This is a genomic window from Streptomyces sp. SAS_281 (assembly GCF_052542855.1).
The window spans coordinates 1-57546 of the sequence record NZ_JBMNDO010000046.1 but is presented as its reverse complement, the minus strand read 5'-3'; the positions used below and the strand labels follow the sequence as shown (position 1 = coordinate 57546).

Here is a 57546-nt window from a genome sequence, read left to right as displayed (position 1 = left end):
CTTCCGATCTCGGGCGGCCGGCCCCCGCCGCTACTTCGCCCCGTCCCCCCGCAGTACCGCTCCCACGTGCGCCGCCGCCGTCGCCAAGTGGCGTCGAGCCTCGGCGAGCTGGGCCTCCGTCACCCCGTGGTCCCGCGCCGCGTCGCGGATCTCGTCGCGGAAGCGGTCGAGCAGCCGGTTCAGATCGCGGGCCGGGTCACCCGTGCCGCCCGCCTCCCGGCCCCACTCGGGGTCGGTGCCGGCGGCGTCCGCCTTGCCGGAGGGGCCCCAGCCCCCCGTCCGGGCGAAGCCGCCGAGCTGGCCGGTGATCTCGGCCAGGCCCTCGCGGACCCCGGCCGGCCAGTCGCCCCGGGCGAAGTGCTCCTGGACCTGGCGGGCGGCGTTCTGCATCTGTTCACGCGCCCGGTCCTGGGCCTCCTTCGCCTGGCGGCGGGCCTGCTGGGCGTCCTGGCGGGCGCGCCGGGACTCGTCCTTCGCGCGGCGGGCCTGCTCCTTCCACTCGTGCTTGGCCTTGCGCAGCTCCTCCTTGGCGGTGCGCCACGCGTCGTGGTCACCGAAGTCGGCGAACCCGCCGAAGGGCTCCTTGCCGCCCGGAGCGGCGCCCGGCGTGTGGCGCGACTCGTCGGCCGCCGCCCGCATCTCGCTGCGCAGCTTGCCCGCCGCCCCGCGCACGTCGTCGCGCATCTCGGCGGCCAGCTCGGAGACGGACTCGCGGATCTCCAGCTCCAGATCGGCGAGCTCCCCGGTGCGGTCGGCCAGTTCGGCGCGGCCGGCGTCGGTGATCGAGTAGACCTTGCGGCCGCCCTCGGTGGCGTGCGTGACCAGGCCCTCGGCCTCCAGCTTGGCCAGCCGGGGGTAGACCGTGCCGGCCGAGGGGGCGTACAGGCCCTGGAAGCGCTCCTCCAGCAGGCGGATCACCTCGTAGCCGTGCCGGGGTGCCTCGTCCAGCAGCTTGAGGAGGTACAGCCGCAGACGGCCGTGGGCGAATACGGGAGGCATGTCAGAGCACCTTTCCGTCCGGCGCGGACTCGTACGGTTCCTCTTCGGCCGGCGGGCGGCGCAGGAGTGCGATCGATCCCGACACGGTCGTCGCCTTCAGGGTGCCGGCGCCGGAGCCCAGCGTGCCGGTGATCTTCTTCGCGCCCCACTGGCCGCCGACCCGCAGGTCCTCGAAGCCGTTGAAGACCGAACCGCTCGCGGTGTTCGCCTCCACCCGCGCGTCGGCCGGGTGCGGCAGCCGGATGGCGATCTCGCCGGAGACCGTGGTCAGCCGGATGTCCGTGGGCTTCCCGGTCGGGTGCAGATCGAGCACCATGCCGCCGCTGACGGACTCCGCCTTCACGGACGCGCCCGCCCCCTCGACCACCGTCAGCCCGCCGGAGACCGACTTGAACCGCAGGTCGCCGGTGACGGACTGGGCCTCGACGCTGCCCGACACGGTCTCCGCGCCGACCGGCCCGGAGAGCTTGACGAGCGTGGTGTCGCCGGTGACGCCACGCACCTCCGTACGGCCCCGGACGCCGGAGACGAAGGCCCCGGCGCCGACCACGCCGACCTCCACCGAGGAGCCGGCCGGGACCGCGAGCGAGACGACGGCGGTGCGGCGCCACTCCTTGCGGTCGAGCAACTTCAGCAGGTTCTGCCAGGCCAGGTCCTCGTATGCCACGGTCAGGACGCCGTCCTCCTGCGTCACGACCAGGGGCGGGCCCTCGATGGCGGAGACCTCCAGGCGCGCGGTCGGCTCGTCGGTGCCGACCACGTTGACCGCGCCGTTGACGACGCGCACCTTCAGCGCGGTCACGGGTTCCTCGAAGGCCAGTTTCCGAGGCTCGGTGACGGCCCACGTCGAGACAGGCATGGATCTGACCTCCCGATAACACCGGCGACGCAACATATCGCGTCTCTTGGATGACACGATATATCGCGGCTTCGGGAAGTCAAGAAGAGGAAACCGGATGCGGGTGGGCGGGGTGCGCAAAACCGCACAAGCAGGGGCAAGGTGTCCTACGGTGTGAGGCATGGACGCGACCTCACCCGTAGGTGCCCTGCTGCTGTGCCGGACCGTGCCGGACGCCGTGCGCCCGGTCGCGCAGCTGCTGCGCGAACCGCTGCTGCTGGCGCCGGCCGGACCGGGCTGGAGCGTTCTGCTGCCTGAGGGGGAGCCCTGGCAGGGCGGCCGCCGGGCCAGGGCGGGGGAGGGCGAGCGGGCCGAACCCGTCGACCGGGTGCTGGGCGGCTGGGCCACCGCGCTCGCCGTCGGCTCCACCTGGCCGGTACTCGCGCTCTGGTGGGACGGCGACCGGGCCGGATACACGCTCGCCTCGGGGTTCCGCCGCCCGGTGGGCTACGTCTGGCTCGCGGACGGCACCCCGGCCGGTGAGGACGAGGCGATGCGTACGTTCGCCGAACGGCTGGGGCTCGACCCCGTACTGGACGTGCAGTCGCTCGAAGCGCTCACCCGCCCTGACCCGGACGCCGACGCCCGGGCCCGGCTGCGCGGGCTGATCGCCGTGCTCACCCGCACCGGCCTCGCGCTCCCGGCCGGGCTCGGCGCGGGGGATGACTGGGAGGACGCCGAGCGCATCGAGTGGACCGGGTGGCGCGACGCGGTCAGGGTCGACCTGGGCGCGGTCGAGAGCAGCCGGCTCGGACCGTGGGTGCGGGGCCCGCGGGCGCGGGCGCTGGCGGGCGCCCAGCTCGCGGCCGGACTGCCGCTCGCCCTGTGGGGAGCGGCCCGGCGCAGCGGCGGCTGGGCCTTCGCCGGGGTGCTCCTGATGGCGCACGGAGCGCTGGGACTCGCGTACGACCGCGTACGCGAAGGACGCCCCGGCGCGGACTGACCTCTACTCGTCCTCGTCCTCGTCGTCCAGACGGGCCAGCCAGGTCGCGAGGCGCTCGACCGGCACCTCGAAATCGGGATTCAGATCGACGAACGTACGAAGCTGCTCGGCGAGCCACTCGAAGGTGACCTCTTCCTCGCCTCGCCGCTTCTCCAGCTCCTCGATACCGCGGTCGGTGAAGTACATGGCTCAAGTCTAGAGGCGCCTTCGCGCAGCTCGGGCCGCGTCCTGGCCGATCCACGCCGCATCCGCCGACTACGCCCGTTAATCTGCGGGTAGTTGGCGAACGGGGGGTGTCATGGGTGACAGTGGGTCCCGTATTACGCGCATTGAGCTGCCGGACGGCACGCCGGTCTGGGCCAGGATCTCCGGGGCCGAGGAGCTGACCGGGCCGGCGCCCGGCGGCGGTCCGACCTACACGGACACCGGGTTCGGGGACCTCGCGGACCAGGTGCAGGCCCGGGTCGAGAGCCTGCACTCCGTGGTGACCGGGGTCGCGCGCTCGCTCGCCGTGCCGTTGCGCGCGGTGCGGCCCGACGAGGTGAGCGTCGAGTTCGGCATCGAGCTGACCGCCAAGTCCGGCAAGATCGTCGGGCTGCTCGCGGACGGCGAGGCCAAGGGCGCCATCACGGTCACGCTCACCTGGAGCGGCGGTGGGCCGCCCGTCGACGCGCCCCCGCCCGCTCCCGTACCCGCGCAGACGGCACCGCCGGACCCCGTGCCCTTCGCGCCCCCCGCACCCCCGCCCCCCGCCCCGCCGGGCGCCGGCGCACCTCCCGGCTACCCGCCCGCCGGGGCACCCCCCGGCGCACCGGCACACCCCGGCGGTGCGGACGACACCGACGGCGGCGGCGCATGACCTTCGGGGAACAGGGGGGCGCAGAGGGGGCCCTCGGCCCCGCCCAGGCTGCCCTCATGGACCTCGTCCAGGACGCCACCGTACGCATCCATCGCCCGCCGTCCGGGTATGCCCAGGACGGGCCGGAAGGGGACTTCCTGGGCAGCGGATTCTTCGTCGCACCCAGCTGGGTCCTCACATGTGCGCACGTGGCGATGCGGGGGGAGGGGGGCATGGTGGCCGTGTGGTTCAAGGGGGACCGCTACAGCACGGACCTGACCGAGGTGCCGGGCAGGGTCGTCGCCGCCCTGCCCGGCACCCGGCCCCCGGGCCCCGGCGGCTGGCCGGCCCCCGACCTCGCGCTCATCCAGCTCCAGCGCCCCGTCGAACACCCCTGCGTGTACGTCACCGAGCGGTCCGAGGCGATGCTCCGCAGCCGCGAGGTCCGCTGCGTGGGCTGGGCCCCCGTCCAGGGCGGCGGCCTCCAGAACCGCAGCGGCGTCTGCGTCGTCAAGGGCTCGTACGGGGGATCGGGCGACGCCGAGCAGGTCGTCAGGATCGACGGCGACTGGGTGGAGCTCGGCATGTCCGGCGGCCCGCTGGTCGACCTGGCGCGGGGCGAGGTCGTCGGCGTGATCAAGTCGCAGATCAACGGCCACCAGGGCGGCACCGCCGTCGGCGTCGAGCGGCTGCGCACCCTGGAGGTGCCGGCCGGGCCCGTCGAGACCGAGACCGACGACATATACCAGTCCGTCTTCCACGCCCACGACCGCTACCACGCCGACCGGCACACCAGCTCCGCCGGGACCGAGCGGACCTGGACCGACGCGCAGAGCGATCTGCCCGACCCGCCCGGCGGCATCCTCGGCCCCAAGCTGCGCGCCGAACTCCTCGGCCGGCTCGCCGAGCTGCCGCCCCCGGCGAGCACCCGGTCGCTGCTGACGCTGCTCGACCGGCTGCCCGGGGTGTACGCCCGCGACCACCGCCCGGCCCCGCGCGGCTGGCGCGACGGACTCGGCGCGCTGTACGACGCCCGCGCCCGCGACCGTGAGGCCCGGTTCGAACTGATCGTCCGCTACTGCATGGGCGTCCTCGCCGCCGACCGCCCCTGCGGCCAGCTCTCCGTGCGCAACGCCAAGGCGCTCTGGGGCTGGGTCAAGCGCATCGCCGACACCGAACTGCCCCGCGACCTGCGCCGCCGGCTCGACGTGGAGTGGGCCGAGATCCGGCTCCGGCTGGAGCAGAACCGCCAGCGGGCCGCCCGCGCCCCGGCGGGCGACCCCGTCCTCTACGGCGAACGCGACTGCGTCGTGCTCCACGTGGACCTCCAGGGCTGGGCCCGCGACCAGTACGACTGGCGGGTCGCCGTGGACCGCCGGGCCGGCGAGGTGGAGCCCGTGGACGAGGACAGCCGCGGCGCCGCGCTCGGCACCGTCCCGGACCGGCTCGCCGCCGCGCTGACCGAGGCGTTCCGGCGGTGCGACGAACCGGGCAGCCCCGCTATGCTCCAGGTCGTCGTCGCGCCCGCGCTCTTCGGCCTACCGGTGGACGACTGGGTGCTGCCGCCGTCCGGGCTGCGGCTCGGAGCCGTCCGCCCGGTGGTGCTGCGCAGCCCGTACCAAGCCCCGGCCGACGAGCGGCCGGCCCGGTGGGACGCGGGTCTCGCGGCCGCCATCCGGGCCGAGGTGGTCGACTGCGAGGACGAATTGCGGGTACGTGTACCGGAGTCGGCGCGGCTGCGCGGCCTGGCCCACGGGACCGTGCCCGTCCTGTGCCGCTACGGCAACCCGGACCCCGACGTGACGGCCGGGGTGGTGCGGCTGCTCGACAGCGGCTTCGGCGTGGCGCTGCTCCAGCGGCGCACGGCGGAGGGCGACACGGTCTGCAAGGAGTTCCACCGGCGCGTGGCTGAGGCGGTGTCGGACACCCGCACCCACGACCGGCTGCCGTGGAAGATCCACGAACTGAGACGCGGGGTGAGCGCGGGGCGGACGGAGATGTACTGGTCCGCCGGCGCGGCCCTCTACTACGACGATCCGCACCGTCCGCTGCCGGGCTCCGACTTCCTGGAGGCGCCGTGAGCCACCGCGCAACGCATCAGCCGTGTAAGCGAACTGGTCTTCCCCTTACGGGTGTTGAGCCGGATCGATACGGTAGGGCACGTCCGACGCAGGCCGCCCCTGGCGGACGAGTGACAACGAGGGACACGCTATGAGTGAACCGAGCGAGTGGCTCATCTACCGGGGCATCGGCGAACCGCACGACGAGGTGCCCCAGCTGCCGCCCCCGCCGCCCTGGCGCGACTTCACCGGAGGCCGCGGGCCCGGCGGGACGGACGGCGGCGAGTCCGCCGACCGCAGGCTCGGCATCCCCGGACGCGTCGCGGAGGAGCACCGGCCCGGCGCCGAGGAACTGGAGATGATCAACGCCGCGCTGTACCTGCGGCGCCCCCTGCTCGTCACCGGGGACCCGGGCGCGGGGAAGAGCACCCTGGCCCACTCCGTGGCGCGGGAGCTGGAGCTGGGCAAGGTGCTGCGCTGGCCCGTGGTCAGCCGCACCACACTCCAGGACGGCCTCTACCACTACGACGCCATCGCCAGGCTCCAGGACGTCCAGATCGCCTCGCACGCGGCGGCCGGCGGCGCGGCCGGGGCCGACGCGGCACAGAGCGTGGGCAGTTACATCCGGCTCGGCCCGCTCGGCACCGCGCTGCTGCCCTCGGACCGCCCGCGCGTCCTGCTCATCGACGAGCTGGACAAGAGCGACATCGACCTGCCGAACGACCTGCTGAACGTCCTGGAGGAGGGCGAGTTCGCCATCCCCGAGCTGGAGCGGATCGCCGACCGGCTGCCCGACGGCGAGGCGGACGTGCTGGACCACGACGGCAACAAGGTCCGCATCAAGGGCGGCCGGGTGCAGTGCCGGGCCTTCCCCTTCGTCGTGCTCACGAGCAACGGCGAGCGGGACTTCCCGGCCCCGCTGATGCGCCGCTGCATCCACCTGGAACTCGGCCGCCCCGACCACAAGCGCCTCGCCTCCTTCGTCAAGGCCCACCTGGGCGAGGAGGCCGCCCGCGCCAGCGACGACCTGATCGCCCACTTCCTGGAGCGGTCCCGAACCGAACTCCTCGCCACCGACCAGCTGCTGAACGCGATATACCTCACGCACGCCGCGGCACCGGCGGGCCGGGACCGGCTCGCCGACCTGCTCATCCAGCGACTCGACCGGCCGAGGTGAGGATCTGATGTCCGGTGCGGCGGACGAGAACGGTGGCGGCGGCCCAGGCGCCCCGGAGCTCCACGACGGCGGGTTGCTGCCCGAGCTGGTCGCCCGGCTGCGCGGCGCGGGCCTCGACCCCGACGTCGAGCAGCTCTGCGACGCCCTCTGGCTGGCCCGGTGGACCCGCGGCGCGTCCGCGTCCGGGGAGGAAGCCGCCCCGGACGCCGCGCGCCGCCCCGGCCACCACCCCTCCGACGACCGCCCCGGCCCCCGTCGCGCCCCCGATCCCGACGTCCGCACCCCGGACGCGGACCGGGCCGGCCGGCGCGAGGAGGCACCCGCGCCGGGGGACGGCGAGCGGATCTCCCTGCACCCCGTCCCCGGCCGTACGCGGCCCGGTGACCCGGACGCGGCACCGGACCCGGAGGACATCCGGCCCGGCGCGGACGCCCGCGCCGCCGTGCTGCCCCTCGGCGTACCGGCCGCGCCCGTACTGCCCTCGTCCCTCGAACTGACGCGCGCCCTGCGCCCGTTGCAGCGCTACCGCCCGGCCTCCGCGCCGCTGCGCCGCGTCCTGGACGAGACGGCGACCGCCGAACGCAGCGCCCGCGCCGGGGGCGTGGTCATGCCCGTCTTCCGGGGGGTCCGGCGCGGCGACGCCGTCGTGCAGTGCGTGATGGACGCCTCCTCCTCGATGCTGGTCTGGGACCGGCTGTTCGAGGAGCTCCAGCAGATCTTCGCCCAGATCGGCGCGTTCCGCGACGTGCAGATGCGCTACCTGCACCCCGGCCCGGACGGCGGCTGCACGGTCAGCCGCAGCCCCGACCCGGCCGCCGCCCCGCTGCACTCGGCGGACCGGCTCAGCGACCCCACCGGACGCCGGGTGACCGTCGTGGTCAGCGACTGCGCGGGCCCGCTCTGGCGCACCGGACACGCCCACCGGCTGCTGCACCAGCTCGCCCGGCTCGCCCCGGTCGCCGTGCTCCAGCCGCTGCCGCAGCGCATGTGGAACCGGACCAGGCTGCCGGTCACCTTCGGCTCGCTGACCCGGGGCGAGGGCCCCGCCGGGGCCACCCTCCTCAAGGTCACCGGCGACGCCGGGACGGGCCCCGCCCACCCGGGCGCCCTCGCCGTGCCGGTGCTGCCGCCGCTCGCGGACGCGCTCGCCGCCTGGGCCCGGCTGCTCTCCGGCACCGGGGCGGCCTCCGTCCCGGGCGCGGTCGGCTGGGTCCGGGCCGACCAGCCGGCGGCCGCCGCCCGCCGCCCGGGCGACCGGCCGTCCTCGCTGCAACTGGTCAGCCGGTTCCGCTCGACGGCCTCCCCGGCCGCCGGACAGCTCGCCGTGTACCTCGCGGCGGCCCCCCTCTACCTGCCCGTGATGCAACTCGTCCAGCGCACGATGCTGCCCCAGTCCGGCCCCTCCGAACTCGCCGAGGTCCTGCTCAGCGGACTCCTCAGGCGGGCCGAGGGCGGCACCGGGCGCGGGCAGTGGTTCGCCTTCGAGCCGGACGTCCAGGAAGCACTGCTCGGCCCCCTCGGCCGCGACGAGGCCCTTCTCGTACTCAAGCACTGTTCGCAGTACATAGAGCAGCGGTTCGGCAAGGGCGGACCCAACTTCCCGGCCCTGGCATACGCCCAGCTCGGCGACGGCACCACACGCGACGCCGGGCACCGCACCCCGTGGCCCGTCCCGGGCGCGGCGGGCACCCCGCCGGACGCGGAAGACGCCGACGACAGTGAGGAGAACGAGGGGAACGGGGGGAACGAGAGACCCGGGGGTCCGCGCGTCCCCCATGCCTTTGCCGAAGTCGCAGCACGCGTACTGGAGCGATTCATGCCCGTACCCCCACGATTCGTCACCCGAGAGCCCAAGACGTCCGGAACCCCCCAGGCCGCCGGCCTCGCCGTGCGCCGCGCACGGGAACTCGTGCGCCACTTCGAGGCCGACAAGATGGTGCAGCGCCTGATCGACGCCGTGCAGCTGCTCAGAGGCGCCGCCGAGCACGGCCCGGCCCCCGCCGACGACGACACCGAACTCTGGGCGGAGTACGCGCGCTGCGTGCTGCGTTTGTGGGAGGTCCAGGGCGGCGCCGACCTGCTCGACGAGGCCGAACGAGCCGCCGAACGGGCCGCCGCCCGCCCCGGTGCCGTACGCGAACGCGCGGTGCTCGCCAAGGTGCTGCACGCGGCCGCCGACGACCGGCGCAGGCGCGGCGACCGGCGCGGCGCGCTGGAGCTGCTGCGGCGCGCCGACCGCGAGTACACCGCGGCCTGCGCCAGCCCGGGCCTGGAGCCCGGTGAAGCCCTCCGCCTCACCCTGGAGCGGGTGCGGGCCCTGGAGGCGCAGTGGCGGCTCGACGGCGACACCGCCCTGCTCCAGAGCGCCTGCGGGATGCTGGAGGCGTTCGCCGACGCCTGGCCCGACCAGGAGAACCGCCCCGCCGTCCTGCCCCTCCAGCACGGACGCACCCTCCTGAAGCTGGCGCGCGCCACCCAGGACGGCGAACAGTCCCGCGAGTACGCCCGGCAGTCGGCCCGGTCCCTGCGCACCGCGTTCGCCCAGGGCACCGGGCACACCATGGGCACCGAGACCCGCATCGTCCTGGACCTGGTGGACGCGCTGCTCACCTCGGGCGCCGAACCGGAGGAGGCCGCCACCCTCACCGCCCAGTCGCTGGAGACCGTACGCGACCAGCGGCAGCGCGCCCAGCTCCAGACCCGGGCCGGCCGCGTCCGGGTCGCCCGCTACGAACACACCGGCGACCCCGCCGAACTCGTCGCCGCCACCGACTGGTTCGCCCGCGCGGCCCGGGGCATCCCCCGCGACTCCCGCGCCTACACCGACCTGCTCGCCGAGTGGGGCGCCACGCTGCTGCGCCGCGCCGAACTCCCGGACGGCCGCGCGCACATCGGCGCGGCGGTCCGGGTGCTGCGCGACTGCCGCTCCGAGATGCCGGCCGGCGGGGCCCAGCAGTCCGAGCGGCTGCTGATGCTGGGCCGCGCCCTGATGCTGCGCCACCGGGCCACGGCGGACCGGGTCGACCTGCGGGAGGCCGAGTACCTCTTCAAGCTGGCGGCCGAGGAGGCCGTCGCCCCGCTCACCGCCGCCCGCTGCTGGCTGGAGCTGGGCCGGGCCCTCCTCCAGGCCGCCGGCGTCCTCGACCGCCCGGCCCGCCGCGACGAGGCCGCGGAGGCGTTCCGGTCGGCCGCCGACGCGGCCGGCGAGGCACAAACGGAGGTGGAGAGTCCACAACATCTCCAGGAAGCCGTGGAGTTGGCTGCTACAGCCAACCACTGGCGGGGTATGACGTACGAGAGGGCGGGACGCCCCCGGGCCGCGCGCGACGCGTACCGGGCGGCCCGCCAGGAGTGGCGCAAACTGCCGGACACCGGCGGCGCGGCGGGCGAGGCGACCGCCGAGCGGCTGGCGGAGCTGGAGCGGTGAGAGCGGCGCGCTCGAAGGCGAGCGAGGCCGGGCCCCGGCGCCCGCGTGAGGCGGCAGGCGACAGGTCGGATCAGGGATGCGGGACCGGCGGGACGCGCTCGACGACGAGCGGGTCACCGGCCGGCCCGGTGCTGCGGGACGGGGAGGCGTGATGAACGAGTCGACACGGAACGGCGGGGCGGGCGTGGCCGGGGCGGGTGTGGCCGGCACGGGTGAACTGCCGGACCTGCTGGGACTGGACCTGGCGACCCTGCGGACGATGGACCACCCGGTGCTGACCGAGGTGGTGGCGGATCTGCGGGGGCGGGCGGAGCAGCCGAAGGAGATGCTGTGGGGGTTCACCAACGCCTTCTGAGCGTCGTACCGCACGGTTTCGGCCGCGGGTGTGCCCGATCAGGACATCATGGCCCGGGCCGGGCCTGCGTCCGCCGCGCGCCGGGGACACTCACCCCGGGCCGGCAGTGGGGCCATCCCGACCGGCGTACAGCACGGGGGTGCTCGAATGGCTGGACGGACGAGGCCGCGGGGGGAGCGGCCCGCGGGGCCGGCTCCGCGAGGTGATGCCCGTGCGCGCAGCCGTGCGCACCCGGTGCCCTTCGGGCAGTTCATCGTCAAGGTGCACGGCCGCTGCAACCTGGCCTGCCGCTACTGCTACCTGTACGAGGGCCCCGACCGCACCTGGCGCGACCGCCCGTCCGCCGCATCGCCCGCCGTCCTCGACCGGACCGCCGCCCGCATCGCCGAGCACGCTGCTGCCCACGGGCTCGGCAGCGTCGCCCTCGTCCTGCACGGCGGTGAACCCCTGCTCGCCGGGCCGGACCGGCTGGCGGCCCTCGCCGACGCGGTGCGCGAGCGGGTGCCGGCCGGCTGCTCCGTACGCACCACCGTGCAGACCAACGCCACGCTGCTCACGGACGCCGGCATCGCCACCCTCGCCCGGCACGGCATCCGCGTCGGCATCAGCCTGGACGGCGGACTCGCCGCCCACAACACCCTGCGCACCGACCACGCGGGCCGCTCCTCCTGGCCCGCCGCCTCCCGAGGCGCCCGGCTGCTGGCCGACCACCACCCGGAGGCGTACGCGGGCATCCTCACGGTGGTCGACCCGCGCACCGACCCGGTCGAGATGTACGAATCGCTGCTCGCCCTGCGCCCTCCGGCCCTGGACCTCCTGCTGCCGCACGGCAACTGGTCCAGCCCGCCGCCGGGCCTTTCCCCCGCTGCCGGGACCGGGCGCCCCACCCCGTACGGCGACTGGCTGTGCACGGTGTTCGACCGCTGGTGGGGGGCGCCCCGGCGGGAGACCCGCGTCCGGCTGTTCGAGGAGTGCGTCGCGCTGCTCCTCGGGCTGCCCGCCGCGACCGAATCGCTCGGTCTTGACCCCCTCAACGCGGTCGTGATCGAGACGGACGGCTCCATCGAGCAGGTCGACTCGCTCAAGTCCGCGTACGACGGCGCGGCCGCCACCGGCCTCGACGTGTTCCGCCACACCTTCGACGAGGCGCTGCGCCACCCCGGCGTGGCCGCCCGCCAGGCGGGGGCCGGCGCGCTCGCCGCCGCCTGCCGCGCCTGCCCGCTGCTGACCGTGTGCGGGGGCGGCCACTACGCACACCGCTACCGCGCAGACAACGGCTTCCGTAACCCCTCCGTCTACTGCGCCGACCTCGAACGCCTGATCCGCCACGTCGCGGACCGGCTCGCCGACGCAACCGCTGGAGACCCCCCATGAGTGCTGTCGTCCCCGACCACGTCCTGCGCGAACTCGGCCGCACCGAGGGCGACGCCGCATCCCTCGGCCTGCTCGTCCGCGACCAGGACACCCGCCGCCTCATCCTCCTGCGGGCCGTGCTCGACGCGGCGGAGGCCGCCCCGGCCGCCGTGTGCCCGCCGCCGCTGCTGGACCGCCTCCGTGCGGACTGGGCCCTCCTCGAAGCCGCCGAACGCGCGGACCGGGAGGCGCTGCGGACCGTTCTGTTCCACCCCTTGGCGGGGCCGTGGGCGCAACGGCTGCTGGGCGGGCTGACCTCGGATGCCCCGGTCGGGCCGGAGCTCCGCGCCGACCTGTCCCACCTGACGGCGCTGGCCGCTGCGGCGGGCGTGCGGGCGGGGGTGGGGTTCGACGTCCGGCTCACGCCGCGCCGGGGACTGGTCTCCCTGCCCACGCTCGGCGCCGTCCGGTCCGGTACGGGCCCGGTCCGGCTCTCCTGTCGCGAGGACGAGTTGACGTTGTCCCCGCAGGACGGTCCGCGGTTCACGGTCCGCCGCCACTCGGACCGGACCCTGAGCTCGGCCGACCCGCGCTGGCTTCCGCTGCTCGTGCTTCGTCCCCTCGTGCCGGGCAGCGCACCCGTGGCTCTCGACGACGTCGATCCCTATGGCATGGAGGTCGGGGACCGGCCGCCGCACGGGCTCAGCGCGGCCGTGCACGTCGATGACCACGAGCGCAAGGAGTGGGCCGGCGCTTGGTCCGGTCTCGAACCCCTGCTGCGGACAGGCGGCGAACACCGCCTCGCCGAGGCGTCCGCGCTGCTCCGCTGCATGGTGCCTCTCAGGCACCCGTCCGGCTCCGGGGCTGACGGAGAGGGCGCGGCGCACTGCAGCGGGACCAGACGCGAGGCATTCGGGGCCGTGCTCAGCAGCAAGCCCGCCACCGCGGCCTTCTTCGCCTCGACGCTCGTCCACGAGCTCCAGCACACCAAGTTGTCCGCTCTCACGGCTCTGGTGCCGCTCCACCGCGAGGACGCGGCCGAGCGGTACTTCGCGCCCTGGCGCCCCGATCCCCGGCCCTTCGACGGTCTGCTCCAGGGTGCCTACTCACACCTGGCGCTCGCCGACTACTGGCAGCGGTTCGCTCTGCAGGCACACCGGGTCACGCACCTCGACCTGGCATGGGCCGAGCACGCCCGCTGCCGCGAACAGGTCGGCGCCGTTCTGCCTGTGCTGGCGGGCTCGGCGGCGCTCACCGCCGAAGGCCGGACGCTGGTCAACGAGATGATCACCGTTTACCACCGTATGGACGATAATCCGCCCCCCTCGGGGCACCTTGCACGCGCTCAGGCGTACGTGTCCACCGCCAAGGTGATATGGCAGCAGAGGAACGGCTTGCGAAGGCAGTGAGAAGCCTGGGATTCCCGCTGGGGCAGCAGTGCTCCGGTGTATGTTGACAAGGCTCGTATCGAGGCAGGGAGACGGCTGAATGCCCGGAACGCGTAGGCCAGTTGGAGTAGTCGGGGCGAACACCGTCACGATCAGTTTCGCCGGCTTCAACCGCGCCTGGGCGGCGTGGATCGCGGACCGTCTGGAGCGGCGCGGGGTGACGGTCGTCCAGCAGCGCTGGGACCCGCCGGTCTCGGTTCCGCTGGAGGAGGCGCTGCGGGACCTGACGCTGGCGCGCGGTCGGGTCCTGGTGGTCCTCAGTGACTGGTACTTCCAGCTCGGCCCCCGGAGCCACGACGAGTGGAATCGGGCACTGCGCTCCGAAGTCGCGCCGGAACCGGACCGGTTCGCCGCCGTGTGCGTCACCACCTCCGCGCTCCCGGGAGCCACCTCCGCCTTCGGCGCTGCCGACCTCACCAACGTCGGCGCCGAGGAGGCGGAGCGGCGGCTCCTCGTCCGTCTCGGGCTGCCCACCGACCCGCTGCCCCAGGGCACCCCGTCAGGGCCGCGGTTCCCGTCCGACACCCCGCAGGTGTGGGGCGGGGTGCCGCGCCGCAACATCCGCTTCACCGGCCGGGAGCAGTTGCTCACCGACACCTACCGGGCGCTCCAGGAGTCGGGGCCGGGTGCGGGGGTCGTGACCTTGCACGGCATGTCCGGCGTCGGCAAGACCCAACTGGCCGCGGAGTACGTCTACCGCTTCGGCTCCGAGTACGACGTGGTCTGGTGGGTGCCCGCCGACCGGCGCGCGCTCTACCGGCAGAAGCTCGCCGAACTCGCACCCGAGCTGGGCCTGTCCACCGGCGCCGAATACGGCGAACGGCTGCGTGCTGTACGCGACTCGCTCCGCCGGGGCGACCCGCACTCCCACTGGCTGCTGATCCTGGACGGCGCCGACGAGCCCGAGCAGATCTGGGACCTGGTGCCCACCGGGCCCGGGCACGTCCTCATCACCTCCCGTAACCCGGAGTGGAGCGAGCACAACAGCAATCTGGTCGAGGTGCCCGTCTACCGGCGCGACGAGTCCGTCGCCTTCATCCGCCGCCGAGCCCCGCGCCTGACACCGGCGGAGGCCGACCAGCTCGCCGAGGCCCTCGAAGACCTGCCGCTGCTGCTCGACCAGACGGCCGGCTGGCTCAACGACTCGGATCTGTCGGTGGAGGAGTACATCGAACTCCTCGAAGGCGGCATCGATCAGGATGTCGTCAAGGTCTCCGCCGACTTCCCCCTCGCCTTCCAGACCGCCTGGTCGATACTGCTGAACAAGCTCAGGGACACCGTCCCCGAGTCCGTCGACCTGCTGCGCCTCTGCAGTTTCTTCGCACCCGGCTCCATCCCCGTACGGCTCCTGAAGGAGATGCCGCCCGGAGACCTGCCGGAACAGGTCTCCGGGCTGATGAGTGATCCCCTGCTGTGGAACAAGGCGATCAACCAGCTTCGTCAGTACTCCGTGGTCCGACTGGAATCCCATGAATCGGGCATCGATGCGGCATCCTCCGGGGAGTCCATCTACATGCACCGCATGGTCCACCAGATCATCGGGCACGACATGACGGAGGAGAACCGCCAGGAGTTCATCGACGTCGTCCGGCGCGCCCTCGCCGCGGCGGACCCCGGACGCCCCACCGACACCCGCCTGTGGCCCGCGTACGCCGAGATCACACCGCACCTGAAGTGGGCCGACGTACTGAAGAGCGACGACCCGGCCGTGCAGACGCTGGTGCTCAACTGCCTGCGGTACATGTACCTCTCGGGCGAGTACCGGGCCGGCATCAAGCTGGGCGAGCGGGCCATGGCCGCCTGGCGGGAGCTGTTCGGTGAGAACCACCCCAGGCTCTGGGACCTCGGCTACCACTACGCCAACCTCCTGAGGGCCGTTGGTGACTACGCGGCCACCGAGGCCATCGAACGCGCGGCGGTGGAGCATCTGCGCGCCGAGCGCGGCACCCAGGATCTGGAACACCTGCGCGCCTCCGGCGGACTGGCCGCCGACCTGCGTGGTCTCGGCCGCTACGACGAGGCGCTGGAGATCTGCCAGTGGATCCTGGCCGGCTACCACGACCTGCTCGGCGATCAGGACTCGCGCACGCTCAGCGCGCAGAACAACCTGGCCGTGACGCTTCGATTGCTGGGCCGGTACCGGGACTCCCTCGAACTCGACGGGCGCACCCTGGACGCGCGCCGCCAACTGCTGCGCCATCGGCACGCCTGGACCCTCTCCTCCGAGACCAGCTACTCCATCGACCTGCGCCTTCTCGGCCGTTACGGCGAGGCTTTCTCCCTTCAGAACCAGAGCGTCCAAGCGCATCGACGCGTCCTGGGGCCGGACAACCCGCAGACTCTGTGCGCCGAGCACAACCTCGCGCTGTGCCACTATCGCGACGGCGAACGCGCCCAGGCCGCGGCACTGTTCACCCGTGTTCTGGAGCGAGGGGAACGCGTCCTGGGTGAGAGCGACCCACTGACGATGATGTTCGCGGCGGGCCAGAGCTGCTTCGCCCGCGAGCACGGCAACATCGACCAAGCGAGGGCCATAAGCGAGAAGGTGGTGAGCGGCTACGCGGACATGCTCGGCGAGGAGCACCCGTATGCGGCCGGCACCCGGTCCAACCACGCCTTGATCCTGCGCAACGTGGGGGAGCGGGAGCACGCCCACGTGCTGCTGGAGGAGGCGCTGGCCGGCATGACTCAGGCCGTCGGCGAGCACCATCCCTGGACGCTGGGCTGCGGCATCAACGCCTCGGCGCTGCGGAACCTCGTGGGCGACCCCGAGGGGGCGGCCGCGCTGACGGAGTCCGTCATCACCCGCGCCGTGGAGGTCCTGGGCCGGACCCACCCGCTGACGCTGTCCGCCCGCATCGCCCACGCCGCCGACCTGCGCGGTCTACGCGACCGGCAGAAGGCCGAGAAGATCGAGAACGAGGCCCTGGAGGACTTGGCGGCAACCCTCGGCGCTCAGCACGTCCACACCGTCTCGGCCCGCTCCCGGAACCGTCCTTACTGGGACTTCGAGCCTCTGACCACCTGATGTGGCGGCATTGATGACTGCCGCTCAGTAGCCGTTCCGTGCAAACTGGTTGAGATCCGTTCGGGGGCGATGATGACAGTTGTGGTGGGTCCAGCGGCACCCGGTGAAGACGGTCCGATACCGGTGGTCGTGGACGCCGAGGCGTTCACGACCACCGGTCCTCCCGTCACCGACGCCGACTCCCTCTACGGAAGCGAGGAGACCCGGGACGGTGCCGGGGCCGGACGCCGGGCGCTCGGGGCGGCGCAGGATCTGTACGGGGACGGCCTCGACCTCGCCCGGCGCTGCGCCTCCCAGGCGATGCGCAGGCTGGGCGACCTCGGGGACGGGCTGCGGCCCGACGAGATCGAGCTCCAGGTCGGCATCACCTTCGAGCGGGGATGGCCGCGGTGGTGAAGGCCGGGGCCGAGGCGCAGATCCAGGTCACCTTCCGCTGGCAGCCGGGCCGCGAGGAGCAGGCGTCCACGGTGGTGGCGCCCTCGTGAGCGACGCGGCGGCCGAGGCGTTACCCGCGCCGATCCTCCCGTACAGCCGCATCGTCGGGCAGGACGAGCTGAAGCTGGCCCTGGAGCTGAACTTCATCGCACCGGCCATCGGCGGCGTCCTCATCGCGGGCCGGCGCGGCACGGCCAAGTCCACCGTCGTGCGGGCCTTCGCGCTGATGACCGGCGGGTGCCTGCCCGTGACCCTGCCGATCAACGCGACCGACGATCGGGTGCTGGGCGGCTGGGAGCTGGACGCCCTGATGCACGGAGAGGCGCGGCGGCAGCCCGGCCTCCTGGAGGAGGCGCACCGGAAGGGGCTGCTGTACGTCGACGAGGTCAACCTCCTGGACGACCACATCGTCAACATCATCCTCGACGTCGTCTCCACCGGTGTCCTGTCCGTGCAGCGGGAGGGCATCGACACCGAGGCCCATGTCTCGTTCGGGCTCGTCGGCACGATGAACCCGGAGGAGGGCAGCCTGCGGGCCCAGCTCCTCGACCGGTTCGGGCTGATGGTGACCGCCTCCGAGCTGGACATCGAGGAACGGCACCGGATGATCACCACAGTGCTCGCCTTCGAGGAGGAACGTCTCGTCGCAGGCTCCGCCTGGTTACGGGCTGCCGAGGACGAGAACAGGCGGCTGCGGGACGCCCTGACCGCCGCCCGGGAACGGCTGACCGTGGTCCGGCTGGATCCGGATATCAGCAGGCTCTGCGCCGAGGCCGCCGCCCGCACCGGGGCTGTCGGCCAGCGGGGCGACCTGCTGGTGGCCAAGGCGGCCCGCGCGCTCGCCGCGAGGGACGGTGCCCGGTCCGTGGAGCGTTCCCACGTACGCCGTGTGGTGCCGCTCGCCCTGCGCCACCGCAGGCCCGATTCGGTCCACGGACCCGAGCCGGCCTGGGGGCAGGAAGAGGAATCCGCGCTGGACGAGCTCTTCGGCTGACATGGGGATGCCGGTGCGACCGACAGGCGGCCAGGAGCCGGAGGGGGTCCTCCGGCTCCTGCTCACCGTGCTCGTCTCCGCCGCGCTGGAGCCCTCGCTCGCCGGAGTCCTGCTCTTCGACCTCCCGCCTGAGCACCTGCCGGTCGTCTCGCGGACGTTCGCCCAGCTCCTCGGCCGCTCGTGCGGGACGCCGGACGACCGTCCCGCGCCCCGGACCGTGCTGGACTCCGCCACGGTGGACGAGGACCTGTGGATACGGCCCCGGGTGCGCCGGGGCCCGGAAGGCATCGGGTTCACCTTCGGGCCCGGGCCCCTGGCCGAGCCGGACGGCGGCCCCCAGCTCGTCGTCGTCCCCGACCTCGCCCGGCTCAGCGTCCCCGGCCTGCGCGCCGCCGTCCAGCTGCTCGGCTCGGACACCGCCGCCCTGGAGCACTCCGGCATCCGGCACCACTGGCGGCCCCGCGCACGCTGGCTGGCCTGCTGCCGGTCCGAGGACGCCGCGCTGCTCTCCCCACACCTCCTGGACCGCTTCGCCCTGCGCCTCGCTGTCCCGGACCTGCGCCCGCGCCTCGGACCGGACCCGCTTGGCCCGCTCCCCGCCGGCTGGGCGGCGGCCCTCGCACCGGACACCCCCCGGCCCCGCCTCGCGCTCACCGGTGAAGCGGCCTCGGCCGTGCTGGACCTCCTGGACGAGCAGGAGGGCGGCGGCAGCCGGCGCGCGCTCGCCCTGGCCCGCATCGCCCGCGCCCTGGTGCGCCTCGACAGCCACGAGGAGGCCGAGGGCGCCCGCCCCGACGTCCCCCGCCCCGACGTCCCCCGCCCCGACGCCTCTCGCCCCGAAGCCCCCGCCCCCCTCCCCGTAACCCCCGACCACGTCGACCGCGCCGCGCGGCTCATCCGGCTCCGGGCCCCGCACCGGCCGGAAGCGCGGCCGGAGCACGTCCCGGAACGTGAGCTGTCCGGGTCGCCGGACGCGGGTCGTCCGCTGCCCCGCCCGGAGCCCCCGCGCGGTGCGGAGCAGGAGGCCGAAACCGGTGTCCCCGTGCACGGACCGGAATCCGCGCAGCCGCTGGGCCCGGCGGAGGCGCCCGGGGAGCCGTCACCGGCCGCTAACCTCCCGTACCCGGAGGATGTGGCGGGGCCCGGGAGCGGCGAGGCCACGCTGCGGGTGCCGGCCCGGCGCGACGCGGGGGCGCGCGCCTCCCGGGGACCGGTCATCGGGGTGCGGCGCGCCCGCGACCTGTGGGATCTGGCCCCGGTCCGCACCGCGATGGAGGCCGCGAAGTACCGGGCCGTCCGGGGCGGCGCGGGAGGCCCGCTGGTGATCGCCCCGCCGGACCTGCGCGGCTATGTCCGGGCCCCGGAGCCCGTACGGATGCTGACCGTCGTCCTCGACCACACGTGCCGGGGCGGCTGGGACTGGTATCCGGCCCTCGAACCGTTCCTGCGCTGGGCCTACGTCACCCGGGCCTCCGTCCATGTGGTCGAGGTCGGCGGCGGGGGCGAGCCGGACGAGTTCCGGGCCCGCGCGTTCACCGCCCGTTCCACCCGGGACCCGCGCATCGCCGCGGCGCTGGCCCGGCGCCCCGGACGGGCGACGCCGCTCGCCCACGGCCTTGACCTGGCCGGGCAGGCGCTGCGGCGGGCCTTCCGGCACCACAGCGCCGGACTGGTCGAAGCGCTGCTGGTCGTCGCCACCGACGGCCGGGGCAATGTGCCGCTTGCGGTGAGCCGCAGCGGCCGGCCGGTCCGCGGTCCGGTGCGCCGTACGGGCGTCGACGACGCCGTGGCCGTGGCGGCCCACATCCGCGCCCTGGGCCGCAGCCGCCTCCGCAGCGTGGTCGTGGACCCCGGCCGGCCCCCCTACACCCGGCTTCCGGCCGCCCTGGCCGAGGCACTGGGCGGCGGGGTCGTCGGACGGACCGACGACGCGGACGCCCCCGGGGCCCCGGACCGGCAGGAACACCATGGCTGACGGGCGGCTCCGGCTGATCAGGAGCGTGGTCGCCTCCGCCGCACAGGCGCTGCCCGGCCCGCGCTCCCCGGCGCCACGCCCCCCGGAACCACGCGGCCTGGGCGCCGCGCCCGTGGATGCGGCCCGCCCGCCCGACACGGCGTACGCCCGCATCCGGGTCGGGCGCCACCACACCGGGGCCGGCGCCCCCGACGCGTTCGGGATCGAGGCGTGGTGCGCGGGCGTCGACCACCTCCCGTACACCACGGGCCCCGGCCAACTCCGGCCTGCGGACATCGGGTTCGGGCACGCGCGCCGGGGCGGCACCCCGCCCTCCGAGCTCTTCCGGTCCATCCGGCGCTGGTCGGGGTACCAGCACCGGCTGACGGACTGGATCAACCGGTGCCGACGGGTCCACGGCGACGCCCTCCAGATCGTCGTCCTGGACCAGACCGGCTTCGAGCTGCCCTGGGAGGCCCTGGACCTGCCTCCCGTGCCGGGTGCCGGGCTGCGCGGCGGCCCGCTCGGCGCGCTCGTGGACGTGGCGCGCTGGCTGGACGACTTCCCGGACCGGCCGGTCGCCCCCGACGGCCGGGTCCTCAGCTTCTTCCACACCGACATGACCCGTGACCAGGAGTTCTTCCACCCGTACGAACACCGGCCGCACTTCGGTATCGAGAGCTTCCTGAACAACCTGGACGACCTCGCCGAGCAGCGCACCGGCCTGGTGTACATGGGCTGCCACGGCACCTTCGACCAGGAACTCAGCAAGCTGACCCTGGGCGGCGGCACCTGGGCCGACTACCACGACCTCGACATGCGCCTCCTGGGCCGCGACGAGGCCCTGGTCTGCCTCAACGCCTGCCATTCCGGACGCTTCCTCGACTACGGCGGCGACGGCAGGCAGTACCTGCGCGGGTTCACGCAGATCTTCCTGCGCAACGGCGCGGGCGGCTGCATCGTCTCCGCCGGCGCGGTCGGCGACCCCGAGGCCCGGGTGATGATCCGCCGCATCGTCGACAGCGTGACCGAGGACCCCGACCGGCCCGTCTCCGGTGCGCTCCGGGCCTTCCGCGCGCAGGTCCACGACACCTTTCTCGCGGGCGGCGGGGTCCCGATGATGGTCAAGGACGACGGCACCTTCGACGCGGACCGGCAGCGGAACGTGCTGCGGCTCCTGTACAGCCTGATGTTCCAGTACTACGGCCATCCGCTCAGCACCCTGCGCCTCACCACGCGCCGGCCCGGCGCTCCCGTACCGGCCGAAGCGGGTGGGCGGCCATGACCGGTGACGAACGCCCGCTGCTGATCGAGCCCGTCGTGGGCTGGCTCTCCGAGGTGGAGCCGGGCCTCGTCCAGTGCGTCAGCGTCGACCTGCGCGGCCCGCTCGACGCCCACGGGGACACGGACGGCGACGCCTGGCCGTACGACGAGGAGGAGCTGACGTTCAGCGTCGCCCTGGAAGGCGCGCCGCACTTCGTCTGCGAGGCGGTCGAGGACCCCGGGCTCGTCCTGCACCGCTTCGGCGGTACGTACGGGCCCGCGACGTTCCTCGTCACCGCGGGGCCCTCGGCCGGCCCCGGCGTGCTGCGGCTGACCATCTTCAATCAGTGGGGCGCCTCGGTCCGAAAGGCCGAACTGCCCTGTGCCATCACGGAGTCGGCCGACGCCGGGGCGGTGGTACGGGGCACGGTCGCGGCCCGCCGGGATCCGTCGGCCGCGCGGCCCGGGTCCCCGCGGCCCGACGCGGGGGTCACCATCAGCTCCGCCGGGTACAACCGGGCCTGGGCGGAGTGGATCGGGGACCGGCTGAGGCGGCGCGGGGTGCCGGTGGTCCAGCGGGACTGGGATCCGGCGCCGGAGGAACCGCTGGAGGAGGCGCTGCGGGACCTGACGCTCGCGCCCGGGCGGGTGCTGGTGGTCCTCAGCGACTGGTACTTCCAGCTCGGGCCCCGGAGTCACGAGGAGTGGGACCGCGCGCTGCGCTCCGAAGTCGCCCCCCACGCGGACCGGTTCGCCGCCGTGCGCGTCACCACGTCCGCGCTTCCGGACGCCGCGACCGTCTTCGGTGCCGTCGACCTGGCCGACGCGGACGCCGAGGAGGCGGAGCGGCGGCTCCTCGCCCGGCTGGGACTGCCCACCGACCCGCTGCCCCCGGACCCGGCCGCCCCGGGGCGGCCGCGCTTCCCCGCGAGCCTGCCCGCCGTGTGGGGCGGGGTGCCGCGCCGCAACATCCGCTTCACCGGTCGCGAAGAGCTGCTGTCGACCGTCTACGAGGAATTCCACCGGGGCGAGCCGGGGCGGGGGCGGGTCGTCCTGCACGGCATGCCCGGCATCGGCAAGACGCAGTTGGCGGCGGAGTACGTCTACCGCTTCGGCTCCGATTACGAGGTCGTCTGGTGGGTGCCCGCCGACCGGCGCGCGCACTACCGGCAGAGGCTCGCCGAACTGGCTCCGGCACTCGGCCTGTCGACCGGCGACGAGTACGGTGAACGGCTCCGAGCCGTACGCGAGGCGCTGGGCCGGGGCGAGCCGTACCCCCAGTGGCTGCTGATCCTGGACGGGGCGGACGATCCCGAACAGCTGTGGGACCTGGTGCCTCCGGGGCCCGGACACGTGCTGATCACCTCCCGGAACCCGGAGTGGGCCGAGCGCGGCGGCCGGATCCTCGAAGTACCCGCCCACGCACGCGAGGAGTCGGTCGCCTTCCTGCGTCGCCGGGCGCCCCGCCTCACCACCACCGAAGCCGGCCGGCTCGCCGAGGCGCTGGAGGACCTCCCCCTCCTGCTCGACCAGTCGGCGGGCTGGCTGAACGAATCGGCCATGCCGGTCGAGGAGTACATCGGACTGCTCGAAGAGGGCGCCGACCAGGACGTGGTCAGGGTGTCCGCCGACTTCCCGCTCGCCTTCCGGACCGCCTGGTCGATCCTGCTGAACAGGCTGCGCGAGACCGCTCCGCAGGCCGTCGGACTTCTGCACCTCTGCTGCTTCTTCGCACCCGGCGCAGTTCCAGTACAGCTGCTCAGGGCCGTACCGCCTGAGGTACTGCCCCCCGGTTACGCCCGTCTGGTGCGCGATCCGCTGATGTGGAACGACGCGATCCGCCACCTGCGGCGGTTGTCCGTCATCCGCGTGGAGTCCCGGGGGAGCGACGAGTCGGTCCACCTGCACCGCATGGTCCACCAGATCATCCGCAAGGACATACCCGAGCGGGAGCGGGGGGCGTACGCCGAGGGGGCCGCCCGGGCGCTCGCCGCCGCCGACCCGGGCGACCCCTCCGACCCGCGCCACTGGCCCGCGTACGCCGCACTCACCACCCACCTCGAATGGGCGGAGGTGCTGGACAGCACGGACCCACAGGTGCACCAACTGGTCCTCGACTGCCTGCGTTACATGTACCTCTCCGGCGAGTACGGCAGCGGCATCCGGTTCGCCGCGCCGGCGATGCGGTCCTGGGAGAGAGCCCTCGGCGCCGCCGACCCCCGGATCTGGGCCCTGCGCCACCATTACGCCAATCTGCTGCGGGCTCTCGGCGACTACCGGAACAGCGCGAAGGTCGAGCGCGCCACCGCGGACTTCCTGGCGGCCGAGCGCGGCGAACTGGACCTGGACCATCTGCGGGCCGCCGGCGGACTCGCCGCCGACCTGCGCGGACTCGGCCGCTACCAGGAGGCGGCGGAGCTGTCCGCGTCGATCCTGGAACGCGACCGCCGGCTCCTCGGCCCGGAGGACCCGCGCACCCTCAACGCGGAGAACAACCTCGCCGTCTCGCTGCGGCTCCTGGGACGGTACGGGGACGCGCTCGCCCTGGACGAGCGCTGCCTCGAACTCCGCCGGGCTGTGCTGTCGCCGGACGCGCCACCGGCGCTGTACTCGGAGATCAACCTCGCCATGGACCTGCGGCTCCTCGGCCGGTACCGGGAGGCGGAACACGCGCTGCGGGAAACGGTCGACCACCATCTGCGGGTGCTGGGGGGCAACGCCCCGCAGACCCTCCGCGGCCGGTACCACCTGGCGCTGTGCCAGTACGCGATCAGGGGCGCCCCGGCCGTGCTAGCGGACCTGGACCGCATCAGGCGGGACGCCCTGCGGACCCTGGGCGAGTACGCCCCGCTCACCCTCCTGATCAGCACCGGAACCGCGACCGTGCAACGGGAGGCGGGCGACCCCCGCGAGGCCCTGGAGCTCCATGAGCAGGTGGTGGCCGGCTACACGCGGATGCTGGGCCACGAGCACCCGTACACCATCGGTACACGGGGGAACCTGGGGCTGATGCGGTGGACGGCCGGGGACCGGAGCGGCGGGGCCGAGGACATCGAGCAGGCGTGCGTCCGGATGGCGGGGGCCGTCGGTGTGGACCACCCCTGGGCGATCGGCTGGGCGTTCAACCATGTGCTGGTGCTGCCCCGGGACGCGTATCCGCCGGGGCGCGGGAACAGCGACCGGGCCGAGGCCGTGCTGGGGCCCGGCCACCCGCTGGCCGTGGCCTGCCGCCGGGCGTCCGAGGCCGGTCCGGGGGGTGTGCTGCCCCGGTTCTGGCCCTTCGAACCGCTCGTCACCTGAGCCCGTACGCCCGAGGGGCCCGCCCCGCGCGTGAGCGCGGGACGGGCCCCTCCGGGGTACAGGCTGTCGGTCAGGCTTCGAAGACCTCGTTGACCAGCTGGGTCTGCTCCGCCTGGTGGCGCTTGGCCGAGCCGACCGCCGGGGACGAGCCGTGCGGGCGCGAGATGCGGCGCAGGCGCTCGCCGTGCGGGACGTCCGCGCCGACGGCCAGGTCCAGGTGGTCGATCAGGTTCAGGGCGATGAACGGCCAGGCGCCCTGGTTGGCCGGCTCCTCCTGGGCCCACAGGTACTTCGCGGCGTTCGGGTACTTGGCGATCTCGGCCTGGATCTCGGCACCCGGCAGCGGGTACAGGCGCTCCAGACGGATGATCGCGGTGTCCGTGACGCCCCGCTTCTCGCGCTCGGCCTCCAGGTCGTAGTAGACCTTGCCGGCGCAGAAGACGACCTTGCGGACGGCGCTCGGGTCGACCGTGTCGTCGCCGATGACCGGGCGGAAGCCGCCGGTCGTGAACTCCTCCACCTTCGACGCGGCCGCCTTGAGGCGGAGCATCGACTTCGGGGTGAAGACGATCAGCGGCTTGTGGTGCGGGTTGTGCACCTGCCACCGCAGGAGGTGGAAGTAGTTCGACGGCAGGGTCGGCATCGCGACCGTCATGTTGTCCTGCGCGCACATCTGGAGGAAGCGCTCCGGGCGGGCGGACGAGTGGTCCGGGCCCTGGCCCTCGTAACCGTGCGGCAGGAGCAGCGTGACGCCGGAGGTCTGGCCCCACTTCTGCTCGGCCGAGGAGATGAACTCGTCCACGACGGTCTGCGCGCCGTTGACGAAGTCACCGAACTGGGCCTCCCAGATGACCAGCGACTCCGGGCGGGCCAGCGAGTACCCGTACTCGAAGCCCATCGCCGCGTACTCGCTGAGGAGCGAGTCGTAGACGTTGTAACGGGCCTGGTCGTCCGTCAGGTAGAGGAGCGGGGTGTAGTCCTCGCCCGTGACCTGGTCGACCAGGACCGCGTGGCGCTGGCCGAAGGTGCCGCGGCGGCTGTCCTGGCCGGCGAGCCGGACCGGGGTGCCCTCCATCAGCAGCGAACCGATGGCCAGGGTCTCGCCCATGCCCCAGTCGATCGTGCCGTTCTCCACCGAGGCGGCACGGCGCTGCATCTGCGGCATGAGCCGCGGGTGCACGGTGATCGACTCGGGGATGTTGACCTGCGACTCGGCGATCCGCTTGACGACCTCGGTGGTGACCGCGGTGTTCACGGAGACCGGGAAGTGCGCCTGCGGGTCGGAGACGTGTGGCTGCGCGGGCTGCGAGGTGGCCTCGCGGACCTCGGCGAAGACCTTCTCCAGCTGGCCCTGGAAGTCCTGGAGCGCCTGCTCCGCCTCTTCCAGGGTGATGTCGCCGCGACCGATGAGGGACTCGGTGTAGAGCTTGCGCACCGAGCGCTTCTTGTCGATCAGGGTGTACATCTGCGGGTTGGTGAACTCCGGGTTGTCGCCCTCGTTGTGACCGCGGCGGCGGTAGCAGATGAGGTCGATCACGACGTCCTTGTTGAACGCCTGGCGGAACTCGAAGGCGAGCCGGGCGACCCGGACGACGGCCTCGGGGTCGTCGCCGTTGACGTGGATGATCGGCGCCTCGATCATGCGCGCCACGTCGGTGGCGTACATCGAGGAGCGCGAGGACTCCGGGGCGGCGGTGAAGCCGACCTGGTTGTTGATCACCACGTGCACGGTGCCGCCGGTGCGGTAGCCGCGCAGCTGCGACATGTTCAGCGTCTCGGCGACGACGCCCTGGCCGGCGAAGGCCGCGTCGCCGTGCAGGGCGACGGGCAGGACGGTGAAGTCCGTGCCGCCCTTGTTGATGATGTCCTGCTTGGCGCGGGCGATGCCCTCCAGGACCGGGTCGACCGCCTCCAGGTGCGAGGGGTTGGCGGCCAGCGAGACCTTGATCTGCTCGCCGTCCAGGCCGGTGAAGGTGCCCTCGGCGCCCAGGTGGTACTTCACGTCGCCGGAGCCGTGCATCGAGCGCGGGTCGAGGTTGCCCTCGAACTCGCGGAAGATCTGGGCGTACGACTTGCCCACGATGTTCGCGAGGACGTTCAGGCGGCCGCGGTGGGCCATGCCGATGACGACCTCGTCCAGACGGGCCTCGGCGGCGGAGTCGATGACCGCGTCGAGCAGCGGGATGACGGACTCGCCGCCCTCCAGCGAGAACCGCTTCTGGCCGACGTACTTGGTCTGGAGGAACGTCTCGAACGCCTCGGCGGCGTTGAGCCGGCGCAGGATGCGCAGCTGCTCCTCGCGCTCGGGCTTGGGGCGCGGGCGCTCCACCCGGTCCTGGAGCCACTTGCGCTGCTTCGGGTCCTGGATGTGCATGAACTCGATGCCGGTGGTGCGGCAGTACGACTCGCGCAGGACGCCGAGGATGTCGCGGAGCTTCATCATCGACTTGCCGGCGAACCCGCCGACCGCGAAGTCCCGCTCCAGGTCCCACAGGGTGAGGCCGTGCTCGGTGATGTCGAGGTCGGGGTGCTTGCGCTGGTGGTACTCCAGCGGGTCGGTGTCGGCCATGACGTGGCCGCGGACCCGGTAGGAGTGGATCAGCTCGAAGACCCGCGCGGCCTTGGTGACGTCGTCGTCGTGCGAGGCGTCGATGTCCTTGAGCCAGCGGACCGGCTCGTAGGGGATGCGCAGCGCCTTGAAGATCTCGTCGTAGAACTCGTTCTCGCCGAGCAGCAGCTGGGAGAGGATGCGCAGGAACTCGCCCGACGCGGCGCCCTGGATGACCCGGTGGTCGTACGTCGAGGTCAGGGTCATGACCTTGGAGATGCCCAGCTTGTTCAGGGTGTCCTGCGAGGTGCCCTGGAACTCGGCCGGGTAGTCCATCGCGCCGACGCCCATGATGAGGCCCTGTCCGGGCATCAGGCGGGGCACCGAGTGGACGGTGCCGATGCCGCCGGGGTTGGTCAGCGAAGCGGTGACGCCGGTGAAGTCGTCCATGCCGAGCTTGCCGTTGCGGGCGCGCCGGACGATGTCCTCGTACGCCTGCCAGAACTCGAAGAAGTTGAGCGTCTCGGCCTTCTTGATGGCCGCGACGACCAGCTGGCGGTCGCCGTTCGGCTTCACCAGGTCGATGGCGAGGCCGAGGTTGACGTGCTCCGGCTTGACGAGGGTCGGCTTGCCGTCCTTCTCCGCGTAGGAGTAGTTCATGGCCGGCATGGCCTTGAGCGCCTGCACCATCGCGTACCCGATGAGGTGCGTGAAGGAGATCTTCCCGCCCCGGGCGCGCTTGAGGTGGTTGTTGATGACGATGCGGTTGTCGAAGAGCAGCTTCACCGGGACGGCGCGCACGGACGTGGCCGTGGGCAGCTCCAGCGAGGCGTTCATGTTCTTCGCGACCGCGGCGGACGGGCCGCGCAGCGTCACGTACTCCGGTCCGGCCGGCGCCTCGGTGTCCGCGGCGGCCTTGGCCTTCGCGGCGGGGGCCTTCGCGGCCGGAGCCGGGGCGGCCTTCGCCGGTGCGGCCGGGGCCGGGGCCTTGGGCGCGGCGGGAGCGGCCGGGGCGGCCTGTGCCGGGGCGGCGGGCGCCGCCGGGGCCTGGGCCGCGGGCTGCGCCGGAGCGGCCGGGGCGGTGGTGGTGGGGGCGGCCGGGGCCGCGGGCGCTGCAGCCCCCGCGGCTGCGGCGCCGGGCTTGTCCGCCGTGCCGGTCTTGCCCGGCTTGTAGTCGGCGAAGAAGTCCCACCAGGCACGATCGACCGAATTGGGGTCCTGGAGGTACTGCTGGTAGATCTCGTCGACGAGCCACTCATTGGCGCCGAATGCCGCGGCCGGGTTGGTGCCCGGGCCGGCCTGGTCGGTCGAGATGCTCGAGTTACTGGGGGACTGAGACGACACGGCGGTGACCGCCCTCTTCCGCTTCGCAAGGTGATGGACAGCGGGAATCAAGGCTACGCCTCCGTGGCCGTTCCTTGCAGGCCGGGGAGGTCTTCGTCGTGCAAGTCACATCGAAAGCCGGGTTTCGGCGCTGGAAATGGCGGGAAACAAGCATGGTTCCGCTTCGCTCCGGGTACGGGAGGCCGCCGCGGCGCCCCCCTCGACCGTATCCCGTTCCCGGAACACGTAGAACGCGGCCTTCCGGTTCGAACCCTATGTCAACCTCGCGGTTGCGGGATCCCCGGAAGAGTGACGCGGATCCGGCAGCCGCGAGCAGATTCGGCCACGCCGATCCGGCCGCCGTGGAGATCCACCGCCCAGCGGGCGATCGCCAGGCCGAGCCCCGTGCCGCCGTCGCTGCCCGGGCCGTGCGGCGAGGCCACCTCGCCCCGGTTGAACCGCTCGAAGACCCGGTGCCGCTCGGACTCCGGAATGCCCGGCCCCTCGTCCACCACCTCCAGGTGCAGGGACTCCGGCTGCGGGCCGCGCCGGGCCAGCACCGTGACCCGGCCGTGCGGCGGGCTGTGCTTGACGGCGTTGTCGATGAGGTTGGCCACCACCTGGTGCAGCCGCTCCGCGTCCGCGTGCGCGGTCAGCTCCGGCGGCGACACGTCCAGGTGCAGATGCACGTCCGTACGGGAGTGGTTGCCGGACCCGGAGGAGAGCCGGCGGTGGGCGGCGGCGAGGTTCGCCTCCTTCAGCACGCCCGAGAGGTACGGCCACACCTCGAAGCGGTTGGCCTTCAGCGTGACGACGCCGTTGTCGAGGCGGGACAGGTCGAGCAGCGTCTCCACGAGGCGGCCCAGGCGCTCCGTCTGCTTCAGCGCGGTGCGCATCGTCTCCGGATCGGCCGAGGACACCCCGTCCACGACGTTCTCCAGGACGGCTCTCAGCGCCGCGATGGGCGTGCGCAGCTCGTGCGAGACATTCGCCACCAGTTCCTTGCGGTGCCGGTCCACGGCCGCCAGGTCGTCCGCCATCAGATTGATGGTCTGCGCCAGGTCGCCGAGCTCGTCCCGCCGGTCCGCCCCGTTGACCCGGCGCGTGTAGTCGCCGTGCGAGATCGACCGGGCCACCGCGCGCATCTCGTCCAGCGGCGCGGTCAGACCGTGCGCGACGAACTGGGTGATCAGCAGGGTGGCGATGACCGAGAAAACGGTGATGAACCGCAGCTCGGTCCGCGTGCGGAAGGCCACCATGATCAGCCCGGTCGTGATGAACACCGAGACCACGACCAGGGTGCCCAGCTTGGCCTTGATCGAGAACGGCCGCAGCCCCGTTCCGGGCGCGGTCATGGCGCGGGGGTCTCCAGCGCGTAGCCCACGCCGTGCACGGTACGGATGCGCTCCGCGCCGATCTTCCGGCGCAGCGCCTTGATGTGGCTGTCGACGGTCCGGGTGCCCGAGGCGTCCGCCCAGTCCCAGACCTCCGCGAGCAGCTGCTCCCGGGAGAGCACCGCGCGCGGGGTGTTCGCCAGGCAGACCAGCAGGTCGAACTCGGTCGGCGTCAGGTGCACGTCGTCGGCGCGGACCCGCACCCGGCGCTGCGCGTGGTCGATCTCCAGCTCGCCGAGGCGGAGTATGCCGCTGCGCGGCGTCACGGCGGCCAGCGCCGCCCGCTCCACCCGGCGCAGCAGTACGTGCACCCGGGCGGCCAGCTCACGCATCGAGAACGGTTTGGTCATGTAGTCGTCGGCGCCGACCCCGAGCCCGACGAGCATGTCCGTCTCGTCGTCCCGCGCGGTCAGCATCAGCACCGGCACCGGGCGCTGGGCCTGCACCCGGCGGCAGACCTCCAGGCCGTCGAAGCCGGGCAGCATGATGTCGAGCACCATCAGGTCCGGCTGCCATGCCTCGGCCGCGTCCACGGCGGCCGGGCCGTCGAGAGCGGTCTGCACGAGAAAGCCCTCCGCCCGCAGCCGCGCGGAAATGGCATCGACGATCGTGGCGTCGTCCTCGACCACCAGCACACGGCGCTGCGCGCCCGGGGTGGCCGCGACGCCGTTGTGGGTGGTGTGTGTCTGTTCCATCGCCCCGCCCCTGCCCGTTCTCACGGAGGACATTCCCCCGGACGTACGGTTTTCGCTCGTGGATTTCGTTGGGTGATCCCGCTACCGGTGAGCAGCGTAGAGGCAGCGGAGGGTTCCCGGCTACGCAGGGTGCAAGGCCGGACCGCCGCGGGAGGACCCCGCGCGGGGCGGAGTGTCGCGCTTGTGGGGCTTGGCCCCCGCGGGTTCGGGGGCTCCCGGTACCCCGCGGGGGGATCTCACTCGGCCCGGATTGCGAGATGGACCACGTCGGGCACACCTCGGGCAACGCCCACTTCTTCCGCACGTACCCCCTGGAACCCGGCATTCTGTAGGGCCTGGTCGAATGCGGCGGACGGTTGTGCGGACCAGACGGCGAGTACCCCGCCCGGGGTGAGCCGCGCGTGGCAGTCGGCGAGTCCGGCGGGGGAGTACAGGTCGTTGTTGTCCTCGGTGACCGTCCAGTCCGGCCCGTTGTCGATGTCCAGACACAGCGCGTCGTAACGGTCCGTAGTCGTACGCAGGTACGCGACGAGGTCGGTCGTCAGGATCTCCGTACGGGGATCGGCGAGCGCCGGGCCCGAGATCCGGTCCAGCGGCCCCCGCCGGTGCCAGTCCACGATCGCCTCCTCCCGCTCGGCGACCGCGATCCGGCCCCACCGGGGCCCGGCGGCGGCCCGGGCGAGCGAGAACCCGACACCGAGTCCCCCGATGAGCACGGAGGGCGCGGTCCGGCCGGCCGGGAGCGCGGCCAGCGCAGCGTCGATCAGCAGCCGCTCGGACCGGCCGTCGGAGGTGTCCATCAGGAAGCACCCGTTGGCGATGATCTCGAAGTCCTCCCCGCGCCGGCGGAGGACGACCTCCCCGTACGGCCCCTCGCGGCGGTCCAGGGTGACGGGGGCTTCGGTGTCGGGGCCGAACGTGTGGGGCATGGCGCTGATCTCCGGTGGCCGGGGCGACTGTCCCCGCCATCCTGTCGCGCGGGGGCGGGCGGGGGCCAGTGAGTTCGTACGGGGTGGGCTCGGGCCCCGGTCAGCCGCGCTCGCGGCGCGCCCCGCGTACGGCGTGGAGCGCCGCCCCCGCCGCGAACGCCGTCGCCGCGGCGGCCCACGCCCCCGCCTGGGGCCCCGGCTGCATCGGCCAGGCCCACACGGAGGCCGCGCCGCCCGGGGTGCGCGGCGCGGCCAGGTAGACCGCGCCGATGTACACGGTGACCGGCAGCCAGCTGAGCCGGGCCCCGATCAGGGCGGCCGAAGCGGCCGTGATCCCGGTCGCGCCGAGCACGTTGCGCACCATGCCGGGCGCGCCGAACGCCTCCGGGTGCCCGGGAACGGCCAGCGCGAGGGCCGCGGCGGCCGGGACGGTGAGCGCGAGCAGGTGCGCCAGCCGGCGGGGCCACCAGCGCCGGACCGCCGTCCGGTCGAGTTCGTCCGCCGCGGCGTACAGACTCGTCCCGATGGCCGACGAGACCAGCAGCGGGGCCAGCACCAGCACGGGGACGCGGGCGCTGTGGTCGAAGGTGGGCTGCGCCTGGATCCAGTGGGCGGCCCAGGCGGCGAGCAGGGCCGTGCAGGCCACGGCTGCTGCGGTACGGGGGAGGGCGCGGGAGCGGAGGTAGAGGGCGGGGAGACGCGGGACCGGGTTCACAGGGACGGCACCTCCGAGGGGTCGCAGCTGTTGCGGGCGCTCATGTAGCGGCCGAGCCAGGCGCGGCGCTCGGCGTCGGGCAGGGCTTCGAGGCGGCGGAGCTCCGGGGACTCCGAAACATGGGTCACCTGCGCCGCGTGGGGACCGATCAGCCACCCGGTGACCGCGAAGTCGGTCTCGATCACGCGGTTCCAGCTCTTGGATCCCGCCTCGCGATCGGGGCAGTCCCGGTCGAGCAGTTGCATGGCCACCTGCCAGGCGAAGTGCTCCGTGTGCTGGAGCCGCCCGCGCAGGAGGTACCAGCCGACGTTCGGGGTGGGCACCCACGACTCGGCGGCGCGCTGCGCGGGAGGCCGGTCGACGTAACGCTCCGGGGCGCCGGGGACCCCCTCCAGCCGCCCGGTCAGCCCCGACAGCGCCTCGGCGACCTGGGGCAGCAGGTGCTCCTGGCGTCCGCTCAGACAGAACTGGGGGCTGCCCTCCGTGCAGGCGAGGTGACTTGCCGCCGGATCGGCCCGGAACATGCCGTCGCCCGTGGACACGATCAGCGGGGCGACGACGGCCGCCACGGCGAGCGGTACGAGAGCCGTGAGCCGGCGCCGGGCCGCGACGGCGGTGAGCGCGGCGACCGCGAGTCCGCCGGTCCAGACCACCATGGCGGGGGCGAACCACCACACGGGCACCTGGTCCCACAGCGCGTACTGCACGGCCGGGTCGAGGTACTGCGTCGAGCTTTCCGAGTAGTTCGGCACCCCGAGCACCAGGTACATCAGCGCGGCGACGACGGGCGCGGCCAGCCGCCACCGGCACAGCACACCGGCGGAGAACCCGAGCAGCGCCACGGCCGCCAGGACGACGCCGTCCACCACGACGAGGGAGGGGAGCGGGCCGCCGCCGCCCGCGTACGGCCAGGTGGCCGCCAGGGCCCCGGCCAGCGCGACCACGTACCCGGCGACCGCCCACAGCGCGATCGGCAGCGCGGCCCACGCCATCCGCCGCCACCGGGCACGCGGCGTGGAGCGCCACAGCTCATCGGTCGAGCGCCGGTGGTCGCGGGCGCCCTGCCAGCAGGCCGCCGCGGCCACCAGCGGACCGGCGAGCAGGGTGGCGCCGGAGTGCAGGAGGCTCTGGGTCTCGATCCAGTCGCCCTGCCAGGCGTCGGCCTTGGCGGCCATGGTCACGCCGACCATGAGCGCCGTGGACAGCCCGGTCCACGGGCCGATGCCGCGCCGCGCCTCGGCGCGCAGCGGCAGGAGCGCCGGGCCGGAGGGCTTTCGCCGCACGGGGGCTTCGGTGAGGGTCATCGGGCGCCCGCCGTCGCCCGGTGGGAGCGCAGGGCAGTGGTGTAGCCGCGCTCGATCGGGCTGCCGTGGAGCGCGTCCGGGTCGTCGCCGTCCTTGCCGAGGGCCGCCAGTTCGCGCGTCGTCCCCCGGTACGCGACGCGGCCCGCCTCGATCAGGGTCACGTCCTCGCAGGCCGTCACCACGTCCTCGACCAGGTGGGTGGAGAGGATGACCGTCGCGTTCTCCCCGAGGTCCCGCATCAGGGCGCGGAACTCGACGCGCTGTTCCGGGTCGAGTCCGGCGGTCGGTTCGTCCAGGAGCAGGAGCTCCGGTTCGTTGACGATCGCCTGGGCGATGCCGACGCGCCGGAGCATGCCGCCGGACAGCGTCTTCATCCGGGAGTCGATCCGGTCGGCAAGACCCACGCGTTCCACCGCGCGCTCCACGGCAACGGCCACCCGGGCGCCGTCCATCTCCTTGAGCCACGCCACGTAGGCGACGAACTCGCGGACGGTGAAACCGGCGTAGTAGCCGAACTCCTGCGGCAGGTAGCCCAGCCTGCGCCGGACCTCCGCCCGGGCGCGGTGGTCGGACGCCGACCCCACCTCGGCGCCCAGCAGCCCGATCCGCCCGGCGTCCGGCGCGGCGGCCGTGGACAGGACGCGGATCAGCGAGGTCTTGCCCGCTCCGTTGGGGCCCAGGAGCCCGTGCACACCGGGTCCGAAGGCGAGATCGACGGAGTCCAAGGCGATCCGGCGGCGATGCCGCACCGTCAGCCCCGACACCTCGACGGTGCTGTTCACGCGATCACGCTCATGACGTCTCCAGGTGGTCGAAGGATCGGCGGCGCAGGACGAGCAGGGCCGCGCAGAGCACGGCCGCCCCCGCCCACGCGCCCTGTGCGGGGAGCCCCGCGAAGTAGCGGAGAGCCGTCGGCGTCCGGTCGAGGAGCGCCGAGGGGGACGTGTCGAGCGCCGGTACGGTGACGGCGGCCGCCCAGCCCGTCGCGACGACGAGGGCCGCGGTGCGGCAGCCGACGTACGAGCCGAGCCCCAGGGCCGCGAGCGTCAGGGCGAGCCCGGGCAGCAGCCAGGCCAGGGGGCCCGGCCCGCCCGCCGACGCGGGCAGCACCGCCCACGCCAGGGCGAGCGCCGGGACGGTCGCCCCGAGCACCGCGGCCGTCCTGGTCAGCAGCAGCCGCAGCCCGCCGCCGGGGGAGGTGGCAATGATCTCGTGCAGGGGGTCGGCGGAGCGCCCGTACGAGACCCCGACCCCGGCGAGCGGCAGCACCGGCGCGACGAGCAGCAGAAGCGCCCGGGCCGAAGCGCCGAACCCGCCCCCGTACGCCAGCGCCACGGCCGCGCACACCACGAGCAGCAACGCCCCGGTCCACGGCCCCCGCAGCGCGGGCCCGGCGGCCCAGAGCACCCGGCCGACACGGTGGGCACCGGGTACCCGCCGCCACGCGCCCGCGCCGATCGCCCGCCGCCACGCCCCCGCGCCGATCGCCCGGCATCCGGCCCCCGCGCCGATCGCCCGCCGCCACGCCCCCGCGCCGATCGCCCGGCCCCCCGCAGGTCCGGCCCCGCGTCCGCGCCCCGCATCGGGCGCGGACACCGGGCGCCCCGGCTGAGCGCCGCCGCCCCCCGCGCGCACCCGCCGCCATGCCCCGGCCCCGGGCGCCCCCGCCCACCGGGACCGGCGCCCCGCGCCACGTACCCGGTGCCACGCGCTCGTCCCGGTGGCCCCCCACCCGGCCCCCGCCGGGGCCGGCTCCGCCTCCGCCGTTGCCAGGACCGCCGCCCGGACCGCGTCCAGCACCGCCGCTCCGGCCGCCCGGTCGCGTACCGCCGTCGACACGCGTTCCGCGCAGCCGGTGCAGGACTCGACGTGCTTCTCCAGGGACCAGGCGTCCGTCTCCGGGGCCGTGCCCTCCGCGTACCGCAGGACCAGTTCGTCCGTCAGGTGCCACGTCGTCATGCCGTGCCTCCCAGGGGGTCGTTCTCCGTGACCAGCCGGTCCAGGGCGGCGCGCAGCTCGCGGCGGGCCCGCATGGCCCGGGTCTTGACCGTGCCCTCCGGTATGCCGAGCAGCCGGGCGGCCTCCTTGGTGGTCAGGCCGTCGACGACGGTCGCCCGCAGGACCTCCCGGAGCTCGGGCGAGATCCGGTCGAGCGCGGCGCCCACGTCCCCGTACTCCAGACCGGCCAGCACCCGGTCCTCGGCGGACGGTGCGGGGGCGGCCCAGCGGGCGTCGCCCGCCTGACCGGCCGCCGCCGCGCGTTCCGTCCGGGCCCTGGTCCGCTGGGCGTCGACCAGGCGCCGGGCGGCGATCACCCAGAGCCAGCCGCCCGCCTCCGTGCCCCGGTGCGCGGCGGCGGAGCGCCAGACCGTCACGAAGGTGTCCTGCACGACCTCCCGTACGGTCTCCGCGTCCGGGCAGCGGCGGCTCAGCCGGGCGAGCAGCCAGCCGGCGTGCCGGTCGTAGAACGCGGCGAGGGCGGCCGTGTCCCCCTGTGCGACGGCACGCAGCAGCGCCTCGTCACTCCGGTCGTCCCCCGAGGGGCGCAAGTCGCTCACACCTCCTTATCGGCGACCGGCCACCGCCCGGTTCACGCCCGGGGCATAAGGACCCCGCGCAGCTGGTTGACCTCCGTGTGCCAGGGCCCGTCCTCCGCTTCCTCCCAGAGCTCCAGCGCCTCGGACGGTTCGGTCAGGACCCGGTCCAGGGCCCGGAGCGCGAGCTCGCGCAGGCCGGTCAGGTCGGGAAGGGGCTCGTCCGGCGCGTACGCGGAGTCGGCGGGGGCGCCGCCGGGACACTGCGCGGCGACCAGGGCGGCCGCGGCTATCGCCTGGTCCGCCACGTGCGAGTCCAGATAGTCCGTGGTGCCGGCGGTCTCGGCCAGCAGGGCCCGGACCATTCCCTCGCGGGCCGCCGGCGCGGCCTCGTCGAGGTCCCCGCACCAGTCGGCGGCGGTGTCGTTGTCGAAGGGGCCCACGTCCCACGCACCCATGTGTCTCTCCCTGACGATTCGGTCCACGCATCGTGACAGGCACCACTGACAACGGGGCCGGATCCCCGACCCGGTCCGCCAAGGCTGATCGCTCAGAGCGAACAAGGCTTGGGGAACATCGTGGGGCTCATAAGCATTGAGCCGGTATAGCTCAACTTGACTGCCGAAGGGGAGATCATGGCTACTGAGTCCAACGCCGTCACACCGCTCACCCTGCCCGTGCTGCCGCTCGATGACGAGGTCGTGCTGCCGGGGATGGTGGTGCCGCTGGACCTGTCGGACGCCGAGGTGCGCGCCGCCGTGGAGGCCGCGCAGGCCGCCGCCCGGGAGGGCGGGGGCAAGCCGGAGGTGCTGCTGGTCCCGCGCATCGACGGGACGTACACCGGAATCGGTGTCCGCGGCACCGTCGAGCAGGTGGGGCGGCTCTCCGACGGCGACCCGGGCGCCCTCATCCGGGGCCGCGACCGGGTCCGCATCGGAGCGGGCACCAGCGGCCCCGGCGCCGCGCTCTGGGTGGAAGGGGTCCGGGTGGACGACTCCGTCCCCGATCCCCTGCCCGGGGCCGTCGCCGAGCTGGTCAAGGAGTACAAGGCGCTCGCCACCAGCTGGCTGAAGAAGCGCGGCGCCTGGCAGGTCGTGGACCGGGTCCAGCAGATCGAGGGCGTCTCCGCGCTCGCCGACAACTCGGGCTACTCGCCCTTCCTCACCACCGCCCAGAAGGTGCGCCTGCTGGAGACCACCGACCCGGTCGCCCGGCTGAAGCTCGCCATCCAGTGGCTGGGCGAACACCTCGCCGAGCAGGACGTCGCCGAGTCCATCGCCAAGGACGTCCAGGAGGGCGTCGACAAGCAGCAGCGCGAGTTCCTACTGCGGCGCCAGCTCGACGCCGTACGCAAGGAGCTCTCCGAGCTCAACGGGGACCCGGAGGACGAGTCCGACGACTACCGGGCCCGCGTCGAGGCCGCCGATCTGCCCGAGCACGTCCGCGAGGCCGCGCTCAAGGAGGTCGACAAGCTGGAGCGCGCCTCCGACCAGAGCCCGGAGGGCTCCTGGATCAGGACCTGGCTCGACACCGTCCTCGAACTGCCCTGGACCCGGCGCACCGAGGACGCGTACGACATCAAGGGCGCCCGGGAGATCCTGGACGCCGAACACGCCGGTCTCCAGGACGTGAAGGAGCGCATCACCGAGTACCTCGCGGTGCGCAAGCGGCGGGCCGATCGCGGGCTCGGCGTCGTCGGCGGGCGGCGCGGCGGCGCGGTGCTGGCCCTCGTCGGGCCGCCCGGCGTCGGCAAGACCTCGCTCGGGGAGTCCGTGGCGCACGCCATGGGCCGCGAGTTCGTCCGCGTCGCGCTCGGCGGTGTCCGGGACGAGGCGGAGATCCGGGGCCACCGGCGTACGTATGTCGGGGCGCTGCCCGGGCGCATCGTGCGCGCCATCAAGGAGGCCGGCTCCATGAACCCGGTCGTCCTCCTGGACGAGATCGACAAGGTGGGCTCCGACTTCCGCGGCGACCCGGCCGCCGCCCTCCTCGAAGTCCTGGACCCCGCGCAGAACCACACCTTCCGCGACCACTACCTGGAGGTCGAGCTCGACCTCAGCGACGTCGTCTTCCTGGCCACCGCCAACGTCCTGGAGGCCATCCCGGAGGCGCTGCTCGACCGCATGGAGCTGGTCAGGCTCGACGGCTACACCGAGGACGAGAAGGTCGTCATCGCCCGCGACCACCTGCTCCCGCGCCAGCTGGAGCGGGCCGGTCTGGAGAAGGACGAGGTCACGCTGGACGAACCGGCGCTGCGCAAGCTGGCCGGCGAGTACACCCGCGAGGCCGGCGTACGGAATCTGGAGCGCGCCGTCGCCCGGCTGCTGCGCAAGGTCGCGGCCCAGAGCGAACTGGGCGACCGCGAGCTGCCGTTCACGGTGGGCGCGGACGACCTGCGCGGTCTCATCGGCCGCCCGCACCATGTGCCCGAGTCCGCCCAGGACCCGGCCGAGCGCCGTACGTCGGTGCCCGGCGTGGCCACCGGGCTCGCGGTGACCGGGGCGGGCGGGGACGTCCTCTTCGTGGAGGCGTCGCTCGCCGACCCGGAGACCGGGGCGTCCGGGCTGACCCTCACCGGTCAGCTGGGCGACGTCATGAAGGAGTCCGCGCAGATCGCGCTGAGCTTCCTCCGGTCGCACGGCGCGGAGCTGGAGCTGCCGGTCGCGGACCTCAAGGACCGGGGCGTGCACATCCACTTCCCGGCGGGCGCGGTCCCCAAGGACGGCCCGAGCGCCGGCATCACGATGACGACCGCGCTGGCCTCGCTGCTCTCCGGCCGGCTGGTCCGCACGGATGTGGCGATGACCGGCGAGGTCTCGCTGACCGGGCGGGTGCTGCCGATCGGCGGCCTGAAGCAGAAGCTCCTGGCCGCGCACCGGGCGGGCATCACCACCGTGGTGATCCCGAAGCGGAACGAGGCCGACCTGGACGACGTCCCGGCCGAGGTCCTGGACACGCTGGAGGTCCACCCGGTCACCGACGTCCGCCAGGTCCTGGAGATCGCCCTCGCCCCGGCGAGGGCGGAGCGCAGGATTCCGGCGGCACAGGCGGCGTAACGGGAGCCGCGGACACTGCGGCCCGCCTTCCCCTCGCGGGGGAGGCGGGCCGTTGCCGTACGCACCTACGGGCGGTAGATCGTGCCCGGTACCGGCTCGGCGGGGGCCATCAGCTCGGGGACCGTCACGAAGGTGTAGCCCTGCTTCTTCAGGGTGTCGATGATCCCGGGCACGGCGGGCACGGTGCCCTTGTAGATGTCGTGCAGCAGGATGATGCCGTCCTTGCTCGCCTGGTCGACTATGCGCTTCCTGATCAGCGCGGAGTCGGTCGTCGAGTAGTCCTTGGCGGTGGCGCTCCACAGGATCTGGGACAGCCCGAGGTCCTTGCAGATACCGGAGATCGTGTCGTCGGTGCGGCCCTGCGGCGGGCGCATGAGCCGGGGCTTCTTGCCGGTGATCTCCGCGATGGCGTTCTGCGTCTTCTCCAGCTCGGCACGTATCTCGGCGGGCTTCCGGTCGGTCAGGATCTTGTGCGACCAGGTGTGGTTGGCGATCTCGTGGCCCTCGGCCGCGAGGCGCCGCACGGTGTCCGGGTGCTTCTTGACGTGGTTCTTGCCGAGCAGGAAGAAGGTCGCGTGGACCTTCTTCTCCTTGAGGATGTCCAGCAGACGGGGCGTGTCCTCGGCCGGGCCCGCGTCGAAGGTCAGGGCGATGCACTTGGCCTTCCGGCAGTCCACCGGGCCCATCGGCGCCTTGGCGTCCGCGGCGGCGTCGTCGCGGGCCGAGCCGGGCGCGGTGGTCTCCATCGTGCAGCCGCTCAGCGTCAGCGTGAGCGCTGTCACAAGAGCGACGGCCAACCCCGTACCGATCGACTTCCTCTTACTGGGCACGGCGTGCCACTCCCTCTGGTGAACGGCCGCACTGGTGTGCGACCCGGAGCGGCGACTCTACCTGTGAGGTATACACCGGGTTCATAGTGGGGTGGCCCGGACGCGGCGAAGCCCGGCGACGGGGTACGTCACCGGGCTCCGCGGGGCCGGAGGCCAGGGGTGTTTCGAAAGTGGCGCCGTCCGCCCGAAACGCGTCCTAGCCGTTCGCGAGTGCCTGTACGCGGTCGAGGGCGCCGTTGAAGTGGTTGTGGTCGCCCACCGTCGGGCCGGAGGACGTGTACTGCCAGATCGTGTAGAAGCCCCAGCCGGCCGGGAGCGTGCCGACCGTGGTGTTGTACCGGGCCACCCACAGCGGGTTGGTCGTCCCGAAGCTCGAGTTGTTGCCCGTGCAGGACTGCCACCAGCTGGTCGCGGTGTAGATCACCGCGTCGCGCCCGGTGCGCGCCTTGTACGTGTTCACGAAGTCGCGGATCCAGGAGACCATCTGGGACGCGGTCTTGCCGTAGCACTGCGCGCCGTACGGGTTCCACTCGATGTCGAGCACGCCCGGCAGGGTCTTGCCGTCCCTGGACCAGCCGCCCCCGTGGTCCACGAAGTAGTTGGCCTGGGTGGCACCGCTCGTGGTGTCGGGCGTGGCGAAGTGGTACGAGCCGCGGATCATCCCGACGTTGTACGAGCCGTTGTACTGCTGCGCGAAGTAGGGGTTCGTGTAGTACGTCCCCTCGGTGGCCTTGGTGTACGCCCACCTCACGCCGCTGTTCCAGAGCGTGGACCAGGCGACGTTGCCCTGGTGGCTGCTGACGTCCACGCCCTCGGTCTGGGTGACGGTGGAGCCGACGGGCAGGCCGCCCTTGCCGTCGTGGGCGACGACGCCCATGCCCATGGTGGCGGTGCCGCGGGCGGGAGCGGTGGGATCGCCGCCCGCCGCGTTCGACGCGCCGGGGAGCGCGATGAGGAGGGAGAGCGCTGCGAGCAGGGTGCCGGCCGCGGCGAAGCGTGAGCGGCGGGACTTCTTGGAGCCGGATCTGTGCACGGGCATTGCGTGCCTCCGAGACCTCGGTGGGGGGATCTGCCGACCCGGGAGGCGCCGCGTGGCGACCCCGGATGCATGCCATGGTGTGGACATGCCATGCATGACGCTACGCACGTAGACCCGTGTGGCGGAAGGGGGCCTGGGCGGCGCCGTTGGTCTACTCCTGCGAAATACTGGCGGAGCTGCGGTGATGGCCGACGGCGGAAGAAACTTTCATCTGCGGGAAAGCTCTTGAGGGGAGTTGACGTGCACGGGAGCGAAAGCGGACGTGAACCCGACGCTGCCGGAGGAAGTGGTGTGGACCACGAATTCCTCGCCCTGGAGCTGGAGTTGGCCGTCTTCCTGCGCCGGGCGCGGGCCAATTCCGGCGAGATGGCGCGCGAGGTGCACCCCGAGCTGGAGGCCGCCGCCTACGGCCTCTTCGTACGCCTGGAGTCCGCAGGCCGGCAGCGGGCCACCGACCTCGCCGCCTACTTCGGCGTCGGCAAGGCCACCATGAGCCGGCAGCTCCGCGCCCTCGAAGCGCTCGGTCTGGTGGCGCGCGAGCCCGATCCGGCCGACGGGCGCGCGTTCCTCGTCCACCTCACCGACGAAGGGCTCGCCCGCTTCCGGAGCGTCCGCGACGCCCGCCGCGACCGCTACGTCCGCAAGCTGGCCGACTGGGACCGCGCCGAGGTCGCGGAACTCGCCCGCCTGCTGCACCAGCTGAACGCCCGCGCCGAGGACTGAGCGCTCCGGGGGCGTGCGGCCTCACAGGAGTACGTACGCCGCCGTCGCGTCGTCGTGGGCCTTGCCCCGGAGGTGCTGACGCTCCGTGTCCGCGTCCTCCAGGGCGCGGACCCGGTCGATCAGCGCCTGCGGGCCCTCCTTCGCCAGGACCGCCAGACATGACGCCCAGTCGCCCGCGCCGAACATCTCGGTCCAGCGGCTCGCCCCGTCCGTCATCGCGGCCAGGGCCCGTACCTCGGCGCGCGGCGTCCGCCCGGTGACCGCGCGCTCCGCCGCGGCCGGGTCGGCGGCGGCCGTGAAGAAGCCGCCCTCCTTGTTGCGCGCCCGGGCGTCCGCCACCGCGTCCGAGACCAGGAGCTCCCTGGGCAGCCGGTCGAGCCGGTCGTCCAGCACCGCGCGGACACCCCCGGCGGGCGATTCGAGGAGCAGCACCGAATCGGACAGCACCAGGTGCTCCACCTCGGCCTCGTCCCAACGCACCACGACGACGGTTGCCTGGGGCGTACGCACGTGAGAAAGGTCACAGGTCGAGCGGTGGGCGTCCGCGGTGCGCCGGATGGACTCCGCGAGGATCTCCCGCAAGGTCAGATCCCGCCGCGAACCGGACAGTTCGACCAGCGCGCCGCCCAGCCGGGCCGTGAACCACGGAACCGGGTGCACACAACCGGCGTCGCCCTTCGGCGGGGTCACGCCGTCGAGCAGCACCAGCCCCCCGCCCCGACCGGACGCGGGGAGGACCGAGGCCGTCCAGTCCTCGTTCGGGCGGTCCTGGGCGCCGGGGGCGGTCGCGAGTTCGATACGCATGCGGCCAGTCTGCACGATGCCTTCACCGCGCCTGCACGGCACTGCGATTGGTGTGTACCAGCAGGTCAGGAGGTCGACCGAGGCGGAAGGAATCACTCCGCCCGGAGGTGCGGGCGGGCATCTTGCCAAAGCCCGCGCGGAAGTTCCAGCCGGTGTCCACGCATGGCGCCGGGGCCCGCTGGGGAGACTTGTTCGCCAACTCGGGAGTGATGTTCACTCGTTCGTGTGGCGGAGCGGTTGATGCGCGCCCCCTCCTGAAAAGCACTGGAATGGTCGGGAGCCGTACCAGGGGGCGGGACGCTCGTTCACGTGACCGCGCGTCACCTCTGCTTCAAGGGCGGACGAGTCGAGATTGCGAGCACCGGTGCAGAAGAAGCGGCCTCGGAGCAAGGGCGGCAGCAACAGCGGTTCCGAGGCGGCGCCGACGACCCCGGTCGAGGGCGGTCGCCGCGTGCGCGTCCGCAGCCGGCTGGTCGCGGGCGTCGCCGTCGTCGGGATCACCGTCATAGCGGCGGGGACACCGGCCGTGCTCGCCGCCTCCTCCGACCTCACCGACTCGCAGCACCTGGTCACCCTCGCCGAGCTGAACCAGCAGGCGATCTCCCTGGCCCACTCCCTCGCCGACGAGCGCGACGAGGTCACCGCCTACATCGCGGGCGGTCGGCAGGGCGAGCCGGGCAACCGGGGCGCCCGCGTCGACCAGCGGGTGGACGAGATCCGGGAGACGGCACCGGCCGACCTCCAGCGCGACCTGTCCGCCATTCCGTCCCTGCGCCGCGACGCGGTCAGCGGCAAGGACACGGCCCTGGAGGCCCACCAGGCGTACTCCGAGGTCATCTCCAAACTCCACGGCCTCGCCGACGAGCTCGCCCGCTCCACCCCGCCGCGCGCCGCCGACGCCACCCGCACCCCGCAGGCGCTCGGGCGGGCCACCGAGGAGGCGTCCGCCGCCCGGGGGCTGCTGCTCGCCGCGCTCGCCGTACCCCGCCCGGAGCCGGCCCCGCCGCGCATCGACCCGTTCACCGGGCTGCCCGTCCGGAGCGAGGACGAGGGCGAGACCAAGGAGGACCGCACCCGCGACGCGCTGAGCGCCGCCGCCCAGCAGGCCCGGGTCGGTGAACTCTCCGCGCTCGCCGACTTCGACCGGTCCGCCGGCGCCACCGCCCGCGACAAGCTGGCCTCCACCGTCACCGGTCCCGAGGTCAACAGCGCCGAGAAGTACCTCGCCGAGCTGACCGACCGCCCCGAGCTGTCCGACTCCGACCTGAAGGTCAGCGGCAAGAAGGTCGCCGCGGCCCTCGCCGCCCGGGTCGACCGGATGCGCTCCGTGGAGTCCGCGCTCGGCACCACCCAGGTCCAGCGCCTCGAACAGCTCCGCGACGACGACGTCACCGCACTCGAACTGCGCATCGCCCTCCTCGGCGGCTGCCTGCTCGTCGCGGTCGCCGTCTCCACCGCCGTCGCCCGCACCCTCACCCAGCCGCTCGCCGTGCTCCGGATCGGCGCCGCCCGGCTCGCCGCCGAACCGGCCACCGCCGAACCGGTCCGTTACACCGGCCGCAACGACGAGTTCGCCCAGACCGTCCGCTCCATCAACGCCTTGCACGGCAGCCTGCGAGAACTGCTCCGGGAGGTCGACGGGCGCTTCGCGCACCTGGAGACCGAGCGCGCCGAACTGCTCGCCGGACGCGAGGCCCTCACGGTGCAGCGCGCCGAACTCCAGGTACGGGCAGCGGACCTGACGGCCCAGCTGGAGAAGCTGAAGAACACCGTCCACCACACCTTCGTCAACCTCTCGCTGCGCACCCTCGGACTGGTCGAGCGGCAGCTCGGCGTCATCGAGTCCCTGGAGGAGCGCGAGCAGGACCCGGAACGGCTCGGCACGCTCTTCAAGCTCGACCACATGGCCACGGTCATGCGCCGCCACAGCGAGAACATGCTGGTCCTCGCGGGCGCGGACCACGGACAGAGCCACCCGGGCCCGATCCCGCTGGTCGACGTCCTGCGCGCGGCCGTCAGCGAGATCGAGCGGTACGAGCGGGTCACCATCCAGTCCCTGCCGCCGCACGCCCAGGTCGCCGGGTTCGCCGCGGACGACCTCAGCCACCTGGTCGCCGAGCTCCTGGAGAACGCCACCTCGTTCTCGCCGCCCGACTCCCACGTCCAGCTCTCCGGCTGGCTCCTGGAGAGCGGTGAGGTGATGCTCTCCGTCCAGGACGAGGGCATCGGCATGTCGTCCGTACGGATGGGCGAGCTCAACACCCGCCTGGCCGACCCGGCGCTCTTCGAGGCCGGCGAGCAGAACGCCGACGGGGCCGGGCTCGGCCTCCAGGTCACCTCGCTGCTGGCCGCCCGGCACGGCGTACGCGTGGAGCTGCGCGAGCAGAAGGGGAGCGGGGTGACCGCGGTCGTCGTCCTCCCCGAGGCCCTGCTGCCCAAGGCGCTCCCGGCCGCGACGCCCCCGTCGGTCACCGCCCCGGGCGACGCGCCCGCGCTGAACCTGCCGGGTTCGGTGGCCGAGGCCAACTCCAACACCCTGCCGGGACGCACCGCGTCCACCTCGGACGACCCGATGATCGCGGCGGCGGAGAGGGCCCTCGCGGGGGCTGCGGTGGCGCCGGAGGCGCCTGTGGTCCCGGAGGCCGGCGTGGCCCCTGAGGCGCCTGTGGCCCCGGAGGCGGCGGAGACGCCGGTGGTCCCGGAGGCCGGCGTGGCCCCTGAGGCGCCTGTGGCCCCGGAGGCGGCGGAGACGCCGGTGGTCCCGGAGGCCGACGTGGCCCCTGAGACGCCGGTGGTCCCGGAGGCCGGCGTGGCCCCTGAGGCGCCTGTGGCCCCGGAGGCGGCGGAGATGCCGGTGGCCCCCGAGGCCGGCGTGGCCCCTGAGGCCGGCGTGACCCCTGAGGCCGACGTGGCCCCCGAGCCGCCCGAGGCCACCGAGCCGCCTACGGCCACCGAACCCGCAGCGACCCCCGAACCCGACGCCGAGCCCACCCCCACCCCCGAGCCGGAGCCCGCCCCCGAGCCCGCTGCCGCCGCCCCCGAGACCGACCCCGAGCGCACCCTCCAGGTCCGCCTGCCCCGCCCCCCGCCCCCGGCGGACGCGGCCCCCGCCGGCCCGTACGCCATCGGCCCCGACCGCCACGAGCGCGCCGCCGACGAGGCCCCGGTCCCCGCCGCGCCCGAGGCCCCCGCAGCGGCTGACACCGTGCCCGGCCCCCGTCGGCCCGAGGCCGAGACCGTCACCGACAAGGGGCTGCCCAAGCGGACGCCCAAGGTGGTCCGGCCCGCCGGGGCCCCCGTCGCCGAGCGGCGGGGGGGCGTCGACAAGGAGGCCCTGCGGCGCAGGCTCGGTGGATTCCAGCAGGGGGCCAGGGACGGCCGCCGCGACGTCGAGGCCGAACTCGCCGAGGGCGCGAGCCCCACACGTACCGAGCACGCCGAGCCGGCAGGCCGCAGCGACGGCCGGACCGGAGAGACGGGGGACACAGTCGAGGAGGCACGCAGTTGACTGCGCCCAGCACATTCGGGCTGAGCACCGAGGCCCGGAACCTGCACTGGTTGCTGAGCAATCTCGTGGAGGAGGTGCCAGGGGTCCACTCGGTCACCGTCGTCTCGTCCGACGGGCTGATGCTGCTCTCCTCCGACCCCGGCCACCACGACGCCGCCGAGCCCGCGGCCCCGCAGAACGGACCGCGCGGTTCCAGCGCCGACCTGGCGACCATCGTCTCCGGCATCGGCAGCCTCACCGTCGGCGCCGCGAAGCTGATGGACGGCGGCGGTGTGAAGCAGACCATGGTCGCCATGGACGAGGGCAGCGTCTTCGTCATGTCGATCAGCGACGGCTCGCTGCTCGGGGTGCACGCCGCCCCCGACTGCGACATGGGCGTCATCGCGTACCACATGGCGCTGTTCGTCGGCCGCGCCGGACACGTACTCACCCCCGAACTCCGCAGTGAGCTGCGCAAATCGATGGAGAGCACCCAGTGAGCCACGCCGCAGCCGGACCCGCCCGCAAACTGCCCGTCCGGGGGGCCGGCAAACGGCCCGCGCGGGTCCGCCCGTACTCGCTCACCGGCGGCCGTACCCGCTTCGGCCACGTCCTGCTGGTCGAGACGTTCGTCGCCGCGCTGGAGGCCCCCGAGGAGCGCCGCGAACTCACCAACGGCAATCTGACGACCCGCCTGATGCCGGAGCTGAGGGCCATCGTCGAGCTCTGCCGCCGGATGCGCACCGTCGCCGAGATCTCGGCGCTGCTGAAGATGCCGCTCGGCGTGGTCCGGGTGCTGCTCAGCGACTTGGCCGACCAGGGAAAGATCCGCGTGTACGGGACCGGGCACGGCACCGGCCAGCCCGACCGCGCACTGCTCGAAAGGGTGCTCGATGGACTCCGCCGTCTCTGAGTCGCTGTTCGCACCGCGGCAGCCGGGCCCGGAGGACCAGCCCGAAGAGAAGCTCCAGCCCTGGCAGCTGGACCGCACCCGGGCCCCGATCGCCACGAAGATCGTGGTCGCGGGCGGCTTCGGCGTCGGCAAGACCACGTTCGTGACCGCGGTCTCCGAGATCACCCCCTTGCAGACCGAGGCCATGATGACCCGGGCCAGCGAGGACACCGACGACCTCAGCGCCACCCCGGACAAGGCCACCACGACCGTCGCCATGGACTTCGGCCGGCTCACGCTGGACGACGACCTCGTGCTGTACGTGTTCGGCACGCCGGGCCAGCAGCGGTTCTGGTTCATGTGGGACGACCTGGTGCGCGGCGCGATCGGTGCCGTCGTCATGGCCGACACCCGCCGCCTCGCCGACTGCTTCCCCGCCCTCGACTACTTCGAGAGCTGCGGACTGCCGTACATCGTGGCCGTCAACCACTTCGAGGGAACGCCGGGCTTCGAGGCCGAGGACGTCCGGGAGGCCCTGACCGTACCCGCGCACGTTCCGGTAGTGATCATGGACGCGCGCAACAGGATCACGGTGGTCGAGTCCCTGCTGGCCCTCGTCGGCCACGCGCTCGACGCCACCCCCGCGTAGCCCCCAGCCTCCCCTCAGCACCACACAACGGAGAACCGCGATGCGGAAGATACTGATAGTCGGAGCCGGTCAGTCCGGGCTCCAGCTCGCCCTGGGCCTCCAGTCCAAGGGGTACGAAGTCACCCTGATGTCCAACCGCACGGCCGACGAGATCCGCTCGGGGCGGGTCATGTCCACGCAGTGCATGTTCCACACCGCGCTCCAGCACGAGCGGGACCTCCAGCTCAACTTCTGGGAGTCCCAGGCCCCGCGCATCGAAGGGCTCGGCGTCTCGGTCGCCGCCCCCGACTCCTCGCGGGCCGTCGACTGGGTCGGCAAGCTCGACGGATACGCCCAGTCCGTGGACCAGCGCGTCAAGATGGCCGGCTGGATGGACACCTTCGCCCAGCGCGGCGGACAGCTCGTCATCCACGGCGCGGCCGTCTCCGACCTGGACTACTTCTCCCGCACCTACGACCTGGTGCTGGTCGCGGCCGGCAAGGGCGAGCTGGTCTCGATGTTCGGCCGGGACGCCTCCCGTTCGCCGTTCGACGCCCCGCAGCGCGCGCTGGCCGTCGCGTACGTCCACGGCATGGGCCCGCGCCCGGAGCACCCGGACTTCGACGCGGTCCGCTGCAACCTGGTCCCGGGCGTCGGCGAGCTCTTCGTGATGCCGACCCTGACCACGTCCGGCCGCGCCGACATCCTGTTCTGGGAGGGCGTCCCGGGCGGGCCGCTCGACGCGTTCCAGGGCGTCAAGGACCCCTCCGAGCACCTGGCGAAGACCCTGGAGCTGATGGAGGCCTTCACGCCCTGGGAGTACGCCCGCGCCACCAAGGTCGAGCTGACCGACGCCAACGGCACCCTCGCCGGCCGCTACGCCCCCACCGTGCGCAAGCCGGTCGGCCGGCTGCCCGGCGGCGGCCTGGTGCTCGGCGTCGCGGACGTGGTCGTCGCCAACGACCCGATCACCGGCCAGGGCTCCAACTCGGCGTCCAAGTGCGCCGCCGCCTACCTCGACGCGATCGTCGAGCACGGCGACCGCGAGTTCGACGAGGCGTGGATGCAGGCCACGTTCGACCGGTACTGGGACACGGCCCAGCACGTCACCAAGTGGACCAACGCCATGCTCGGCGTCCCGCCGGAGCACGTGCTGAACCTGATCGGCGCCGCCGGACAGCTCCAGCCGGTCGCGGACCGCTTCGCCAACGGCTTCAACGACCCGGCGGACTTCGAGAACTTCTTCTTCGAGCCGGAGAAGGCGAGCGCCTACCTCGCCTCGCTGGCGGGCCCGGCCGCCTGATCCCGAGGCTTCCCGGTCCCGGCCGTCACGCGCCCGGGGCCGAGGAGGCCCCGTACCCCTCGTCCGAGCCGTCCTCGGCCCCGTCGGGCAGCTCCGGGCCCTTGTACGAGGCCAGCGGGGCGCCGTCCGGGTCGGGCCGGACCGCGCCCAGCACCGGGTTGGACGCCACGGGCGAGACCTTCACGCTGGTGCCGGGCCGGGGCGCCTGCACCACCAGGCCGTTGCCGATGTACAGCGCCACATGGGTCGCCTTCGGGAAGTAGACCACCAGGTCACCCGGGCGCAGCGCGTTCATCGGGACCCTGGTCAGCAGGCGCCACTGCTCCTGCGAGGTGCGCGGGATGACGCGCCCGGCGCTCGCCCACGCCTGCGAGGTGAGCCCGGAGCAGTCGAACGAACCCGGCCCCTCCGCGCCCCACACGTACGGCTTGCCGATCTGGCGGACCGCGTACTGGACGGCCTCGCCGCCCTGGGCGGTCGGCGGGCGGGACGAGGAGAGCGCACCGGAGGCCACCAGGGCGTTCTGGGCCTTGTCGGTGTTCTTCCGCTCCAGCCCGGAGACCTCGGCCAGCTGGTCCGCGGAGAGCGTGGCGATCTTCGCCTCCACCTGTTTCAGCCGGGACCGTACGGTGTCGCGGTCCTTCTTCTTCCGCGCGGCCAGGGTCCGCTGCTCGGCGAGCACCTTGCGGGACTCCTTCGCCAGCTCGCCGGCCCGCTTCTCGGCCGCGCCGAGCCGCCGCACGGCCGCCGCCCGCCCGGCGGCGAGCCGCTGGATGACCTGTCCCTGGGTCAGGGCGGCCTCGGGGTCGCGCATCAGCAGCAGCCGCAGGTACGCGGAGAGCTCGGACCGGCCCTGGTACTGCTCGCGGGCCAGCTGCCCGGCCGCGTCACGGCCTCTGGTCAGCGAGCGCCGCGCGGTGGCGAGTGCCGCGTCGAGCTTCTTCGCCTTCGCGGCCCGCTTCTTCAGCTCGGCCGTCGTGCCGTTGTAGGTCTCGGTGGCCTCTTCGGCCTGCTGGTAGAGGAGCCGCAACTCGGTCAGCAGCCCGGCGGCCCCGCCGGCCGGTGCACCGGGGGATCCGCCCGTGCCGGGCGAGGGGGCGGCCACGGCGGTGGCCGGCGAGACCACGACGACGGCGGCCAGGGCCGCCGAACCGAGGGAACGTACCAGGGTGCCCGACAACACGACATCACCTCCGGAACCGGGGTGAATCGTGCGACTACCCCATGAGTGAGCGCAATTCGTTCATACGCTCACCCGTGCGACGGGGCGATGCAAGAAGCCACGGCCGTGGCGACCCTCCACCGCCTCCCGGATTCGCCCGGAAGGCGGTGGGCTTCGTCAGGCGACCGGGAACGCGTACACCGTGCGTCCGCGCCGGACGATCGCCGTCTTGTCGTACGCCAGCACCTGGTAGCCGGCCGTGACGGTCTCGCCCTCCGGGGCCTGGTTGCCGATGTCCTGGAACTTCCAGAGGCGCTTGCCGTCGGCGGCGGAGAAGGCGGTGACCTGGCCGGTGCCCGCCGCCAGGACGGTGGAGCCGGAGGGCGTGACGGTGAGGACCGGGGTCGCCTTGTCGGGCGTCGCCTCCGTGGAGCGGCGCCACTTGACCTGGCCGCTCGCCGGGTCGACCGCTCCCACCTGCTGGTTGACGTTGGTCGTGTGCAGCACGTCCTTGGCCAGGACGGAGGCCCCGAAGACCGAGCCGCGACCGCCCTTCACCGTCCACTTCACCTTGTCGCCGGACGTGTCGAAGGCGCGGAGGTCGGCGCCGTCCGCCGCGTAGACCACGCCGTCCCCGTCGCCCATGGCCTGGGCGGTGAGACCGACGGTGCCCAGGGGCTTGGACCACTGGAGCTTCCCGGTCTCGCGGTCGAAACTGTGGAAGCGGATCCTCTTCTTGTACGCCTTCACCTGGCGGCCGGTGAGGGTCGACGGGCGCTGGCGCACGATGAGGGAGTCCGGGCGCACCGCGATCGTCCAGTAGGTCGGCGGCAGGGCTCCGCGGCCGTTGGGCACCTGGGTCCGCCACAGCTCCCTGCGCCGCACGGTGTCGTACGCGAACAGGTACGACTTGACGACCTGCTTGTCCTTGCCGGGCTTCTCGCCCTTCTTCGGCTTGGGCGCCTTCACGGTGGCCTTGGTCGAGCCGGTGAACCAGACGGTCGCGCCGTCCGCCCCGACGAGCGTCCGTACGGCCAGCCCCGGCGCGTCCTTGAACGCTTCGGTGTAGGCCACCCGGTGGGCGGTACTGCCGTCCTTCACCGCGAGCCACAGCATCTCGGTGCGGCCCGCCACGAGGCAGTGCTCCTCGTCGACCGGGAGGGCGGCCCGGCCCGGGGCGCCGACCGGGTTCGCCCAGAGCCGGCGCCCGGTGCGCAGATCGACGGCGATGACCTGGCTCTCGTCCGACATCACGAGCAGGCGGTCGTTCCACAGGGCGGCGGTGAGCGGGACCGGTTCCTCAGCCGGGTGGTGGTAGACCCAGCGCGGTGCCGGGGCCACCCCCGCGACGCTGGGCCCGCCGGACGTCGGCGCCGGCTTGGGGTCCGGGCCGGGCTCGTCGTCGCCCGAGGTCAGCGCGTACAGCGTCCCGCCGCCGACCAGCAGACCGGCCACGCCGCCCACCGCCCCGAACAGCAGCCCGCGCCGGCTGACCCCGGACCGCCGGGGCTCGGCGGGCGGGGCGATGTTCGGGAGGGGCGCGGGCGGCAGCGGCAGCGGGGCGGGCTGGGCGGTCTGCTGCGCGTACGGGTGCTGCGGCTGCGGGTACCCGTAGGCGGACTGGTCCGGCCACGGAGCCTGCTGCCCGGGCTGCCCCGGCTGCCCGATCGCCCCGAGCTGCGTGGTGCGGGTGTCCGGCGCGGCGGTGGACGCGTCCGGGACCGTGCCGCCCGCGGCGACCGTCGGCTGCTGCCACTCGGGCACCGGCGTCGCCCGGTGCTGCGGCGGCACGGCGTCCTGTATGTCGGGCTCGGGCGCCGGCGGCTGGGGCGCGGGCGCGACGGCGTCCCACACGTCCCCGTACGACTTCGGGGCGTTGGCGCCCCGGGCGCCCGAGGGGTTCTCGTCGGACGCCGGATACTGATCGGGCACGGGGTTCTCCACAGACGCGTTCTTCATGGACACGGAATGCTCGGGCGCGGCCGCCAGCCGCCCGGCCCGGACGCCCTGCTCGGCCACCGCCGCCGCCAGCCCCTCCGGGAGCCAGCCGCCCGCGGCCAGGGCCGCTGCGCCCTCCAGGGCGAGTTCGGCGGCCACCGTGCCCGCCGTGGGCCGGTCGGCCGGGTCCTTCGCCAGGCAGCGGGCGATCAGGTCGCGCAACTCGTCGGGGACCCCGGTCAGTTCCGGGGCGGCCTGAGCGATGCGGTCGGCGGCCTCGGCCGGGGGGCCGTCGGCCAGCGGGGTCGTCCCGGTCGCCGCGTAGGCGAGCAGCAGGCCGAGCACGAAGAGGTCGGAGGCCGGGCCCGCCTCCTCGCCCGCGAGCTGCTCGGGGGTCAGATAGCCGAGCCGTACGGAGAGCCTGCCGCCCGGGCCCGCCGACGCCTCCGCCGCCGCACCCAGCGGGCCGAAGGCGGTGAGCCGGGGGCCGTCCTCGGCGAGCAGCACGGTCCCGGGCGCGAGGCCGTGCAGCACGGCGCCGGTGGCGTGGACCCGGGACAGGGTCTCGGCGATGCCGGCGCCCAGTATCCGCACGGCACGCCCGGGGAGCGGCCCGACGGCCTCTATGGCCTCGGCCAGGGTCAGCGCGGGGACGTACGCCGCAGCGGTCCACGGAGCGTCGGAGCCGTCCGTGCGGGTCTCCAGCGGCTCGTCGACCCAGCCTCCGGCGAGCCGGCCCGCGAGGCGCGCCTCGGTGTCGAAGCGGTGGTGGAAGGCGGGCGAGGCGGCGAGCTCCGGCCGGGCGGCGGTGACCACGACGAGCTCGCCGGGGTCCGTACCGTGCGCGAGGCCGGCGTCCGTACCGTGCGCGAGGCCGGCGTCCGTGCGGTGCGCGAGGTACTGCACCGCGGCGGCCGTCTCGCGCAAGCGGGCCAGCACGGTGTACGGCCCGAAGTGGCGTGGCTCGTCCTGACGCGGCGCCTCCATGGCGCATCCCCCCTTGTGACCCGTCCCCGTCCGTCTCCCCAGGGACCAGACGGTCGATCCTAGTGGGGCGGTTCCGGCGGCTCACCGCCCGGCTTCGACCACGGCCACCGGGGCCGGCTCCGCTCACGCCCCCCGGGGGCGTACTCGTAGATCCACCCCCGCTGGATGCCGAGCCGCTTCGTGTGGCCGGCCGGGGTCCTGCGGTACGCGTACACCGTGGGCGGCCCGCCGGCCGCGTCCGGGACCGGGACCTCGTACCACTGGGGCGGATGGCCGGTCGCGCCGGTGAGGACGGGCAGGACCCGGCCGTCCAGCGGGCCGCCGACGAAGGCGGTGTTCTCGCTTCTCACCCGTCAAGTCTGACTGATCAGTCCGGCGGCAGCAGATGCGCGGCCACGCCGGTCAGCGGGGCCAGCCGGTCCACCAGCCGCCCGGCCGGGCCCTCCACGGTCTCCAGCGGGAGCAGCGCGGCCACGGCGGCCGCGGTCTGCGGGTCCGAGGACGAGGTGACGGCCAGCAGGCCGATGAACTGGTCGACCAGCCAGTCCCGCAGTTCGGCCGCGTCCGGCCGCTTGCCCTCGTCCAGCCAGATCAGCGAGGCCGCCTCGACCGCCGCGATCCAGGTGCGCACCATCATGCTCATCCGGGGCGCGGGTCCGCTGTGCTCGCCGTGGCCCAGGTGCAGCAGGATCTGCTCGGCCGCCGAGCGGCGCACCTCGTCCACGATGGTGTTCGTCCGGGAGGTCTCGGCGACGCTGCCGCCCCGGAGCAGGGCGCTGAATCCGGCGTCGTGCTCGTCCACGAAGGCCAGGTAGCGGTCGAGGACGCGGGTGACCCGCTCGGTCGGCGGGCCCTCGGCGGGCTCCGCGAAGCACAGTTTCAGCTGCTCGGCGGCCGAGCGGAGCGCCGCCTCGTACAACTGCTGCCGCCCGCCCGGGAAGTAGCGGTACACCAGCGGACGCGACACCCCGGCCACGGTCGCGACCTCGTCCAGCGAGACCTCGTCGGGGGGCCGGTGCGCGAAGAGCGTGAGCGCCGCGCCGAGCAGCTGGGCGCGGCGCTCCTCGACGCTGAGTCTTCGGTACGCGCGGCCGGGCGGCGCGGCGGCAGCTGGGGTCATGGCCCCCAGACTAAGCGCACCCACCTTCACGCCAGCAGGCCCGAGCTCTTCCAGAGCCGGCGCCCCACCCCGTTCAGGACGCCGATGTCCTCGAAGAAGTCGGTCAGCCGCTTGGCGCCCGTCTGCATGACCTCCGTCCGGTGCCCGCTGGCCTTCACCTGGGCGACCGCCTCGTGGCGGTTCAGCCCCACGTTCTCGTACACCTGCGGGTTGACGAAGCAGACGGAGAAGACGCGGGCCGCCTGTCCGCAGCTGACGCGGGCCAGTTCGCGTTCCCAGCGGGGCGCGGTCACCATCTGGCGGCGCAGCTCCTCGCGGGCGTAGCGGACGTGCCGCGCCTCCTCGATGACGTGGATCCGGGTCACGCCGCGCACCAGGGGCTGGACGCGCTCGTCGGGGAAGGTCAGCCGCTGCATCCAGTCGAGGATCTCCTCGCCGAGGAGCGTTCCGGCGAACGAACCGGGCGTCGTGGAGACGCTCTTCAGGACGCGCGCCATGTTGTGGTAGCGGCGCGGCACGGTGTACGTGGGCCCGCCGCCCCAGGTGATCATGCGGCCGAACATCATCGAGTGCCGGCACTCGTCGGCGATCTCGGTGAGCGCGTAGCGGACGTGGCTGCTGGTCGGGGGCTTGTCGTAGACGTGCCGTACGAGCAGCTGCATGAGGATGATCTCGAACCAGATGCCGAGCGAGGCGAGCGAGGCGGCCTCGTGCCGGGCCAGTTCCTGGCGCTGGTCGTGCGACATGCGCTTCCACAGCGGGGTGTCGTAGAGCGAGACCAGCTCGGGCGGCCAGAACCACTTGCCGTCCTCCGGCAGCGCGTCCCAGTCGAGCTCCTTGTCCGGGTCGAAGGAGTGCTTGGCGGACGCTTCCAGGAGCCGCTCGGCGATCTGCTCGCGGCCGCGCAGCGGGCCGAGTGCGTCGCGGAGCGCCTGCAGGTCGCTTTCGGTCACGGTCGTCATCGCGGAGGCACCTCACCCATGGGTTACCGACGGTCACTCACTATGAGACTGCTTGTCAGCAAGCCCGTCAATCCCTTGTGCGCGACTTGTTGACCGCGCGTCTACCAACGTGTGAACCTGCCAACTGAGCGGGGAGCCCGCCGACTTCCCGGCATTCGCGAGGCGAAGGAGCCGTACGTGTCGACCCACGACCTCTACACCACCGCCCCCGAGGAACCGCTGTGGACCGTGCCCGCCACCGGCGCCGCCCGCTTCAGCTGGGACTACGACGACGGCCGCGAGCGCCTTCTCGCCCTGTACCAGAAGGGCAAGGACAAGCAGTGGGACGGCAACAAGCGCATCGACTGGAGCCTGGAGGTCGATCCCGCCGACCCGCTCGGCACCCCCGACGAGGCCCTGCCCCTGTACGGCACCCCGCACTGGGCGCGGATGACCGAGAAGGACCGGGGCGAGCTGCGCAAGCACTACGCCTCCTGGCAGTTCAGCCAGTTCCTGCACGGCGAGCAGGGCGCGATGATCTGCGCCGCCCGCATCGTGGAGGCCGTCCCCGACCTGGACGCCAAGTTCTACTCCGCGACCCAGGCCATGGACGAGGCCCGGCACGCGGAGATCTACGGCCGGTTCCTGCACGAGAAGATCGGGATGCTCTACCCGGTCAACGACAGCCTTCAGGGCCTGCTCGGCGACACCCTGCGCGACTCCCGCTGGGACATGCCCTACCTCGGCATGCAGGTCCTCATCGAGGGCCTGGCGCTGGCCGCGTTCGGCATGATCCGGGACACCACCACCGAGCCGCTGCCCAAGCAGATACTCGCCTACGTCATGCAGGACGAGGCCCGCCACGTCGCCTTCGGGCGGATGGCGCTGCGCGACTACTACAAGCAGCTCAGCGACGCGGAACGGCGCGAGCGCGAGGAGTTCGTCATCGAGGGCTGCTACCTGATGCGCGACCGGCTCAGCGGGGTCGAGGTCCTGGAGAACTTCGGCGTCGGCAGGCAGGAGGCGAAGGAGCTCTCCGAACACTCCGAATTCCTCCAGCTCTTCCGCAAGCTCCTGTTCAGCCGCATCGTCCCGTGCGTCAAGGACATCGGCCTGTGGGGCGAACGGCTCCAGAAGGCGTACGTCGACATGGGCGTCCTCGAACTCGGCGACTCCAGCCTGGACCTGCTCATGGCGCAGGACGAGGAGATCGCCGAACAGCTCGACAAGGACCGCTTCGAGGCGGAGGAGCGGGCGAGGGTGGCGGAAGTGGCCGAGGCGATCGCGCAGGGCGGGGCGGATGGAACAGGGGACTGAGGAGCACGACGGCCGCGCGGCCCTCCACGCGGCGGTGCGCTACGCGGCCCGCTCCATGCAGACGAGGTCCGCGCGGTCGTCCCATGACGGTACGACGGTGAAGCCGAGGCGTTCGTAGAGCGCGACGGCCCCGGTGCGCCACCGCCAGACGGAGAGCCGCACGGTGCGGGCGTCCGCGCGGCCGGCCTGCTCCAGCGCGGTTCCGAGCAGCGCGGAGGCCACGCCCCGGCCGCGCGCGGCGGGGTCCGTCCAGAGCCGCTTGATCTCGGCGGCGCCGTCGACCGGGCCGGTGACCGCGACGCACCCCACCGCCGCACCGCCGACCCGGGCGACGAGCACGGTGGCGTCGGCGAACGCGCGGTCCGGGGCCTCGGTCTCCAGCCGGTAGCGGTCGGGCAGCCCGGACGCGACCGCGACGGGCACGCCCTTCTCCGCCTCCGTGCACAGGTGGTAGCCGGTGAGCAGCGCGGCCAGGCCGGGCACGGCGTGCAGTGAGCCGGGCGGCGGGCATTCCACGGAGACGGGGCGTCGGTCGTCCATGGCCCGAGAATGGCACGAGGGCGCCTCGCGCCTGCGGCCGGGCAGGCCCCGGGAGACCTGGCGCGCGCATGCCGTAGCTTGGGCGGCATGAGCATGCCCCCGCCGCCGCAGGGTCCTTACGGCGCACCCCAGGGCCCCTACGGCCCGCCGCCGCCCCAGCCGAATCCGTACGCCCAGCAGCAGCCCTGGGGAGCCCCGCAGGGGTCCGTGCCCCAGCCGTGGGGGCCGCCGCCCGGCGGGCCCGGGTTCCCTCCGCCCCGGCGGGCCCGGCCCGGGGTGATCGCGGCGGTCGTCGTCGGGGCGCTCGCGGTCGCGGGCGGCATCGTCTTCGGCGTCGTACAACTGGGGGACGCGGCCGACGACAAGCTGCCGGTGTCCTCGGGGTTCCCGGCGGCCGAGTACCGGCTGACCGTGCCGAAGACGCTGCTGGAGGGCGAGTACACCCTTCAGGAGGACACCTCGGCGACGGACGGCAAGGACATCGAGGACACGTACGACCCGACCATCCGCGACCCCAAGGCGGTGATCACCCAGTACGCGTCGAAGGACGGCGGGACGCTGATCGTCTCCGGGATGTGGGGGCGCATCAAGAAGCCCGAGTTCTCCCGCGACACGATCCTCGACGGGGCCGCCGAGACCGAGGGGATGACCGTGGCGGTGCCCGCACGGGAGTTCACGCCCGAGGGCTACGGGATCACCGTCGCCTGCGAGGTCGTCCGCTCCGAGGACGGGGGCGTCACCAGCACGCTGCCCATGTGCGCGTGGGGCGACGAGAACACCGCCTCCTTCGTCGCCGTCGTCACCGCCGAGACCGCGCTCCAGGACCCCGGGGGGGGGGGGGGGGGGGGGGGGGGGGGGGAGGGGG

General features: G+C 73.6%; 45 protein-coding genes. 23 read left to right on the top strand and 22 right to left on the bottom strand.

Annotated elements, in window-relative coordinates; translation table 11 throughout:
• Positions 1 to 30: 30 nt before the first annotated feature.
• On the bottom strand, positions 31 to 999 hold the full coding sequence (locus tag ACN6LM_RS19185) for a helix-turn-helix transcriptional regulator (protein ID WP_445066607.1): 969 nt from the start codon (positions 997 to 999) through the stop codon (positions 31 to 33).
• Between the two features lies 1 nt (position 1000).
• On the bottom strand, positions 1001 to 1858 hold the full coding sequence (locus tag ACN6LM_RS19180; RefSeq protein WP_445066606.1) for a DUF4097 family beta strand repeat-containing protein: 858 nt from the start codon (positions 1856 to 1858) through the stop codon (positions 1001 to 1003).
• A gap of 160 nt (positions 1859 to 2018) precedes the next feature.
• Here ACN6LM_RS19180 and ACN6LM_RS19175 point away from each other — a divergent pair, with 160 nt between their 5' ends.
• Positions 2019 to 2840, top strand: coding sequence for a hypothetical protein (locus ACN6LM_RS19175; protein ID WP_445066605.1), 822 nt, complete (start codon positions 2019 to 2021; stop codon positions 2838 to 2840).
• A gap of 3 nt (positions 2841 to 2843) precedes the next feature.
• Here ACN6LM_RS19175 and ACN6LM_RS19170 read toward each other — a convergent pair whose 3' ends face one another.
• Positions 2844 to 3026: a DUF6104 family protein gene (locus ACN6LM_RS19170; RefSeq protein ID WP_003961784.1), complete on the bottom strand. Its 183-nt coding sequence runs from the start codon at positions 3024 to 3026 to the stop codon at positions 2844 to 2846.
• A 112-nt stretch (positions 3027 to 3138) separates the two neighbouring features.
• Here ACN6LM_RS19170 and ACN6LM_RS19165 point away from each other — a divergent pair, with 112 nt between their 5' ends.
• The 13 genes from ACN6LM_RS19165 (at position 3139) to fxsT (ACN6LM_RS19105) (ending at position 24472) form a co-directional block, all read left to right on the top strand.
• Positions 3139 to 3699 carry a CU044_2847 family protein gene (locus tag ACN6LM_RS19165; RefSeq protein ID WP_445066604.1) on the top strand — a complete coding sequence of 187 codons (561 nt, stop codon included), beginning with the start codon at positions 3139 to 3141 and terminating at the stop codon, positions 3697 to 3699.
• 56 nt (positions 3700 to 3755) lie between these two features.
• The gene (locus ACN6LM_RS19160) at positions 3756 to 5759 is read left to right on the top strand and encodes a VMAP-C domain-containing protein (RefSeq protein ID WP_445066603.1); all 2004 of its coding nucleotides are present in this window, start codon (positions 3756 to 3758) and stop codon (positions 5757 to 5759) included.
• 130 nt (positions 5760 to 5889) lie between these two features.
• Entirely contained in the window at positions 5890 to 6915 is a 1026-nt protein-coding gene (locus ACN6LM_RS19155) for an AAA family ATPase (RefSeq protein ID WP_445066602.1), read from the top strand.
• A gap of 7 nt (positions 6916 to 6922) precedes the next feature.
• Positions 6923 to 10342 carry an SAV_2336 N-terminal domain-related protein gene (locus tag ACN6LM_RS19150; protein WP_445066601.1) on the top strand — a complete coding sequence of 1140 codons (3420 nt, stop codon included), beginning with the start codon at positions 6923 to 6925 and terminating at the stop codon, positions 10340 to 10342.
• Positions 10343 to 10493: 151 nt separating this feature from the next.
• The gene (gene fxsA / locus ACN6LM_RS19145; protein WP_445066600.1) at positions 10494 to 10697 is read left to right on the top strand and encodes an FxSxx-COOH cyclophane-containing RiPP peptide; all 204 of its coding nucleotides are present in this window, start codon (positions 10494 to 10496) and stop codon (positions 10695 to 10697) included.
• A 234-nt stretch (positions 10698 to 10931) separates the two neighbouring features.
• On the top strand, positions 10932 to 12071 hold the full coding sequence (locus tag ACN6LM_RS19140; protein ID WP_445066599.1) for an FxsB family cyclophane-forming radical SAM/SPASM peptide maturase: 1140 nt from the start codon (positions 10932 to 10934) through the stop codon (positions 12069 to 12071).
• Positions 12068 to 13459, top strand: a complete 1392-nt coding sequence (locus ACN6LM_RS19135; protein ID WP_445066598.1) for an aKG-HExxH-type peptide beta-hydroxylase — start codon at positions 12068 to 12070, stop codon at positions 13457 to 13459. The genes ACN6LM_RS19140 and ACN6LM_RS19135 overlap by 4 nt, the downstream gene beginning before the upstream one ends.
• Before the next feature lie 79 nt (positions 13460 to 13538).
• The gene (gene fxsT, locus ACN6LM_RS19130; RefSeq protein WP_445066597.1) at positions 13539 to 16526 is read left to right on the top strand and encodes an FxSxx-COOH system tetratricopeptide repeat protein; all 2988 of its coding nucleotides are present in this window, start codon (positions 13539 to 13541) and stop codon (positions 16524 to 16526) included.
• A gap of 81 nt (positions 16527 to 16607) precedes the next feature.
• Entirely contained in the window at positions 16608 to 16922 is a 315-nt protein-coding gene (locus ACN6LM_RS19125) for a CU044_2847 family protein (RefSeq protein ID WP_445066596.1), read from the top strand.
• An 85-nt stretch (positions 16923 to 17007) separates the two neighbouring features.
• Positions 17008 to 17955 carry an AAA family ATPase gene (locus tag ACN6LM_RS19120; RefSeq protein ID WP_445066595.1) on the top strand — a complete coding sequence of 316 codons (948 nt, stop codon included), beginning with the start codon at positions 17008 to 17010 and terminating at the stop codon, positions 17953 to 17955.
• 7 nt (positions 17956 to 17962) lie between these two features.
• Positions 17963 to 19930, top strand: coding sequence for a hypothetical protein (locus ACN6LM_RS19115; RefSeq protein ID WP_445066594.1), 1968 nt, complete (start codon positions 17963 to 17965; stop codon positions 19928 to 19930).
• Positions 19923 to 21194 (top strand): CHAT domain-containing protein, encoded by a 1272-nt coding sequence (locus tag ACN6LM_RS19110; protein WP_445066593.1) that lies wholly within the window; start codon positions 19923 to 19925, stop codon positions 21192 to 21194. The genes ACN6LM_RS19115 and ACN6LM_RS19110 overlap by 8 nt, the downstream gene beginning before the upstream one ends.
• Positions 21191 to 24472: an FxSxx-COOH system tetratricopeptide repeat protein gene (gene fxsT, locus ACN6LM_RS19105; RefSeq protein ID WP_445066592.1), complete on the top strand. Its 3282-nt coding sequence runs from the start codon at positions 21191 to 21193 to the stop codon at positions 24470 to 24472. Before ACN6LM_RS19110 ends, fxsT (ACN6LM_RS19105) begins: the two co-directional genes overlap by 4 nt.
• A 70-nt stretch (positions 24473 to 24542) precedes the next feature.
• Here fxsT (ACN6LM_RS19105) and ACN6LM_RS19100 read toward each other — a convergent pair whose 3' ends face one another.
• The 10 genes from ACN6LM_RS19100 to ACN6LM_RS19055 all read right to left on the bottom strand — a co-directional run bounded on the left by ACN6LM_RS19100 (position 24543) and on the right by ACN6LM_RS19055 (position 36372).
• On the bottom strand, positions 24543 to 28364 hold the full coding sequence (locus ACN6LM_RS19100) for a multifunctional oxoglutarate decarboxylase/oxoglutarate dehydrogenase thiamine pyrophosphate-binding subunit/dihydrolipoyllysine-residue succinyltransferase subunit (RefSeq protein WP_445066591.1): 3822 nt from the start codon (positions 28362 to 28364) through the stop codon (positions 24543 to 24545).
• A gap of 257 nt (positions 28365 to 28621) precedes the next feature.
• A complete protein-coding gene (locus ACN6LM_RS19095; RefSeq protein WP_361019465.1) occupies positions 28622 to 29698 on the bottom strand; it encodes a HAMP domain-containing sensor histidine kinase in 1077 nt (358 codons plus the stop codon).
• On the bottom strand, positions 29695 to 30432 hold the full coding sequence (locus ACN6LM_RS19090) for a response regulator transcription factor (protein WP_014154105.1): 738 nt from the start codon (positions 30430 to 30432) through the stop codon (positions 29695 to 29697). Before ACN6LM_RS19090 ends, ACN6LM_RS19095 begins: the two co-directional genes overlap by 4 nt.
• Before the next feature lie 236 nt (positions 30433 to 30668).
• Positions 30669 to 31361 (bottom strand): spermidine synthase, encoded by a 693-nt coding sequence (locus ACN6LM_RS19085; protein ID WP_445066590.1) that lies wholly within the window; start codon positions 31359 to 31361, stop codon positions 30669 to 30671.
• A gap of 100 nt (positions 31362 to 31461) precedes the next feature.
• Positions 31462 to 32076: a hypothetical protein gene (locus ACN6LM_RS19080; protein ID WP_445066589.1), complete on the bottom strand. Its 615-nt coding sequence runs from the start codon at positions 32074 to 32076 to the stop codon at positions 31462 to 31464.
• A complete protein-coding gene (locus ACN6LM_RS19075) occupies positions 32073 to 33380 on the bottom strand; it encodes a hypothetical protein (protein ID WP_445066588.1) in 1308 nt (435 codons plus the stop codon). The genes ACN6LM_RS19080 and ACN6LM_RS19075 overlap by 4 nt, the downstream gene beginning before the upstream one ends.
• Positions 33377 to 34162, bottom strand: a complete 786-nt coding sequence (locus ACN6LM_RS19070; protein WP_445066587.1) for an ABC transporter ATP-binding protein — start codon at positions 34160 to 34162, stop codon at positions 33377 to 33379. Before ACN6LM_RS19070 ends, ACN6LM_RS19075 begins: the two co-directional genes overlap by 4 nt.
• Before the next feature lie 10 nt (positions 34163 to 34172).
• Complete coding sequence (locus ACN6LM_RS19065; protein WP_445066586.1) at positions 34173 to 35339, bottom strand: hypothetical protein; 1167 nt, start codon at positions 35337 to 35339, stop codon at positions 34173 to 34175.
• Positions 35336 to 35938, bottom strand: coding sequence for an RNA polymerase sigma factor (locus tag ACN6LM_RS19060; protein ID WP_445066585.1), 603 nt, complete (start codon positions 35936 to 35938; stop codon positions 35336 to 35338). The genes ACN6LM_RS19065 and ACN6LM_RS19060 overlap by 4 nt, the downstream gene beginning before the upstream one ends.
• Before the next feature lie 32 nt (positions 35939 to 35970).
• Positions 35971 to 36372 (bottom strand): DUF4259 domain-containing protein, encoded by a 402-nt coding sequence (locus tag ACN6LM_RS19055; RefSeq protein ID WP_445066584.1) that lies wholly within the window; start codon positions 36370 to 36372, stop codon positions 35971 to 35973.
• Between the two features lie 177 nt (positions 36373 to 36549).
• Between ACN6LM_RS19055 and lon the strand changes: the two genes are divergently transcribed.
• On the top strand, positions 36550 to 38970 hold the full coding sequence (gene lon, locus ACN6LM_RS19050; protein WP_445066583.1) for an endopeptidase La: 2421 nt from the start codon (positions 36550 to 36552) through the stop codon (positions 38968 to 38970).
• A 65-nt stretch (positions 38971 to 39035) separates the two neighbouring features.
• Here the strand turns inward: lon and ACN6LM_RS19045 are convergent, their stop codons facing one another.
• Positions 39036 to 39716, bottom strand: a complete 681-nt coding sequence (locus tag ACN6LM_RS19045) for a polysaccharide deacetylase family protein (RefSeq protein ID WP_445066608.1) — start codon at positions 39714 to 39716, stop codon at positions 39036 to 39038.
• A gap of 280 nt (positions 39717 to 39996) precedes the next feature.
• The gene (locus ACN6LM_RS19040; protein ID WP_445066582.1) at positions 39997 to 40839 is read right to left on the bottom strand and encodes a lysozyme; all 843 of its coding nucleotides are present in this window, start codon (positions 40837 to 40839) and stop codon (positions 39997 to 39999) included.
• A gap of 240 nt (positions 40840 to 41079) precedes the next feature.
• Between ACN6LM_RS19040 and ACN6LM_RS19035 the strand changes: the two genes are divergently transcribed.
• Complete coding sequence (locus ACN6LM_RS19035) at positions 41080 to 41562, top strand: MarR family winged helix-turn-helix transcriptional regulator (protein ID WP_445066581.1); 483 nt, start codon at positions 41080 to 41082, stop codon at positions 41560 to 41562.
• Between the two features lie 21 nt (positions 41563 to 41583).
• Here ACN6LM_RS19035 and ACN6LM_RS19030 read toward each other — a convergent pair whose 3' ends face one another.
• Complete coding sequence (locus tag ACN6LM_RS19030) at positions 41584 to 42366, bottom strand: hypothetical protein (protein ID WP_445066580.1); 783 nt, start codon at positions 42364 to 42366, stop codon at positions 41584 to 41586.
• 364 nt (positions 42367 to 42730) lie between these two features.
• On the opposite strand from ACN6LM_RS19030, the gene ACN6LM_RS19025 reads away from it, so the two are divergent.
• The 5 genes from ACN6LM_RS19025 to ACN6LM_RS19005 are packed head-to-tail and all read left to right on the top strand — an operon-like array spanning position 42731 to position 48676.
• Positions 42731 to 45874 (top strand): nitrate- and nitrite sensing domain-containing protein, encoded by a 3144-nt coding sequence (locus ACN6LM_RS19025; protein WP_445066579.1) that lies wholly within the window; start codon positions 42731 to 42733, stop codon positions 45872 to 45874.
• A complete protein-coding gene (locus ACN6LM_RS19020) occupies positions 45871 to 46353 on the top strand; it encodes a roadblock/LC7 domain-containing protein (protein ID WP_445066578.1) in 483 nt (160 codons plus the stop codon). Before ACN6LM_RS19025 ends, ACN6LM_RS19020 begins: the two co-directional genes overlap by 4 nt.
• Positions 46350 to 46766 (top strand): DUF742 domain-containing protein, encoded by a 417-nt coding sequence (locus tag ACN6LM_RS19015; protein WP_425808428.1) that lies wholly within the window; start codon positions 46350 to 46352, stop codon positions 46764 to 46766. Before ACN6LM_RS19020 ends, ACN6LM_RS19015 begins: the two co-directional genes overlap by 4 nt.
• On the top strand, positions 46747 to 47394 hold the full coding sequence (locus ACN6LM_RS19010; protein ID WP_164402939.1) for a GTP-binding protein: 648 nt from the start codon (positions 46747 to 46749) through the stop codon (positions 47392 to 47394). The genes ACN6LM_RS19015 and ACN6LM_RS19010 overlap by 20 nt, the downstream gene beginning before the upstream one ends.
• A gap of 40 nt (positions 47395 to 47434) precedes the next feature.
• Entirely contained in the window at positions 47435 to 48676 is a 1242-nt protein-coding gene (locus tag ACN6LM_RS19005; RefSeq protein ID WP_445066577.1) for a styrene monooxygenase/indole monooxygenase family protein, read from the top strand.
• Between the two features lie 25 nt (positions 48677 to 48701).
• Here the strand turns inward: ACN6LM_RS19005 and ACN6LM_RS19000 are convergent, their stop codons facing one another.
• The 5 genes from ACN6LM_RS19000 to ACN6LM_RS18980 all read right to left on the bottom strand — a co-directional run bounded on the left by ACN6LM_RS19000 (position 48702) and on the right by ACN6LM_RS18980 (position 54845).
• Positions 48702 to 49859, bottom strand: a complete 1158-nt coding sequence (locus ACN6LM_RS19000; protein WP_445066576.1) for a C40 family peptidase — start codon at positions 49857 to 49859, stop codon at positions 48702 to 48704.
• 156 nt (positions 49860 to 50015) lie between these two features.
• The gene (locus ACN6LM_RS18995; protein WP_445066575.1) at positions 50016 to 52763 is read right to left on the bottom strand and encodes an outer membrane protein assembly factor BamB family protein; all 2748 of its coding nucleotides are present in this window, start codon (positions 52761 to 52763) and stop codon (positions 50016 to 50018) included.
• Between the two features lie 59 nt (positions 52764 to 52822).
• A complete protein-coding gene (locus ACN6LM_RS18990; protein WP_445066574.1) occupies positions 52823 to 53113 on the bottom strand; it encodes a hypothetical protein in 291 nt (96 codons plus the stop codon).
• A 17-nt stretch (positions 53114 to 53130) separates the two neighbouring features.
• The gene (locus ACN6LM_RS18985) at positions 53131 to 53883 is read right to left on the bottom strand and encodes a TetR/AcrR family transcriptional regulator (protein ID WP_445066573.1); all 753 of its coding nucleotides are present in this window, start codon (positions 53881 to 53883) and stop codon (positions 53131 to 53133) included.
• Positions 53884 to 53909: 26 nt separating this feature from the next.
• Positions 53910 to 54845, bottom strand: a complete 936-nt coding sequence (locus tag ACN6LM_RS18980; RefSeq protein WP_445066572.1) for an AurF N-oxygenase family protein — start codon at positions 54843 to 54845, stop codon at positions 53910 to 53912.
• A 177-nt stretch (positions 54846 to 55022) separates the two neighbouring features.
• On the opposite strand from ACN6LM_RS18980, the gene ACN6LM_RS18975 reads away from it, so the two are divergent.
• On the top strand, positions 55023 to 56141 hold the full coding sequence (locus ACN6LM_RS18975) for a ferritin-like domain-containing protein (protein ID WP_445066571.1): 1119 nt from the start codon (positions 55023 to 55025) through the stop codon (positions 56139 to 56141).
• A 39-nt stretch (positions 56142 to 56180) separates the two neighbouring features.
• On the opposite strand, the gene ACN6LM_RS18970 is transcribed toward ACN6LM_RS18975, so the two are convergent.
• Positions 56181 to 56681, bottom strand: coding sequence for a GNAT family N-acetyltransferase (locus tag ACN6LM_RS18970; RefSeq protein ID WP_445066570.1), 501 nt, complete (start codon positions 56679 to 56681; stop codon positions 56181 to 56183).
• Between the two features lie 87 nt (positions 56682 to 56768).
• Here ACN6LM_RS18970 and ACN6LM_RS18965 point away from each other — a divergent pair.
• On the top strand, positions 56769 to 57546 hold a 778-nt coding region (locus ACN6LM_RS18965), incomplete at its 3' end, for a hypothetical protein (RefSeq protein ID WP_445066569.1).

Bases quoted from the DNA above. Each gene is read 5' to 3' on its own strand.
- ACN6LM_RS19065 (WP_445066586.1), bottom strand. From the start codon at position 35,339: ATGACGACGTGGCACCTGACGGACGAACTGGTCCTGCGGTACGCGGAG.
- ACN6LM_RS19150 (WP_445066601.1), top strand. From the start codon at position 6,923: ATGTCCGGTGCGGCGGACGAGAACGGTGGCGGCGGCCCAGGCGCCCCG.
- ACN6LM_RS19160 (WP_445066603.1), top strand. From the start codon at position 3,756: ATGGACCTCGTCCAGGACGCCACCGTACGCATCCATCGCCCGCCGTCC.
- ACN6LM_RS19155 (WP_445066602.1), top strand. From the start codon at position 5,890: ATGAGTGAACCGAGCGAGTGGCTCATCTACCGGGGCATCGGCGAACCG.
- ACN6LM_RS18980 (WP_445066572.1), bottom strand. From the start codon at position 54,845: ATGACGACCGTGACCGAAAGCGACCTGCAGGCGCTCCGCGACGCACTC.
- fxsT (WP_445066597.1), top strand. From the start codon at position 13,539: ATGCCCGGAACGCGTAGGCCAGTTGGAGTAGTCGGGGCGAACACCGTC.
- ACN6LM_RS19045 (WP_445066608.1), bottom strand. From the start codon at position 39,716: ATGGAGACCACCGCGCCCGGCTCGGCCCGCGACGACGCCGCCGCGGAC.
- fxsA (WP_445066600.1), top strand. From the start codon at position 10,494: ATGAACGAGTCGACACGGAACGGCGGGGCGGGCGTGGCCGGGGCGGGT.
- ACN6LM_RS19075 (WP_445066588.1), bottom strand. From the start codon at position 33,380: ATGACCCTCACCGAAGCCCCCGTGCGGCGAAAGCCCTCCGGCCCGGCG.
- ACN6LM_RS18985 (WP_445066573.1), bottom strand. From the start codon at position 53,883: ATGACCCCAGCTGCCGCCGCGCCGCCCGGCCGCGCGTACCGAAGACTC.
- ACN6LM_RS19180 (WP_445066606.1), bottom strand. From the start codon at position 1,858: ATGCCTGTCTCGACGTGGGCCGTCACCGAGCCTCGGAAACTGGCCTTC.
- ACN6LM_RS19110 (WP_445066593.1), top strand. From the start codon at position 19,923: ATGGCTGACGGGCGGCTCCGGCTGATCAGGAGCGTGGTCGCCTCCGCC.
- fxsT (WP_445066592.1), top strand. From the start codon at position 21,191: ATGACCGGTGACGAACGCCCGCTGCTGATCGAGCCCGTCGTGGGCTGG.
- ACN6LM_RS19010 (WP_164402939.1), top strand. From the start codon at position 46,747: ATGGACTCCGCCGTCTCTGAGTCGCTGTTCGCACCGCGGCAGCCGGGC.
- ACN6LM_RS18995 (WP_445066575.1), bottom strand. From the start codon at position 52,763: ATGGAGGCGCCGCGTCAGGACGAGCCACGCCACTTCGGGCCGTACACC.
- ACN6LM_RS19135 (WP_445066598.1), top strand. From the start codon at position 12,068: ATGAGTGCTGTCGTCCCCGACCACGTCCTGCGCGAACTCGGCCGCACC.
- ACN6LM_RS19085 (WP_445066590.1), bottom strand. From the start codon at position 31,361: ATGCCCCACACGTTCGGCCCCGACACCGAAGCCCCCGTCACCCTGGAC.
- ACN6LM_RS19055 (WP_445066584.1), bottom strand. From the start codon at position 36,372: ATGGGTGCGTGGGACGTGGGCCCCTTCGACAACGACACCGCCGCCGAC.
- ACN6LM_RS19090 (WP_014154105.1), bottom strand. From the start codon at position 30,432: ATGGAACAGACACACACCACCCACAACGGCGTCGCGGCCACCCCGGGC.
- ACN6LM_RS19005 (WP_445066577.1), top strand. From the start codon at position 47,435: ATGCGGAAGATACTGATAGTCGGAGCCGGTCAGTCCGGGCTCCAGCTC.
- ACN6LM_RS19040 (WP_445066582.1), bottom strand. From the start codon at position 40,839: ATGCCCGTGCACAGATCCGGCTCCAAGAAGTCCCGCCGCTCACGCTTC.
- lon (WP_445066583.1), top strand. From the start codon at position 36,550: ATGGCTACTGAGTCCAACGCCGTCACACCGCTCACCCTGCCCGTGCTG.
- ACN6LM_RS19115 (WP_445066594.1), top strand. From the start codon at position 17,963: ATGCCGGTGCGACCGACAGGCGGCCAGGAGCCGGAGGGGGTCCTCCGG.
- ACN6LM_RS19185 (WP_445066607.1), bottom strand. From the start codon at position 999: ATGCCTCCCGTATTCGCCCACGGCCGTCTGCGGCTGTACCTCCTCAAG.
- ACN6LM_RS19030 (WP_445066580.1), bottom strand. From the start codon at position 42,366: ATGCGTATCGAACTCGCGACCGCCCCCGGCGCCCAGGACCGCCCGAAC.
- ACN6LM_RS19165 (WP_445066604.1), top strand. From the start codon at position 3,139: ATGGGTGACAGTGGGTCCCGTATTACGCGCATTGAGCTGCCGGACGGC.
- ACN6LM_RS19170 (WP_003961784.1), bottom strand. From the start codon at position 3,026: ATGTACTTCACCGACCGCGGTATCGAGGAGCTGGAGAAGCGGCGAGGC.
- ACN6LM_RS19095 (WP_361019465.1), bottom strand. From the start codon at position 29,698: ATGACCGCGCCCGGAACGGGGCTGCGGCCGTTCTCGATCAAGGCCAAG.
- ACN6LM_RS19175 (WP_445066605.1), top strand. From the start codon at position 2,019: ATGGACGCGACCTCACCCGTAGGTGCCCTGCTGCTGTGCCGGACCGTG.
- ACN6LM_RS18970 (WP_445066570.1), bottom strand. From the start codon at position 56,681: ATGGACGACCGACGCCCCGTCTCCGTGGAATGCCCGCCGCCCGGCTCA.